The sequence below is a fragment of the Microbacterium sp. TPD7012 genome (assembly GCF_003075395.1).
In the GTDB taxonomy this organism is placed as follows: Bacteria; Actinomycetota; Actinomycetes; order Actinomycetales; family Microbacteriaceae; genus Microbacterium.
The window spans coordinates 1-57,671 of the sequence record NZ_QDFV01000007.1 but is presented as its reverse complement, the minus strand read 5'-3'; the positions used below and the strand labels follow the sequence as shown (position 1 = coordinate 57,671).

Below are 57,671 nucleotides of genomic sequence, written 5' to 3'. Positions count from 1 at the left end.
AGCGCGATGAGCGCAACGCGATGCTGATGGTCGATTCCCAGCACGAGGCGACGGCCGCAGCCCTGAACGAGCTCGGCTACGACACGGGAGCGAAGGTCGTCGTGCAGGAGGCCGTGGCGGACGCCCCGGCCGACGGGCTGCTCGAGGGCGAAGACGTGATCACCGCGATCGACGGGACGCCGGTCACCTCCGCCACGCAGCTGCGCGAGGCGATCCAGAAGGCGGGCGGCGACCCGGTCGCCCTCACCGTCCTGCGCGCGGGCGAGGAGAAGACCGTCGAGGTGACTCCCGAGGAGCACACCGAGAACGACGTGACCACCTGGCTCATCGGCATCACGCTACGCACGGACTACGACTTCGAGGTCGACGTCACGCTCCAGCTCGACAACGTCGGCGGCCCCAGCGCGGGGATGATGTTCGCACTCGGCATCATCGACACGCTCACCGAGGGCGAGCTGAACGGCGGCCACAACATCGCCGGCACCGGCACGATCGATGCCGAGGGCACGGTCGGGCCGATCGGCGGCATCCGTCAGAAGCTCTACGGCGCGCGCGACGCCGGAGCGGACTACTTCCTCGCGCCGGCCTCGAACTGCGACGAGGTGGTGGGGCATGTGCCCGACGGACTGCAGGTGATCCGCACCGCGACGCTCGAGGAGTCGCTCGACGCGCTCGAGGTGATCTCGGCGGACGGCGACGTCTCCTCTCTCCCCACGTGCGAGCTCGCCGGCTCGTGAGCAGGGGAGCGGCCGTGACCTCGCCGTGACCGGGATGACAGCCGCCGCACAGTGAGGCGCGCCTAGGATGGAACGGTGACCTCGAACTCAGCCACTGCTCCGAATCCGGCCACGCCTCGAACCTCCCGACGCATCCTCGGCATCTCCCTGGTGATCATCGCCGCCCTGATCGCGGCGTTCTTCGTGTTCGCCTCGCTCTACACGGAGTACCTCTGGTTCGACCAGGTGGGCTTCACCGGCGTGCTCACCACGCAGTGGATCGCCACGGCCGTGATGTTCGTGGTCGGCTTCCTCGGCATGGCGGCGCCGCTCTTCCTCGTGATCCAGCTGGCCTACCGTCTGCGTCCCGTCTACGTGCGGCTCAGCTCGCAGCTGGACCGCTACCAGGAGGTCATCGAGCCGCTGCGTCGCCTGGCGATGTGGGGCATGCCGATCTTCTTCGGCCTCTTCGCCGGCTTCGCCGCCGCCGGACAGTGGAAGACCGTCTGGCTGTGGGCCAACGGCGTGGCGACCTCGACGGTCGACCCGCAGTTCGGCATCGACACCGGCTTCTACATGTTCGCGATGCCGTTCTACTCGATCCTGCTCGCGTTCGTCTCGGCCGTGCTGCTGCTCTCGCTCCTCGTCACCGCTCTCGTGTCGTACCTCTACGGCTCGGTGCGCGTCGGCCAGGGCGAGCTGCGCATCTCGAAGCCCGCGCGCATCCAGCTCGCGGTGATCGCCGGTCTCTACCTTCTGGTTCAGGCGGCGAGCTTCTGGCTCGACCAGTACAAGACCCTGACCGCTCCGGACGACCGCATCACCGGTGCGGCCTACACGGGTGTCAACGCGACCATCCCCGGTCTGGCGATCCTCTCGGTCGTCGCCGCCGTGGTCGCCGTGCTCTTCTTCGTCACCGCGGTCATCGGCCGCTGGCGCTTCCCGCTCGCGGCGACCGCGCTGCTGATCGTCACGTCGCTCGTCGTCGGGGTCGGATACCCGTGGATCGTCACCACCTTCCAGGTGAAGCCGAACCAGAACGCCTACCAGGCCGAGTACTACCAGCGGAACATCGACGGCACGAAGGAGGCCTACGGCATCGCCGACCTCGAGACCACGGCCTTCGAGGCCGAGACGGATGCCGCCGCGGGCCAGCTGCGTGAGGACGCCGAGACCACGGCGTCGATCCGCATCATGGACCCGAAGGTCATCCCGCCGACCGTGCGCCAGCTCGAGCAGTACCGCGGGTACTACCAGTTCCAGACGACGATGGACGTCGACCGGTACGAGATCGACGGCGTGATGCAGGACACGGTCGTCTCCGTGCGAGACCTCGACATGTCGGGTCTCGGCGACGGCGACAACTGGAACAACCGCGTCGCGGTCTACACGCACGGCTACGGCCTCGTCGCTGCCGCCGGCAACCAGCGCACCAGCGACGGCGAGCCGGTGTTCCTCGAGCGCGGCATCCCGTCGTCCGGGTTCCTCACCGACCGCGAGAACTTCGAACCGCGCGTCTACTTCGGCGAGAACTCCCCGGAGTACTCGATCGTCGGCGCCCCCGAGGGCTCGGAGCCGGCGGAGATCGACTACCCGCGCGGCAAGGACGGGTCCAGTGAGACGAAGACGACGTTCGAGGGCGAGGGCGGCCCCGCCGTCGGCAACACGTTCACGAAGCTGCTGTACGCGCTGAAGTTCCAGTCCGAGCAGATCCTGTTCTCGAACCTCGTGAACGAGGATTCCCAGATCCTCTACGACCGCGATCCGAAGACGCGCGTGCAGAAGGTCGCCCCGTACCTCGAGCTCGACAGCGACCCGTACCCGAGCGTCGTCGACGGCCGCATCGTCTGGATCGTCGACGGCTACACCACCAGCTCGACGTACCCGTACTCGACCGGCGTCAGCCTGTCGGACGCGATCGCCGACTCCAACGTCCCGTCGCCCACGCTCGCGATCGACGACATCAACTACATCCGCAACTCCGTGAAGGCCACGGTCGACGCCTACGACGGCTCGGTCACGCTCTACGCGTGGGACGAGGAGGACCCGGTGCTGGAGACCTGGCAGAAGGTCTACCCGTCGACGGTCAAGCCGATCAGCGAGATGTCCGGCGAGCTCATGAGCCACGTGCGCTACCCGACCGACCTGTTCAAGGTGCAGCGCGACGTGCTGGGGATCTACCACGTCGACACGGCCGGATCGTTCGCCCAGCAGGACAACCGCTGGCAGACGCCGAACGACCCCCGCAGCGACGCGATGCTGCAGCCGCCGTACTACCTGACGATGCAGATGCCGGGGCAGGATTCGCCGCGCTTCTCGATGTTCTCCACCTTCATCCCCGTCTCCCAGGGAGCGGGCGGCAGCCGAGACGTGCTGATGGGCTACCTCGCGGTGGACTCGGATGCCGGGTCGGAGGCCGGAGTGAAGGGCGAGGGCTACGGCCAGCTCCGGATGCTGGAGATCGACACGGACACCACTGTGCCCGGTCCCGGCCAGGTGCAGAACACCTACAACTCGGACACCGCCGTCGTGCCGCAGCTGAACCTGCTGCAACAGGGCGAGTCCGAGGTGATCTACGGCAACCTGCTCACGCTTCCGGTGGGTGGCGGTCTGCTCTACGTTCAGCCCGTGTACGTGCAGTCCTCCGAGGGCACGCAGCTCCCGAGGCTGCAGAAGGTCCTCGTCGCCTTCGGTGATCGGGTGGCCTTCGAGAACACGCTCACCGAGGCGCTCGACACGCTCTTCGGGGGCGACTCGGGTGCGACCGGCGGTGACGACACCGTCGAGCCGACGGAACCGGGTGAGGACGATCCGAGCACCGGCGAGACGCCGACCGAGCCGACCGAACCCGCAGAGCCCACGGGCGATGAGGCCGCGGCCCTCGCGGCCGCCCAGCAGGCGCTGCTCGACCGCGAGGCAGCGCTGAAGGCAGGAGACCTCGAAGCCTTCGCGGCCGCCGACAAGCGCCTGACGGCAGCGGTCCAGAAGCTCCTCGAGCTGGACGGTGCCGCGCAGTGACCTCGCGCGACTGAAGCGCATCGGGCGTCCCTTAGGGGGCGCCCGATTCGCGTATCGGCGAACCCTATGGGCTCCATCGGATTCCGGGGATGGGACGAGATCGGGCGGCGACCTACTGTTGCACCATGAACGAGCCCCAGCGCGATATTCCGGAGCCCGCCGCCGTGCAGACCGAGGTGGCAGCACCGAGGGCGACGGGGATCGAGGTCAAGTCCATCGACTGGGTGCCGCTCTCCGAGCGCACCGGCGAGCCGTCGAGCCTGTTCCCGCTGTGGTTCATGTCCAACGCCAACCTCACCACGCTCGCGACGGGCATGGTCGGGGTCGCGATGGGCGCGAACTTCCTGGTGTCGCTGCTCGCGATCATCCTCGGCGTGTGCGTCGGCACCGTGTTCACCTCGTTCCACTCCGCGCAGGGACCGCAGCTGGGTCTGCCGCAGATGATCCAGTCGCGGGCGCAGTTCGGCTACCGCGGTGTCGCCATCGTGTGCCTCGTGGTCGTCGCCAGCATCGTCGGATTCAACATCTTCAACCAGCTGCTCGCCGGGCAGGTGCTCACCGCGACGACCGGAGTCGACGCCGGCGCCGGCTGGTACGTGCTCATCACGGCGCTCGCGCTCACGCTGGCGATCGTGGGGTACCACTGGATCCACCGCGTGCAGAAGTGGCTCACCTGGCTGTTCCTCGCGACCTTCGGCGTGTTCAGCGTCGTGGCGCTCTTCGCTCTCCCGCTCCCCGCGGCGGACTTCTCGCTGGGGGCGTTCGACGGTCCGGCGTTCCTCGTGCAGTTCGCGGCCGCCGCGGCCTACGCGCTGGGCTGGGCGCCGTACGTGTCCGACTACTCGCGGTACCTGCCGCCGCAGACGAGTCCGCGCAAGGCGCTGTTCTACACCTCCTCCGGAGTGATCGTCGGCGCGGGGTGGCTCATGATCCTCGGGGCGTTCGTCGCCTCCCTGTTCGCGGATGCCGACCCTGTGCAGGCGATCACCGCGGCGGCCGACGCGATCGTGCCCGGCGCGGGTGCGGTGCTGCTCTGGTCGGCGCTGCCCGCCCTGATCACGGTCATCACGATCAACATCTACGCCGCGAGCATCGAGCTGATCACGGTGGCCGACTCCTTCCGCTCCGTGCGACCGACGCGGTTCGCCCGCATCGTCGCCTGCAGCATCATCGGACTCGGCGGTCTGCTGGGAGCGGCGTTCTCGACGGGGGAGTTCCTCGACTCGTTCGGGAGCTTCCTCGTGGTGCTGCTCTACGTGCTCGTACCGTGGACGTCGGTGAACCTCGTCGACTACTACGTCGTGCGGCGCGGGCGCTACGCGGTCGCCGAGATGTTCCGTCCGAACGGCATCTACGGCTCCTGGGGATGGCGCGGCATCACCGCCTACGTCATCGGCATCGCCGCGATGATCCCGTTCGTCGTGACGACGTGGTTCACGGGTCCGATCGCCGCGGCGATGGGCGGCATCGACATCGCGCTGTTCGTCGGGCTCGCAGCATCCGCTGTCGCTTACGTGCTTCTCGCGCGCGGACTCGATCTCGGCGCGGAACGTCGACTCGCCACGGAAGAGGCCGAGGCGATGGGAGTACGCTCGGTCAGCTTCGGTGCGGAACGCGGCTGACGGCGGTCGCCACGGCCTCCGTCAGCGGGTGAGCGAAAGGCCCCTGATCGGGATTTCTCCTGATCAGGGGCCTTTCTTGTGTCGCATTCTCGTTGCGGGGACAGGATTTGAACCTGCGACCTCCGGGTTATGAGCCCGGCGAGCTACCGAACTGCTCCACCCCGCGGCACAAGAAGTAACTTATCACGGATTCGAGAGGTCGGCGAATCGAGGCCGGGTGCGCACGGATGCGAGAGGATGAGGTCATGTCCGAGACCGTAGCCGTATCCGTCGCCGTGTGCCAGTTCGCGCCGACGGCGTCCCGTTCCGACAACCGCGAGCGGATCGCTGCGCTGACGGCGGATGCGGCGGCGCGCGGTGCGAAGCTGATCGTGTTCCCCGAGTACTCGAGCTACTTCGTCGATCCGATGGATGCGACGCTCGCCGCGAACGCCGAGGGGCTGGACGGCGAGTTCGTCGCGACCCTCACGTCTCTGGCCGCCGACTACGCGGTCGTGATCGTCGCGGGCCTCGCGGAGCGTGCTGCGGACGGCGAGCGGGTGCGGAACACGGTCCTGGCGGTGCGCGGCGACGGCATCCTCGCGGTCTACCGCAAGCAGCACCTCTATGACGCCTTCGGGCAGACGGAGTCCGATTGGGTCGAACCGGGTGACCCGGGGGAGCCGGCCACGTTCGTGCTCGGTGGCCTGCGCTTCGGGCTGATGACCTGCTACGACCTGCGCTTCCCCGAGCTGGCGCGCACCCTCGTCGATGCGGACGCCGACGTGCTGGTGGTGCCGGCCGAATGGGTGCGGGGTCCGCTCAAGGAGCACCACTGGACCACCCTGCTGGCCGCGCGGGCGATCGAGAACACGGTCTACGTGGTCGCCGCCGACCACCCCACGCCGATCGGCGTCGGGCACTCGCAGATCGTCGATCCGCAGGGCGTCGTCCTCGCCGGCGTCGGCACCGCCGAGGGCATCGCGGTCGCGGCTCTCGAGCGGTCGGCGATAGACCGCGTCCGCGCCGTCAACCCGTCCCTGCGGGTGCGGCGGTACGCGGTGGTTCCCCGCTGACGCGGAGCAGCACCGCCTCAGAGCGCCGAGGCGGCGAGGCGCGCGGCGGCCTCCTCGAGGACCTCGACGCGCTTGCAGGCGGCGAAACGCACCAGCCCGCCGTACTCGCTGCGCCGGTCCGCCGACACGAACGCCGTCAGGGGGATCGCGACGACACCGGCGCGCTCGGGCAGCGCGCGGCAGAACGCCGCGGCATCCGCTCCGCCGAGAGCGGTGGCGTCCGCGACGGTGAAGTAGCCGCCCTGCGGCGCGTGCACGGTGAACCCGGCGGCACGCAGGCCGTCGCCGAGGATCCCGTGCTTGTGCGCGAGCGTCGCGGCGGCCCGGGTGAAGGTGGCGTCGTCGAGACGCAGGCCCACGGCGATGGCCGGCTGGAACGGCGAGCCGTTGACGTACGTGAGGTACTGCTTGACCGTGAGCACAGCCGTTATCAGATCGGCCGGGCCGTGCACCCAGCCGATCTTCCACCCGGTGGCGGAGAAGGTCTTCCCCGCGGAGGAGATCGTGAGAGTGCGTTCGGCCGCGCCCGGCAGCGTGGCGATCGGCGTGTGCGGCGTGTGGAACGAGAGGTGCTCGTAGACCTCGTCCGTGATGATGATCGCGTCGTGCTGCTGGGCGAGACGGACGACCTCGGCGAGCACCTCCGCGCCGAACACGGCTCCGGTCGGGTTGTGCGGATCGTTCACGAGGATGATGCGGGTGCGATCGGTCACCGTGGCGGCCAGCAGATCGAGATCGGGCTGGAAGTCGGGGGCGCGCAGCGGCACGGTGCGCAGGCGGGCGCCGGCGAGGGCCACGGCCGCCGCGTAGGAGTCGTAGTACGGCTCGAAGACCACGACCTCGTCGTCGGGGCCGTCGATCAGCGCGAGCAGACTGGCTGTGAGGGCCTCTGTCGCACCCGCGGTGACGATGACCTCGGACGCCGGGTCGACGTCGAGGCCGTAGAAGCGATGCTGGTGCTCGCTGATCGCGGCGAGCAGGTCCGGGATGCCGCGACCGGGCGGATACTGGTTCGCGCCCGCGGAGATCGCGGCGCGCGCGGCCTCCAGCACCTCGGCGGGGCCGTCCTCATCGGGGAAGCCCTGGCCGAGATTGATCGCCCCCGTTCTGGCCGCAGCCGCTGACATCTCTGCGAAGATCGTAGGTGCGACGGTTCCGTCTGCGGCGAGCAGACCTGCACCGGCCGCCGTGCGCCGCCATGCGCCGGGAATGACACTCATGAAGAACAGGCTAAGGCCATAGCTGAAACTCATCTTCGCCATACGAAACGCACAGATACAGGCGGCAGTCTGAAGGGGCGTCGATGAAGGAGCACACCATGAACGAAGACGAGACCCAGAACCAGTCGGCACCCGCGTCGCACGACGCCGTGCCGTCCACCGAGGCAGCAGAGGCCGCCGCTCAGCCCGCGCCCGCCGCCGAGACCACGGCCGCGTCGGCCCAGGGACACGAGGTGCCGTCGACCTTCACGTCGCAGGCGCCCGCCGCGCCCGCCGTCGCCGCGCCGGCTTCCGCCCCGACGGCCCCCGCAGCGCCGCAGCCCTTCGCCGCGCCGCACACGGCGCAGCAGGCGACAGCCTCGGCTCCGGGAGCCGCCTTCGGCATCCCCACCGCGACCGCGCACACGCAGCCGACGCAGCCGCTCGACGGCACCGCGCCCCTCGGGTTCGGCGCACCGCCGGCCGACGGGGTCAAGACCAAGGAACCCAAGTCGCGGGGCGGCGCGAAGTTCGCGGCGTTCATCGTGGCCGCGGCCCTCGTCGGCGGCGTCGCCGGTTTCGGCGGCGGCGCGCTGCTGAGCGGTCTGCAGGACCAGCCGACCGGCGGCACCGCCGGCGGACCGCAGACCGTCACCGTCAACAACCCCGGATCGGTCAACGAGACCACCGCGGTCGCGACCGCCGCTCTTCCCTCGGTCGTCACGATCGAGGTCGCGGGATCCCAGGAGGCCGGCAGCGGCTCGGGCGTGATCATCAGCGAGGACGGCTACGTCCTGACGAACACGCACGTCGTGACCCTCGGCGGAGCCGTGGCCGACCCCAGCATCCGCGTGACGACGTCCGACGGCCGCATCTTCGACGCCACCGTCGTCGGCACCGACCCGATCTACGACCTCGCCGTGATCAAGCTGACGGACGCGAAGGGCCTCACGCCCATCGAGTTCGCCGACTCGTCGAAGCTCAACGTCGGTGACACCGCCGTCGCGCTCGGGGCTCCGCTCGGTCTCGCGAACTCCGTCACCACGGGTATCGTGAGCGCGCTCAACCGCAGCATCCAGATCGCGTCCTCCGCGCTGCCCGACTCGTCGTCCGAGGACGCCCCGGAGGAGCAGGCGCCGGAAGAGGGCGAAGGACAGGGTCCGTTCCAGTTCGATCTGCCGGGCAACACCGGACAGCAGCCGACCGAGTCGATCTCGATCGCCGTGATCCAGACGGATGCCGCGATCAACCACGGAAACTCCGGCGGCGCTCTCGTGAACAGCAAGGGCGAGCTGATCGGCATCAACGTGGCGATCGCGAGCTCGGGCGGATCCGAGGAGTCCGGATCGATCGGCATCGGCTTCGCGATCCCCGCGAACATCGCGCAGCGCGTCTCCGAGGAGATCATCGCCGACGGCGCCGCCACGCACGGCCTGCTCGGCGCCTCGGTCCGCGACGCGGCGAGCGTCGAGGGCGCGAACGTCGCGGGAGCGTACATCGCCGAGGTCACCGACGGTGGAGCGGCGGCCGCGGCAGGGCTCAAGGCCGAAGACGTCGTCACGGCGTTCAACGGGGTCCCGATCAGCAGCGCCAGCGATCTCACGGCGCAGGTGCGTGCGGCGGCCGCGGGCAGCGATGCCAAGGTGACCTACGTCCGCGGCGGCAAGGAGTACGAGCTCGAGGTGACACTCGGCGAGCTCGCCGGCTGATCCGGAGTTCGCCGAGAAGGACGCCACCCCGCGATAGGCTCGCGGGGTGGCGTCCTTCTCCTTCGGCACCGGCAATGCGGCCAAGCTGCTCCGGATCCCGCTCTATGCCGCAGGACGCATGGGTGCGTTCCTCGTCCCGCGCGGTCGACGCTGGGTGTTCGGCTGCGGCGCCGGGATCGGCGACGGCGCGCTGGCTCTGCAGCGGCACGCGTCGGAGGCGGGACACGACACGCTGTGGCTCACGTCATCGGATCGCGAGGATCGGGATGCCGCCGCGCTCGGCCTCCGCACCGTGCGCAAGAGCGGTCTGCGGGGCTGGTGGGCGACGGCCAGGGCCGGCGTGCTCGTCGTCACGCACGGCCTCGGCGACGTCAACCGCTACGCGAACGGCGGGGCCTTCGTCGTGCAGCTCTGGCACGGCATCCCGCTGAAGCGCATCGGCCTCGACTCGCCGGCCACGACGCAGGTCCCGAACGTGCCGGGCGCGCCGCTGCTGCGCCGGGCCGTCGGGCTGCTGTACCGCGGAGCCGCCCAGCGCATCCGAGTGCTGCCCGCCGCCTCGCATCGCTCTCGCGGTCGTCTGGAATCCGCGTTCGGACTGGGCGCCGACCGGGTCGTCGTGACGGGTGAGCCGCGCGTCGACGTGCTCTCCGCCGGATCGGTCGACGAGCGCCGGGCGGCGGCCTCCGCTCTGCTGGATCGCGCCGTCGGTCCTCTGCCGGAGGCCGCGCGCGTGATCCTCTACGCTCCGACCTGGCGCGACGGCGCGGCGGACCCCGCGGTGCCCTCCGCGGCGGAGTGGGTGCGGATCATCCGTGTGCTCGAAGACGAGGACGCGATCCTGCTCGTGCGATCGCATCCTCTCGGCGAGGGGGGCTATGCCCCGCCGCTGCCCAGCAGGAGGGTGCGGATGCTGGGCTCGTCGGTGCTCGCCGACGTCACGCCCGCGCTCGCCGCGGTCGACGTGCTGATCACCGACTACTCCTCGCTCGCGTACGACGTGGGGCTGCTCGCGACACCGGTGCTGTATCTGGCCCCGGACGCGACCGAGTACGCGCGCACACGGGGCTTCTACGGCCGATACGAGGACGTCGCGGGCGCAGACCCCGCGGCCGACTGGGACGCACTCCTCGGGCAGCTCCGGCGCCTTCTCGCCGACGACGCCGCCTACGACGAGGCGTCGGCGCGTTCCGCTACGCTCAGCGCGGAGATGCATGCATTCCGAGACGGGCGCAACACCGATCGGGTGTACCAGGCAATCCGCGCGCGGGGGATCCCCGCACCGAAGGGAGCAGCATGACAACGGCCCGGATCGATGAAGCGGCCGAAGCGCTGATCATCGCAGGGACCGGTCAGCGACCGGCGACAGCGCAGCTCTCCGGACCGCGGGCACGTGTCGATGCGCGCATCACCGGCGGGGGCAAGACCTGGAAGGCCGTGTTCCCGCTGCAGGCTTCGCGCTGGGGCGGGCCGGCTCTGCCGCTGCCGTCCGGCGAATACGAGCTGCGCATCGCCGACACGGATCTCGACGACCTGCGGATCGCGCCGACCGTGATGACCGGTGTCCGCGTCGCTGTCGACGGCGGCGCTGTTCGCATCGCCGCACCGATCGATCCCGTCTACGAGACAGTCGAGGGGCAGTCGACGCTGGAGGGACGCTACGTGGCCCAGACCGGCGGCACCGAGAACGCCGTGTTCTTCGAGAGCTTCTACGGCCGCAGCGTCGGCTGCAACCCGCAGGCGATCGATCGGGAGCTCGCGTCCCGCGTGCCGGATCTGCGGCGCTACTGGAGCGTGGTCGACCTCTCGGTCGCGGTGCCGGAGGGGGCGATCGCCGTCGTCGAAGGCAGTCCGGAGTGGTGGCATGCCCGCGGTGCCGCCCGACTGCTGGTGGTGAACGACTGGCTGCGTCGCCGGTTCGAGCGCAAGCCGGGGCAGAAGGTGCTGCAGACCTGGCACGGCACGCCGCTCAAGCGACTCGCCCTGCATCGTCCCGGGTTCGACCCTCGTCGCATGGCGGCGGTCGTGAAGGAATCGCGACGATGGGATGTGCTGCTCGCGCAGAACACCTACTCCGAGCGCATTCTCCGCAAGGCATATGCGTTCTTCGGAAGGCCGATCTGGGTCGAGGGCTACCCGCGCAACGACGCGCTCACCACCGGGGATCCGGCCGCGGTCCGTGCGGCTCTGGGGATCGGCGAGGGGGAGCGTGTGCTCCTGTACGCACCGACCTGGCGTGACGATCGCAGCGAGATGGTCGACTTCATCGACCCGGAGCTGCTCGCCCGGCAGGCCGACGCCGTGGTGCTCGTCCGCGGACACACCCGCACGCTGCAGCAGGGGCGCGATCGTTCCGGTGCCAGGGTCATCGACGTGACCGGCTATCCCGAGACGGCTCAGCTGCTCCTCGCCGCCGACGCGCTCATCACCGACTACTCCTCGGTGATGTTCGACTTCAGCGTCACCGGCAAGCCGATGTACTTCCTCGTTCCCGACATGGATCACTACCGCGGGCAGCTGCGCGGCTTCTACTTCGACCTCGCCGAGCGCGCGCCCGGCCCCCTCGTGCGCACGCAGGACGAGCTCGCCGCGGCGCTGGGCGACCCGGGCCAGGAATCCGCCTACGCGAGCAGGTACGCCGCGTGGCGCGCGCAGTTCAACAGGCGGGACGACGGGCACGCAGCCGAGCGCGTGGTGGACCGGATCCTCGACCTCGGGTTCGTCAGCCGCTGATCCGAAGGGCCGGCGTCACGGCAGCGGCGTGTTCTGCGTGCCGAGACGCGATGCGTCGACCGTGTCGCGCGCACCACGCAGCACGCCCCCGAGGAACCCGATGCCCCAGGACAGGTGCATCGTCGGCAGCACGAGCAGGGTCCACAGCTTCTGACGCAGCCCGCCTCCCCCCGGAGCCAGGGCGACGGCGAGCACGAGGAGCAGATACAGCGCGAGCGGGACGTAGGCCACGATCGCCGCGATCAGGGACGCGACGCCCGTCAGCACGCCGGTGAGCTGCAGCGCACCGACGATGACAGCGAGGGCGACCACGAGGACGAGGGCGGGCGGAGCGAAGTAGCGGATGCCGTTGCGGCGGCCGAATCGGCGCACGAGCTCGCCGCGCCAGGCGCCGGTCGCGCGGAACTGACGCGCGAGGCGGAGCCAGCTCTCCCGTGGCCAGTACGTCACGGACAGGGTCGGGTCGAACCAGACGCGGTGTCCGGCCTGGCGGATGCGGAGGTTGAGCTCCCAGTCCTCGCCACGGCGGATCGTCTCGTCGAACAGTCCCACCTCGTCGAGCACCTCGCGGCGCATGACGCCGAGGTACGCCGATTCGGCCTCGCCCTCGTGCGTGCGGCCGTGGTACGCGCCGCCGCCCAGACCGACGGGGGAGTTGTAGAGGCGCGCGACCGCCTTCTGGAAGGGCGTGCGGCCCTCGGCGTGCATGACGCCGCCGACGTTGGCCGACTGTGTGCGCTCGAGCGTCTCCAGGGCGCGGGCCGCGTAGCCGGGAGACAGCTCGGAGTGGGCATCCACGCGGACGATCGTCGCGTACCGGCTCGCGCCGATCGCGGCGTTCAACCCCACCGGGATGTGCGCGGCCGGGTTCCGGACCAGCCGGATGCGGTCGTCGGCCGCAGCCAGCCGCTCGGCCAGCTCGGTGGTCCCGTCGGTCGAGGGGCCGAGCGCGAGGACGAGCTCGGCGGGTCCGTCGACGTCCTGGGCGAGCACGGAGGCGACGGCGTGCTCGAGGTACGCCCGCTCGTTGAGCACCGGCATCACGAAGGACACCCCCGCGTCGGGCGTGACGGATTCGTTGGCTGGCACATGACGATCATGGCACGACGACATCGGGCGTTCCCTGATCCGTCCGCGGGGCGAGAGCGCGGAACGAACTATTCTGGAGGGATGGGTGCATTGTCTGACGCCAAGAAGGCGTACCGTCTCCTCACGCGCGCGCTCGCGTCTCGCAGCGCCGTGCAGCGGGTGCGGCGGCGCCTCGCCGAGCGCGAACCGCATCCGCTCGATCACTTCCAGGTCGCGGTGTACTTCGCCGACGGCGCGGTGAACATGTACCAGATGCGCCAGTGGTACCGTCCGCTCGCGGAGCTCGCGAAGCGCTGGCCGGTCGTCGTGCTCTCCCGGTCGGCGACGGGCGCCGAGAAGCTGCTCGACGAGGACGGACCGCCGGTCGCCTTCGTGCCGAAGGTCCGCGACCTCGAGCGGTTCATCGCCCATCAGGACATCCGGGTCGTGCTGTACGTCAATCAGAACACCCGCAATTTTCAGATGTTCCGCTACGGACGCCGCTGGCACGTGTTCATCAACCACGGCGAGTCCGACAAGATGTACATGACCACGAATCAGTACAAGGCCTACGACTACGCCTTCGTCGCGGGTCAGGCGGCGCGGGATCGTCTCTCGCGCACGCTGTGGGACTACGACGTCGACCGTCGAACGATGGACATCGGTCGACCGCAGGCGGATCACTATTCGGGGACGCTGCCCTACACGCCGGATGAGCGCACCGTGGTGCTGTACGCACCGACCTGGGAGGGGGACCGTCCCAGCGCTCACTACGGTTCGATCGCGACGCACGGCGAGACGCTCGTGAAACAGCTCCTGGCGACCGGCCGGCATCGGGTCATCTACCGACCGCATCCCCGCAGCGGGGTCGTGGATGAGGCGTACGGGGTCGCCCACCGCAGAATCATCGCGGCGATCAACGCGGCCAATGCCGCGGACCGCAGCGCGCAGCACGTCTACGACGACGGACCGGAACTCGGCTGGCAGCTGTCGGCCGCCGATGTCGCCGTCGTCGACATCTCGGCGATGGTCTACGACCGTCTCGCCGCTGGCAAGCCCCTCATGATCACGCGCCCCGCAGACGAGCGCGCCGCGATCGACTCCACCGGCTACCTCGCGGACTGCGAGTGGCTGACGGTCGACGACGCGTCTCGCATCGTCTCCGAGGTCGAGCGCGTCCGTGCGGAGGAGGCGGCCGTCGCCCGGCTCCGGATGTGGGTGCAGCACTATTTCGGCGACACGACTCCGGGCGTCGCCACCGAGAAGTTCCACGCAGCCGTCGAGCGGCTCATGCACGAGTGGGAGCAGTGGCACGCGAACGACATCGGCGCGATCCGCGAGGACGAGGACGACGATGACGAAGAGGCCGACGAGGAAGACGCATGAGCGGTGACCTCCCGCGCTCCCATGGTGTCGCGGCGCGCCTGGAGGTCCTCCCGCGCACGGGCTCGACGAACGCCGATCTCCGCGAGCGGGCCGACGATGTCGAGGGCTGGCCGCACCTCTCCGCCCTGATCACGAGGAACCAGACCGCGGGGCGCGGGCGTCTCGACCGCACCTGGGTGGCTCCCGACGGCGCAGCGCTCGCGATCTCCGTGCTGCTGCGCACCCTGCCGGACGACCCCGCCGCACGCGGCTGGATCCCTCTAGCCGCAGGCCTGGCGATGACAGAGGCGGTGGCCGCCCAGCTCCCGGGGCGAGACGTCGCGGTGAAGTGGCCGAACGACGTCCTGGTCGACGGGCGCAAGATCTGCGGGATCCTCGCCGAGGCGACGACGGATGCCGTCATCGTCGGCTCCGGTGTCAACACGGCCATGACTGCGGAGCAGCTCCCCGTGCCGACGGCGACCTCTTTCGCGGTGCTCGGCGTCGAGGTCGACGAGGACCGGCTGCTGGCGGACTACCTGCGGGCGCTGTCCTCCACCGTCGCCGCGCTCGCCGCGGCCGATGACGCGGTCGCGAGCGGGTTGCACGCCGCCGTCACGGCCCGATGCGCGACCCTGGGTCTCGTCGTCCGCGTCTCGCTGCCCGGCGGTGTCCTGCTCGAGGGCCGCGCCACGGCGCTCGACCCTCAGGGCCGTCTCCTGGTGTCGGCGGACGGCTCCGCGCACGCCGTCTCGGCGGGCGATGTCGTGCACGTGCGGCCCGCCTGATCTGACACGCCGCCGCGCAGTCCGCTTTGTCGCAGATCACGGGCACAATGGTGGGGTGACTCAGCCCGTGACGCTCGGAGGCCGGCCGGTGATGCCGCCGCCCGGCGTGCCGACCGAAGAGCTGCTCATCGCGCGGCTGCGGAGCCACGCCCGTCGGCTGTTCTGGTCGGCGCTGGTCCTGATCGGCGTCTTCGGGGCGACGGCCTACTTCTACGACAATCTGCCCGCGGGTCTCGAGAACTGGATGCTGCTGTCGGCGGCCGGTCTCGTCGTCCTGCTCGTCGTCGTGGTGCCGTTCATCGTCTGGTACTCGCAGAGCACGACCGTGACCACCCGGAGGGTCATCGCGCATCAGGGCATCGGGGCGCGTCGTCGGCGCGAGATGTCGCACGCGAGGGGCTACACGATCGCCGTGCGTCGCGGGCCGCTGCAGCGTCTGTGGGGAACGGGCACGATCACCCTCTCGAACGGTGTCGACGAACCGCTGCGCCTGGCCAATGTGCCCAACGTCACGCTCGTCCATGAGACGCTCGCCGACCAGATCGAGGTCGGCCAGATCCTCGCGCATCGAGACGCGCAGGGCAGCACCGACAACCTCGACGACATCTGACTCCCGCGGTGCGCGGCGCCGCCCGAGCGCCGCGGCACCCGTGTCGGACATCGTCGCCTGCGTGCGCGAGAATGGTCGAGACGAATGGAGGCGGCACATGACGCTGCGTGTGGGCGTGATCGGCGGAGGACAGCTGGCCCGGATGATGATCGCTCCGGCGGTCGAGCTCGGACTCGACCTGCGGGTGCTCGCGGAGGGCGACGGCATGTCCGCCCGCCTCGCGGCGACCGCCGTGGGCGATTACCGGGACATCGACGCCGTGCGCGCGTTCGCGGCCGACGTCGACGTGATCACCTTCGACCATGAGCATGTTCCACAGGAGGTGCTGCGGGCACTCGTCGCCGAGGGCGTCGTCGTGCACCCGGGTCCGGACGCCCTCCAGTTCGCCCAGGACAAGCTGGTGATGCGCGCGCGCCTGACCGAGCTCGGCATCCCGCAGCCGGAGTGGGCGGCCGTGCGCAGCGTGGATGAGCTCCAGGCCTTCCTCGACGGCCACGACGGCCGAGGTGTCGTGAAGACGCCGCGCGGAGGATACGACGGCAAGGGTGTGCGGGTCGTCCGCGCCGCCGATGAAGCCCAGGACTGGTTCGAGGCGGTCGCCGACGGCGATGCGCTGCTGGTCGAGGAGCTCGTGCCGTTCGTCCGAGAGCTCGCACAGCAGGTCGCGCGTCGGCCCTCCGGTCAGATCGTCGCCTACCCGGTCGTCGAGACCGTGCAGCGCGGTGGCGTCTGCGCCGAGGTCATCGCGCCCGCGCCGGCGGCGACCGAACGGCTGTCCCGGGTCGCGGAGGAGATCGGACGCACGATCGCCGAAGGTCTCGGGGTGACGGGCATGCTCGCCGTCGAGCTCTTCGAGACCGACGACGAGCGCATCCTCGTCAACGAGCTGGCGATGCGTCCGCACAACAGCGGGCACTGGGGTCAGGACGGAGCGGTGACCGGGCAGTTCGAGCAGCACCTGCGCGCCGTGGCCGATCTCCCGCTGGGGAGCACGGCGCCGCGCGCGGCGTGGTCGGTGATGGTGAACATCCTCGGCGGTCCGACCGAAGGCACTCTCGAGGCGCGATTCGACGCGGCGATGGCCGAGCACCCCACGGCGAAGATCCACACCTACGGCAAGGCTCCGCGTCCGGGTCGCAAGGTCGGGCACGTGAACGTCTCTGGTGATGATCTCGACGACGCGGTGTACGTCGCGAGGGCGGCAGCCGCGCACTTCGACTGACCGTCCCGCAAGACCGGGCAAGAGGTGTGCCGTTCAGGGCTTCTCACAGCAGCAGACCGTAGCCTGATCTGGTGACCGAGCCACTGCACTCCTCCGCCGCGCCGCTGGTCGGCGTGATCATGGGATCCGACTCCGATTGGCGTGTCATGAGCGACGCTTCGCAGGCGCTCACGGACTTCGGGATCCCGCACGAGGTCGAGGTCGTCTCGGCGCACCGCACGCCGGACAAGCTGATGTCCTACGCGCGCGAGGCACGTTCCCGCGGCATCCGCGTGATCATCGCCGGCGCCGGGGGAGCGGCCCATCTGCCGGGCATGGTCGCCTCGATGACGGCGCTCCCGGTCGTGGGCGTGCCGGTGCCGCTCGCGTATCTGGACGGCATGGACTCGCTGCTCTCGATCGTGCAGATGCCGGCCGGCATCCCCGTCGCGACCGTCTCGATCGGGGGCGCGCGCAACGCCGGGCTTCTCGCCGCACGGATCCTCGGTACCGCCGACGCCGACCTCGCCGACCGGGTGGAGGCGTACGCGCGCGACCTCGAGGCGCAGGTCGAGGAGAAGAACGAACGGCTGAAGGGCTCGCTGTGACCCTTGCGCCACCGCGCGCGACAGGGCGCCCGCTGATCGAGAACCGGCCGCTGCGGCATCCGGACTCCTCCGACCCTGGGCAGATGACGAAGCGCGGCTGGTGGCTCGTCGCGCTCAATCTCCTCGTGCCCGGTTCGGCGCAGATCCTCGCGGGCAATCGTCGGCTCGGACGCTTCGGGCTGCGCGCGACGCTGATCGCCTGGTTCCTGGTGATCGTCACGGCCGGCCTGGCGCTGTTCGCGCGCCCGGTGCTGCTCTGGCTCACCATCGGCGGCGGATTCTTCTCCGCCGCCGTGCTGACGATCGTGCAGGTGCTGATCGTCGCGTACGTCGTGCTCTGGATCGTCCTGACATTCGACGCCCTGCGTCTGGTGCGTCTCGTGAAGGTCTCGGGTCCTTCGCGGTTCGCGATCCCCATCGTCGCGCTGATCCTGCTCGGACTCGTCGGCGGCGCCGCGGGATACGCCGCGACCGTGGTGGGGTCCGCGCGCAGCACCATCTCCACGATCTTCGGGCAGAGCGGACCGAGCCTCCCGCCGAGCGACGGGTACTACAACATCCTGCTCCTGGGTGCCGACAGCGGTGACGGGCGCGACTCGATGCGGTTCGACAGCATCTCGGTCGTGTCGGTCAACGCCGACACGGGCGCCGTGACGATCACCGGCATCCCGCGTGAGCTCCCGAATGCTCCGTTCAGCGAGGGCAGCCCGATGCAGGAGCTCTATCCGAACGGCTTCGAGGGCTACAGCTCCGACGACTGCGGCTGGAACGGCTGGATGAACCACGTGCGCAACGCCGCGGAGATCTGCCGTGAGGATCAGGGAGCCTCGCTCTACCCCGACGCCGTCGCGCAGGGATCAGACCCTGGCATCGAAGCGACCAAGGATGCCGCGGAAGGCGTCCTCGGAATCGAGATCCCGTACTACGTGTTCGTCGACATGCACGGATTCGCGGAGCTCGTGGATGCGCTGGGCGGCGTCGACATCAACGTGACCGAGCGCCTGCCGATGGGCGGCCCGCCGGAGGGCTGGGAAGGCACGGATGTGAACGAGTGGGCGATCGGCTGGATCGAACCGGGCCAGCAGCTCATGAACGGCGACACCGCGCAGTGGTACGCACGCTCGCGGTACACCACCAGCGACTGGGATCGGATGAAGCGGCAGCGCGAGCTGCAGGAGGCGATCCTCGCCCAGTTCACTCCGCAGACGGTCCTCACCCGCTTCAACGAGGTGGCGGCGGCGGGGACGGCGCTCATCAGCACCGACCTGCCGCAGGACAAGCTGCCGGAGTTCTTCGATCTGATGCTCAAGGCCAAAGAGCTGCCCGTCACGTCGATCGAGCTGACCCCGGACTTCGGAGTCGACGAGTTCGAGCCGGACTACGGGTACATCCAGGAGATGATCCGGCAGACCCTGCATCCTCCGACCGAGACGCCGACGCCGGAGCCGTGACCCGAAGGTCCGCGAGCCGCTGATCCGTGAGCTGGTGGTCCGTGGACCGCCGACTTCACCGGGAGAGATGCGATCGTCCGCGATCAGCGGCGGTACGCCGTCCGCGGGCACGCCGCAGCCCACGACCGTCTCCCGGAGGAGCAGGCCGTGGGCTTCCGGTGCGGCCACCGGGATCGCCAGACGACGGTGATCGGAGGGGGAGGGATCACCGTCGTCCAGCCGACCACCGCACGAGGCGGCAGCCAGACTCAGGCGCGCTTGCGGCGAGCCGCACCGGCGGCGACCAGGGCCCCACCGGCGACGAGAGCGACGGCTCCGCCGCCGAGGATCCACGGCGATACGCTTCCGCCGGTGAGCGCGAGCTCGAATCCGTCGCCGGTGAGCGGCAGCTCCGACCCTGCGGGCGCGACAGACGGATCGTGGTCGCAGCTCACAGCGGCGTCGTGTCCGTGCGAGACCGTGATGGTCGCGGTGTACGAGCGCGAGCCGCCGAAGGCGATGGCGTAGGAGCCCTCTCCGTCGGACGGCGGGCGGAACGTCACCGTCATGCTTCCGTCAGCAGCGGCGGTGTTGCCCGAGACGGCCGCGTTCGCGGCGTTCAGACCCGACACCGACACGTTCACGTTCTCGGACGGCAGGAAGTAGCCGGGGCCGAAGACGATGGTCGAGACCTCGCAGATGTCGATGATCGGATCATCGACCTTCACGCCAGGGGTCTCCGCGTAGGAGTCGGTCGTCACAGCCGGGCCGGAAGGCGCAGCGGTTGCGACGGAGGGCGCGATGAATACCAGCGCGCCAGCGGTCAGGCTGATGGCAGCCAGTTTCTTCAGCATGATTTCTCCCCAGAATTTCACGCGGAATCGCACCCGAGCACACCCCTGCGCTCGACTGCGTGGACTCATCCTGCCCCCACGGCAGGAAGACAGAGCCCAGATATTCCCCAGTGAGTCGACAGTAGCCTATTCGGAGGCGAAAGTCACGAACCGCAGCGGAGTTCTTCGCGGGAGATCTCCGGAGCCTCGATCAGCGGGGTGACGAGCGCCTCGGTGAGGCGTTCGCCGGCACCATCGCCCTGGAATTCCACGGTGATCGTGGTCGACTCGCCCGGTGCGAGCAGCACCTCGTGCTGCACGACGGAGCGGTCTCCGAGCATCGCCGTCTGCACGCCCTCCTCGGAGCCGTCGCGGTCGATGTGCGAGGCCGTGGCTCCCTCCGGTCCGTAGACGGCGATGAGCGTCCGCACGGACCCGGCGGGGACGCCGTAGTACCCGGCGCCCGTGACATACGGCGGCAGTGACGTCGCGGCATCCGCGGGTGCCTCATTGGTCCACGTGACGCGGACCTGCGTCGTCGGCTCGCCCCGGCACGTGCCGATCGCGGTGGCGACCGACGCCCGCGTGTAGTAGTCCATCTTGGCGCCGGTGGTGTCGTTCATCAGCACGCCCACATACGTCGCATCGACGCTGTCCGTCGGGATCGTCCCGCCCAGGGCGGAAGCCGCGAGCACGGACTCCTCGTCCTCATGGGCGCTCCAGATGCGGATGCGGCCCTCGCCCGCCGACTCGGCCAGCGCGCCGATGAGGGCCTTCGTGTCGCCTCCGGAGAGCGCAGCGCCGAAGAGGCCGCTCGCGGCCTGGGCGAAGACGTCGTCCTGGGCCGCGGGGTCCGGGATGGCGGCATAGATCTCGGAGAGCAGAATGCTGATGACGGTCTCGGAGGTCGCCGTGAACGGACCGAAGCTGAGGTCTCCGGTGGCCTCCATGAGGTGCTCGGCCACGACGGCGTCGACGGCGATCACACCGTCGATCTCGCCGCCGAAGCGTCCCTGCCACCGTGTGGCGATCGTCGCCCCCGCCTCGGCGAAGTCGGGGATGCTGGTGATGTTCTGCAGGTACCGACCCGGCCGGTCCTCGAACAGCGCGACGGTCGACTCGCTGAGCGGCAGCGGGACGTCCAGCCCCGGGAAGTCCCTGGTGGACGCCTGGGTTCCCAGCGTGATCCGGCCGCCCTCCGCATGCAGCAGGGCGATCGATCCGATGATCCCGCCCGACGACCGCAGCTCGGCGTTGTTCTGCATGGCCAGCACGTAGTCGCGCGGCTCGTCGCCTCCGAGCATGGTCGGCAGGAGAACCGCGGCGCCGTGGAGCGACCCGACCACGGTCGCAGCCTCGGTGACGGACGCACGGAGCTCGCGCACGGCGTCGGCGAGCGGGGGGAGGGTCGCATCCGCGTCGATCTGCTGGGCGCGCTGCTCCGCGGAGGTGAGCGCGGCACTCGCCGTGCCGAGCGGCTTCTCGATCTCGGCGAAGGGCTCGAGGTCGATCGCGCCGTCCGCGAAGCCGAGGCTGCCCAGATCGAAGCCGGCGGCGACGTCGAGGAGCGGCGCGAGGGCATCCGCCGACACATCGTCGGCGATCTCGGCGACGTCGCTCACGGCGCGGAAGTTCGGTCCGAGCCAGGGGATGTAGCCGAAGGCCTGCCAGACCGGATCGGAGGTGAGATCGCGCGCCGATTCGGCGTTGCCCGCGATGCTCCCGGCGATGGGCTCCGCCCCCTCGAGGTCGCCCTCGGCGATCGCCGCCTTGAGCTGCGACGCCCCCTTGGCGACCAGCTGCAGGTCGCTCACCGCGCCGATGCCGCGGACGGCGACCCATCCGATCGCGAGCACGAGAAGCGTCAGGACGATGCCGACGGTCCAACCGATCCATCGGCGCCGCCGGGGAAGTCGACCGTCGCTCACGTGAGCATTCAAGCACGAACCGCTGCCGGACCGGAGGACGGATGCCTCGGGAAGCCCGATATTCGCACGGCACGGGGGTGGGATCCACGGGAGAGCGGTGCCGCGAGGATAGCCTGAGCGCATGGGTGCTCGGCTGCGTGTTGTTCTGGATCAGCTCGTGCACGTCGTCGATGCGGATCAGGCCGCGGCCGCGGTGGATCTGGCGATCGGTCTCGTGGCTACGGCCCCCACCGGGTGCACGGTCGATGCCATCGTTCCCGCCGGTGCCGAGGTCACCGTCACGGGGGTCTCCGACGTGCGCACGCTCAACCTCGCGCGGCGTGAGCTGGCCGCCGCCTGGCAGCTGGGCATCGCGCCCGGCGTCGGCGGAGGCCTGATCCATTCTCCGAGCCTCATGGCACCGCTCGTGCGCCACGACCGCGTGCACGACAACGATCAGACCACGGTGACCGTCTGGGACCTGCAGGCCTGGGATGCTCCCGAGCTTCTCTCGAAGAGCGCGGTGGCCTGGCAGCGCGCCATGCTGAAGCGCGCGGTGAAGCATGCGGACGCCGTGGTGGTGCCCTCGCACGCCGTGGCGGAGCGACTGTCCGAGGTGGCGAAGCTCCGTGGTCGCGTACGGGTGATCGCCGGCGCCGCGCCGCGGGGGTTCGTGACGCCGCGTGACGCCGAGACGCGTCGCGCCGCGCTGTCGATGCCGGGGGAGTACGTGGTGCTCACCGGCACACCGGCATCGCTCGAGGCGGGATTCCGCGGTGCCGTCGCTGCGGGGCTCGACGCGGTGGTTCTCGACGCGCCCGAGGGGGCGGAACCGCGACTCGCCGAACGGGCATCGGCCGCGGGGCTCCCCGAACGGCGCGCCCACGTGCGCGGGGTGCTGTCGCCGGAAGACCGAGCCGCCGTCCTCGCGGGCGCGGCGGCATTCGCCGCCACGAGTCCGGTCGCGGGCTGGCCGTGGCGGGCGGTGGAGGCGATGACACTCGGCATCCCCGTCGTCGCGGTCGACAGCGGCTCGCACCACGACGTGATCGCCGACGGAGGGCTGCTGGTGCCGGCGGACGGCGTCGCAGACGCACTCGCGGCGGCCTCCCGCGAGGGAGCGGCCCGCCTGCGGGTCCTCGCCGCCGACAGGTCGCGGGCGTTCTCGTGGGCCGGCTCGGCAGAGCGCGTGTGGGGGCTGCACGCCGATCTCTGACGGCGGAAGCCGGCTCGCACCAGCGAGCGACGCGCGCGATCCATACAGCGGATTCTCAGTAACAGTGGCATCATCCTGTAACTTCCGTCACACTGGTCACATGTCTCGACGTGCCCCACGCTCGCGAAACACCCTGAGGATCACCCGACTCCTCACCTGTTTCCTCGCCGCCTCCGCCCTGATCGTCGGCACGGTGGTCCCCGCCACCGCCGCCACGGCATCCGTCTCGTCGAGCGTCGCGACTGCGGCGAACCCCTCTGCCGACCCCGTCGCCGCCGGACTGGCGAAGACGACGCTCGTCGGCTTCAACGCGGGCAATCTCATCAGCGACGCCGTGTTCACGAACAAGAACTCGATGACCGAGGCGCAGATCCAGACCTTCTTCAACAGCAAGGTCTCCCGCTGCCTGGGCGGCACGGACGAGGACGGCCGACGGATCGTCTGCCTCAAGGACTTCACGATCTCGTCGGTGACGCGTCCGGCTGACGCGTACTGCAACGGATACACGGGGGCCGCGAACGAGACCGCGGCGCGCATCATCTACCGCGTGGCGCAGTCGTGCAACATCAACCCGCAGGTGCTGATCGTGATGCTCCAGAAGGAGCAGGGCCTCGTCACGCACTCGTGGCCGAGCGCGTGGCGCTACGACATCGCCCTCGGACAGGGCTGCCCCGACACCGCGCCGTGCGATCCGCAGTACGTCGGCTTCTTCCACCAGATCTACGGTGCCGCGCGGCAGATGCAGATCTACATGGAGGGCAAGTGGTTCCAGTGGTACGCGCCGTACCGGACCTGGAACATCCAGTACAACCCGAACGCCGGGTGCGGTTCCTCGCCGGTCTACATCGCGAACAAGGCCACGTCGGCGCTCTACTACTACACGCCGTACCAGCCGAACCAGAACGCGCTCAACGCCGGATACGGCGACAGCGGCGACCCGTGCTCCGCGTACGGCAACCGCAACTTCTACAACTACTTCACGGACTGGTTCGGCTCGACGCAGGTCCCGACCTCGATGACGCCGACGCTGTCCTCGATCGATCAGAGCTCGTTCGTGCTCGGAGTCGACGGCGCGGGGGACGTCTTCGGCTATCCGTACCTGAACGGCGCCTGGGGCGATCGTGTCAAGGTCGGCGGAGGGATGACCGGGGTCAAGAAGTTCTTCGGCGTCGGAGACCTCGACGGCGACGGGCGTCGCGACTTCGTCGCGATCAAGACGTCCGGCCCGGCGCAGGTCGTGCGGAGCAACGGGACGACCACGATGCCCGCGCCGACCACGCTGGCCGGTGACTGGTCCGGAGTGCTGCTGGCCACACCCGCCGGCGACTTCGACGGAGACGGCGTCCCCGATCTCTTCACGACGGACTCCGCCGGCCGTCTCATGCTCCGGGCGGGCGACAACCGCGGGGGCTTCCTCGCCCCACGCGTCGTCGGAACCGGATGGTCCGCGATGAACCTGATCAGCGGCAACGGCGATTTCGACGGCGACGGCCGGCCCGACCTCGTCGCTCGAGACGGTGGAGGGCGCCTGTACCTCTACTCCGGCAACGGCAGCGGCGGCTGGAAGGCGTCGAGGCAGATCGGGAACGGGTGGCAGGGCTTCACCGACATCTTCAACACCGGCGACTTCAACGGCGACGGCGTCTCCGACCTCCTCACGATCAACTCGTCCGGCACGCTGCGCCTCTATCGCGGCGCAGGCGGCGGAGCGATCGGTGCGGACATCGCGATCGGCCTGGGCTGGCAGACCGTCAACGCGTCGGTATCCGGCGCGGCGGTCTGGGGTCCGCGATCCCTCCCGGCCGGTGTGGGCAACGTCGACGGCGTGGCCGGTCGCGACATCGTGGCGATGACGACGGCCGGCGAGGTGCGCGTCTACGGCACGACCGGGAACGGCAACTGGGGCGGCATCGCGCGCCCGGCCAGCACCTGGGCGGCGACCGACAGGCTGACCCCGATGGGCGACTTCAACGGCGACGGATTCAGCGACCTCGGTCAGATCGACGCCGGCGGCATCTTCTATCTGCACCCCGGTCTGGCGGGCGGCGGCTTCGGCCCGCGCATCGTCATCGGCAACGGTTGGGGCTCGTTCCTCCGCATCGTCGGCGGCCTCGACTTCGACGGGAACCGGACGCCGGATGTGCTCGTCGTCGACGCGAGGGGCGACCTCCGGCTCTACCGCGGGAACGGCGCCGGGGGATGGGGTGCCGGTCTCGGCACCACGATCGGCCAGGGCTGGGCCAGCTTCACGGATCTCTTCAGCGTCGGCGACTTCGACGGCGACGGCAAGGCCGACCTGATGGGCCGCACCGCCGGGGGAGTGCTCATGCTCTACTCGACCACCGGCGACGGCAACTGGGGCAACGCGCGCTCGATCGGACAGGGCTGGGGCGGGATGGCCTCGGTGTTCAGCATGGGCGACTTCAACGGCGACGGCAACAGCGACGTGCTCGCGGTCACGACGACCGGCGACATGTACATCTACCGCGGCAACGGCCGCGCCGGCTGGACCGCCGATCCGACCCGCATCAACATGGGGTGGCAGATCATGAAGCAGATCATCTGACCGGCGTGATTCAGGACACGAGGGCACCCTTCGGGGTGTCCTCGGCCTGCTTCCAGGGGTGCCATAGGATACTGGGATGCGTCGTGGCGACCGCCACCGCAGCTGAATGAGTGGGCCAGTGACAGATACCCGAGATCTTTTCGCCGTCGTCCCGCGTTCCGAGTTCGATACCCCCGGCACCAGCCGAGGACTCATCGATGTCGTGCGCTGGCGCTATCTCCTGTACCTGCTGGTGCGAACGGGAGTCACGACCCGCTACCGCAACTCGGTGCTGGGCTGGACCTGGTCGTATGTGCGACCCGGAGCGCAGTTCCTCGTGTTCTGGGTGGTGCTCGGACTCTTCCTGAACCTCAACCGCGACATCCCGAACTACCCGGTGTACCTGTTCTCCGGCATCGTGGTGATCAACCTGTTCTCCGAGGCGTTCAAGAACGCGACCACGTCGATCGTGAACAACGCGCCGCTGGTGCGCAAGGTGTTCCTGCCGCGCCAGCTGTTCGCCGTCTCCTCGGTGGTCGTCGCCTTCATCCACTTCCTCCCGCAGCTCGCCCTGCTGCTCATCGTGTGCCTGTTCATGGGGTGGATCCCGAGCGTCTCGATCCTCGGCGTGCTCGCCGCACTGGCCGCGATGATCATCGTGTCGCTGTTCGCGCTCGGTATCGGGCTCTTCTTCGGCGCGCTCAACGTGCGGTTCCGCGACGCGGAGAACATCGTCGAGCTCCTGCTGCTCCTCGCCACCTGGGCATCGCCGGTGCTGTACGCCTGGACGATGGTGCAGGAGGCGATGGACAAGCTGGGGTGGCCGGACTGGCTGGTCGACATCTACCTGCTGAATCCGATCACGCAGGGCGTCGAGCTGTTCCACTACGCCTTCTGGCGGCCGGTCACCGACACCACGTTGGCACTCCCGCCCGACCTCGCGTGGAACACGCTCTGGACGTTCCTGATCGCGGTCGGCACTCTGTTGCTCGGTCAGCTCGTCTTCCGCCGTCTCGAGGGAAAGTTCGCCCAGGACCTATGAGCACTGCAACCGCTTCGCGCCCGAGCATCGTCGTCGACGGTGTCCGCAAGAACTTCACCCTGAACCACGCGCTCTCCTTCAAGGACACCGTCGTGGCCTGGATCCGTCGTCGGAAGACGAGCAGCACCTTCGAGGCGCTCAAGGGACTCGACCTCGTGATCAACGAGGGAGAGTCCGTCGCCATCCTCGGCCTGAACGGCTCGGGGAAGTCGACGCTCCTGAAGCTGATCTCCGGGGTCATGGAGCCCGATGCCGGCGAGGTGCTCACTCGCGGTCGGGTCGCCGGTCTCATCGAGGTCGGGGCAGGCTTCCACCCGGAGCTCTCCGGTCGTGAGAACGTCTTCCTCAATGCGGCCATCCTCGGGATGCAACGCAAGGAGGTCGAGGAGCGCTACGACGAGATCGTCGCGTTCAGCGAGATCGAGCAGTTCATCGATCAGGAGGTCAAGCACTACTCCTCGGGGATGTTCATGAGGCTCGCCTTCTCGGTGGCGATCCACGTGGAGCTCGACGTGCTGCTGGTCGACGAGATCCTCTCGGTCGGCGACGCCCCCTTCCGTGAGAAGTGCCGCCAGAAGTTCGGCGAGCTGATCGCACAGAAGAAGACGCTCGTCGTGGTCAGCCACGACATGGAGATGGTCCGAGAGCTCTGCACCAGAGGCGTGGTGATCAACAAGGGCGAGGTCGTCTACGACGGCGAGATCGAGGGCGCGATCGCGCTGGTCGACGAATGATCACCGACTGGCTGGCGCATACGGGGCTCTTCGCCCTCGCTCTGGCCGTGGTGTTCCTCCCCGGTCTGCTCCTCGGCCTGGCGCTGCGGCTGCGCGGTCTGGTCCTGTGGGCGGCCGCCCCGGGCATCTCCGTCGGCCTGCTGGCCGTGCTGGCGATCGTGTACTCGTTCCTCGGCATCCGCTGGGGTCATCTGAGCGTCGGCGTCGGCGTCGTCGTCATCGGCGCGCTGCTGTACGCGCTCTCGCTGCTCGTCGGCCGTGGACGCGGATCGACGGGAGGTCGACTGTCTCTGCCGCGACCGCGGTCGCGCGTGCCGAACCTGCTGCTGTTCGCCGGCCTCGTCGTCGGAGGTGCCCTCAACGCCGCCCGTCTGATGACGTACGTCGGCTTGCCGGGAGCGCTCTCCCAGACGAACGACGCCGTGTTCCACCTGAACGTGCTGCGGTGGATATCCGAGACGGGGACCGCGTCCTCGCTCGACGTGTCCGGTCTGATCGGCGGCACGACCTTCTACCCCGCGGCGTGGCACGCCGTCACATCGCTCGTCGCGCTCGAGGTCGCCCAGATCCCGGTCGCCGCCAACATGGTGTCGCTGGTGATCGCGGCGGTGATGTGGCCGCTCGCGATCGCGCTCTTCGCCCGGGTGGTGAGCAACGGCAACCGTGCGGTCACCGCGCTGGCTGCGGCGCTGTCGGCGGGCCTGCTCGCCTTCCCGCAGCTGATGTTCGAGTGGGGAGTCCTCTATCCCTACGCGCTCTCGCTCGCCGTGATCCCAGCCGCTGCGGCGCTCACGATCGACGTCGTGCGGATCTGGATGGGTGCGGCGCCCGGCGAGAAGGCTCGCCGCGCGATCGGCATCGCGGTCGCCGCCGTGCTCGCCGTGGCCGCGACGACCCTGTCGCAGCCGTCGTCGGTCCTCGTCTGGGGCGTGCTGGTGATGCTGTGGCTCACCGGGACCGTCCTGCGCCGCTATCGCACGGCCGACCGTGTCTTCCGTCGCCGATCGCTGGTGGTGCTCCTCGGCGGATGGGCAGCGGTCGTGGCGGTCTGGCTCGCGCTGGCTTACCTCGCCGGGCACGTGCTCTGGCGGTCGTACCGGGGGATCCCGGGAGCCCTGGTCGATGTCATCCTGAACAGCCACTCGCTGCTCCCGCCGGCATGGGGGATGAGCGCGCTGCTCATCGTCGGGCTCGTGATCGCCGTGCGCGCGCCGCGCCTGCGCTGGCTGGTCGTCGCCTGGGCCGGTATCTCGCTGCTCTACGTGATCAGCGTGGCCACGGACCTCCCGGTGGTCAAGCGCGTGCTGACGGGACCGTGGTACGGCGACTCCTTCCGTCTCGCTGCCGTCGTGCCGCTGATCGTGGTGCCGCTCGCAGCCGTCGGGCTCGCCGCGGTCATCCGCGTCGTCGCCCGCCGGTGGTCGGACGTCAGCGTGCTCGCCCGCACTCCGCTGACGGTCATCTCGATGGCCGTCATCGCCGTGGTGGGCGTCATCGGCGTGATCATCGCACCGGTCGTCCTGCTGCGCGTCGCGGCCGAGACGGACGAGCAGTCCCGCTACGCGATGGACGCGGACAGCTACCTCTCGACCGACGAGTACGCGCTCCTGCGCGAGCTCCCCGATCTGATCCCCGAGGATGCCGTGATCATCGCGAACCCCTCGACCGGCGCCGCATTCGCGTACGTGCTCGGGGACCGCGACATCATCCCGCGCACATGGTCGCCGCCGCAGTCGCAGGCATGGGACACGCTCGCGGTCGGTCTCCGCGATGCCGGGGACGACCCCGCGGTCTGCGAGGCCCTCGCCGCCTACGGCGCCCCCGAGTACGTGCTCGACTTCGGCATCGGCGGCACGGGGCCCGGCGAGTACCTGATGCCGGGGATGACCGGGTTCGAGGGGCAGCCCGGTTTCGACGAGGTCGCCCGTGAGGGAGAAGCGAGCCTCTGGCGGATCACCGCCTGCGACTAGCGGCTCTCCGGCTGCCCGGCATCCGACTCGTCGGGCTGCTCCGACGGGCTCGACGCCTGGAGCAGGGCAAGCTTGCGCGCCAGCAGCGTGAGTCGACGCTGCTGGGCGGCGTTCCGACGCGACTGCGTGTAGACGAACACCAGGAACATCAGCACAAGGGCGTAGAGCAGCAGGTCGGTGCCGCGGCCGACCCCGACGAGGTTGGCGACCCACGTCAGCCACTGCGGGAACAGGATCGACACGATCGCGACGAGCACGAACACGCCGAAGAGCAGGCGGCGGATGGCGAGATGGCTGTCGGCGCCGGTGCGACGCATGAAGACGGCGCCGATGGCGACGACGCCGACGATGAGGACGATCTGGATCCACATGGCGTTACCTCACGATCAGGTCGACGAGGATGTTGACGGAGTTGAGCACCGACTGACCCTTCGACTTCGAGTAGTCGGTGTACAGGAGCTCGACCGGATGCTCGATCCACGGGAGTCCGGTGTGTCCGAGCTGCAGCACGATCTCGGTGGCATGAGCCATCCGGTCCTGCTTCAGCGAGATCCGGCTCGCGGCGTCGGCGCGGATGACCCGCAGACCGTTGTGCGCGTCGGTGAGCTTGACGCTGGTGGTGAGGTTCGTCACCCAGACCGCGGTCTTGAGGATGACGCGCTTCATCCAGCCGGGGTTCGTGCGGTCGTCGAGGAACCGGGAGCCGAAGACGATCGCCGCACCGGTCTCGCGAGCCGCGGCGACCATGGCGATCGCATCGTCGACGCGGTGCTGGCCGTCGGCGTCGAAGGTCACGATGTACTCGCATCCGGGCTGCGAGAGCGAGTAGTCGATGCCCGTCTGCAGTGCGGCGCCCTGACCGAGGTTGATCGGGTGCTCCACGATGTGGGCACCGGCCGCGCGCGCCTCCTCGAGGGAGCCGTCGGTGGAGCCGTCGTCGATGCACACGACGTTCGGGAAATGGGGGAGAAGCGTCGCGATCACCCCCGAGATGACGGTCGCCTCGTTGAACAGCGGGACGACGACCCAGGTATGCGGATCGGGGCTGACTGGGTTGATCACCCTCCTATCCTCTCAGGAAACGACTGGGTGAACAGATAGGATGACCGAGTCCCCTTCAACACGTACGAGGAGAACCCGTATGCCCTCACCGACCGATGTCCGGATCGTCGATTCGGCCGATGTGTCCCCTGAGGCGAAGATCGGTGCAGGAAGCTCCATCTGGCATCTGGCACAGGTGCGCGAGGACGCGCAGCTCGGAGAGAACTGCATCGTCGGTCGCGGGGCCTACATCGGCACCGGCGTGATCATGGGCGACAACTGCAAGGTGCAGAACTACGCCCTCGTCTACGAGCCGGCGAAGCTCGGCGACGGCGTCTTCATCGGACCGGCCGTCGTGCTGACCAATGACACGTACCCGCGGGCGATCAACGCCGACGGCACGATCAAGAGCGCGCACGACTGGGAGCCGGTCGGCGTGACGATCGAGCGCGGCGCGGCCATCGGCGCCCGTGCGATCTGCGTCGCCCCCGTGACCATCGGCGCCTGGGCCACCGTCGCCGCCGGCGCCGTGGTCGTCAAGGACGTGCCGGCCTACGCCCTCGTCGCGGGCGTCCCCGCCCGCCGCATCGGCTGGGTGGGAGAGTCCGGCGTCCCCCTCGTCGCCGGCGAGGACGAGAAGACCTGGGTGTGCCCCTCCACGGGTGCGCACTACATCGAGACTGACGGAACACTGATCAAGGAGACCGTGTGAGCGAGTTCATTCCCCCCGCAAAGCCGATCATCGGAGATGAAGAGCGCGCTGCTGTCGATCGCGTGATGCGCAGCGGCATGATCGCTCAGGGGCCCGAGGTCGCGGCGTTCGAGAGCGAGTTCTCGGCGCACTTCGTGCCGGGGCGCCCCTCCGTCGCGGTGAACTCCGGCACGGCGGGTCTCCACCTCGGTCTGCTCGCCGCCGGCGTCGGCGCGGGCGACGAGGTCATCGTGCCCTCCTTCACCTTCGCCGCGACGGGCAACTCCGTCGCGCTCACCGGGGGGACCCCGGTCTTCGTCGACATCGAGCCCGACACGTTCACGCTCGACCCCGAGGCCGTCGCCGCGGCGATCACCCCGAAGACCAAGGGCATCCTGCCCGTGCACCTGTACGGCCACCCCGCACGCATGCGCGAGCTCGAGAAGCTCGCCGCCGAGCGCGGCATCGCCCTCTACGAGGACGCGGCCCAGGCGCACGGCGCATCGCTCGACGGCCGCCCGGTCGGCTCGTTCGGCGAGTTCGCGATGTTCAGCCTCTACCCGACGAAGAACATGACCAGCGGCGAAGGCGGCATGGTCACGACGGCGACCGACGAGATCGCCCGCCAGGTCAAGCTGCTGCGCAACCAGGGCATGGAGCGACAGTACGAGAACGAGGTCATCGGCTTCAACGCCCGCATGACCGACATCCACGCGGCGATCGGTCGCGTGCAGCTCACGAAGGTCGACGCCTGGACGAAGACCCGTCAGGCGAACGCGGCGTTCCTCGACGCGAACCTCCAGGGCGTCATCGTGCCGCCCGTCGCCGACGGCGCCGTGCACGTGTACCACCAGTACACGATCCGCGTCCCCGAGGACCGCGACGGCTTCGTCGCCGCGCTCAAGAGCGAGCACAACGTGGGCGCCGGTGTCTACTACCCGATCCCGAACCACCGTCTGCCCTCGTTGACGCACTTCGCTCCGGGCCTCGACCTGCCGGAGACCGAGCGCGCGGCCCGCGAGGTCGCGTCGCTGCCCGTGCACCCGTCGCTGAGCCAGGACGACCTCGAGCGCATCGTCGCCGCCGTCAACACCGTCGCAGGAGCGGGCGCCTGATGGCCGATCTGCGTGCCGGCCTTCTCGGCGTCGGGATGATGGGTCGCCACCACGCCCGCGTGCTGCGCGACGTCGACGGCGTCGACCTCGTCGCCATCGCCGATCCCGGGGGAGACCCCCACGGTGTCGCCGGCGGACTCGAGGTCCTCCCCGACATCGACGCGCTCATCGCGGCCGGAATCGACATCGCCGTGGTCGCCGTGCCGACCCGCTTCCACGAGGACGCGGCGCTCAAGCTGGCCGAGGCCGGCGTGCACACGCTCGTCGAGAAGCCGATCGCCCACAACGTCGAGGCGGGGCGTCGGATGACCGATGCCTTCGCATCACGGGGCCTCATCGGCGCCGTCGGTCACGTCGAGCGCTTCAACCCCGCTCTGCAGGAGATGCGCCGCCGCCTGGAGGCGGGTGAGCTCGGAGACGTGTTCCAGATCGCCACTCGTCGTCAGAGCACGTTCCCCGCGCGCATCGCCGATGTCGGCGTCGCCAAGGACTTGGCCTCCCACGACATCGACCTGACCAGCTGGGTCGCCCAGAGCGAGTACCGGACCGTGTTCGCGCAGACGGCGCACCGCAGCGGCCGCGAGTTCGAGGACATGATCACCGTCACCGGTCGCCTGGCGAACGGTGTGATCGTGAACCACCTCGTCAACTGGCTCTCGCCGATGAAGGAGCGCGTCACCGTCGTCACCGGCGAACGCGGCACGTTCATCGCGGACACCGCGACCGGCGACCTCACCTTCTACGCCAACGGCACGATCCCGCTCGAGTGGGACTCGATCTCGTCGTTCCGCGGCGTCTCGGAGGGGGACATCACCCGTTACTCCTACGCGAAGCGCGAGCCGCTCAAGGTGGAGCACGAGGCGTTCCGCGATGCCGTCCTGGGCAAGCCGAGCGACCTCGTGACGATGGAGCAGGGTCTGCACACCCTCGCCGTCGTCGAGGGTGCGGTCACCTCGGCCGCCACCGGCGTGTCGACCACTTTCTGAGCAGCGGAGCGTATGAAGAGAATCTGGCCGGTCCTGAAGGACCTCCTTCCGCTGCTGCCCGAAGGCGCACGGCGTTACTTCGCCGGCTACATGGTCGCGACGACCGTGATCACCGCACTCGACGTCATCGCGATGTCGCTGCTGGCGCTCATCATCGGTCCCGCTCTCTCGGGCGGAACCCTGTCGCTGCCCATCATCGGCGAGGTGTCGGCCGAGATGATGCCGCTGCTCGCTCTCGCGGCCTGCGTCCTGATCATCCTCAAGTCCGTGCTCTCTGTCACGCTGCACTGGTTCGCCACGCGCCGTTTCGCCCAGTACGAGCTGGAGATCGGCGATCGGATGTTCAACGCGTACATCAACTCGAGCTGGGAGGAGCGCTCGAAGCGCTCCGTCGCCGAGATCACCCGCATCGCGGATGCCGGCATCGCCAACACGATGGCGGGGTTCCTGCTGCCGCTGATGCGCGTTCCGAGCATGATCTTCACGTTCGTGCTGATCATCGCAGTGCTTCTCGTGGCCGACCCCTGGACGGCCATCATCGCCTTCGGCTACCTGGGGCTCGTGGCGCTCATCGTGCACCAGGTCGTCACCAAGCGGTCGCTCGAGGCCGCGCAGGTCAACCTCACGTACAGCTACCGGGTCGCCATCCTGATGACGGAGATGATCGAGGCGCTCAAGGAGCTGAGCCTCCGCAACCGTCTTTCCGAGGTCTCCGACCTCGTCACGGCGAACCGCAGCCGGTCTGTGCGTGCGCGGGCCAACGGCTCGTTCCTCGGCATCATCCCCGGCTTCGCGTTCGAGGCCGCGCTGATCGGCGGTGTCATCCTCATCGGCGGGTTCTCGTTCTGGCAGGGCGGCCTCACGGCCGCGCTGTCGTCCGTCGCGCTGTTCGCCGCCACCGGATTCCGGCTGATCCCGGCGATCACGGGCATCCAGGGCGGCATCGTGCAGGCGGTGGCGAGCACGCCCTCGGCTCTCGATGTCATCGGCGACCTCATGTCGGCCGAGAAGGACATGGAGACCTCCACGACCCCGGCGGACACCGCGATCCTCTCGGAGAACCCGCGGGAGCTCCGTCTCGACGATGTGCGATTCCGCTACCCGGGCGCCACCGAGGACGTCATCCGCGGAATGTCCCTCGACATCCCGCTCGGCAGCTCGCTCGGAATCGTCGGGCCGTCTGGAGCCGGCAAGTCCACGCTGATCGACCTGCTGCTCGGCCTGAGCCAGGCCTCCCGAGGAGAGATCTCGATCGACGGCGCGCCGCTCAGATCGGTGCTCAAGCAGTGGCGCGGCCGCGTCGGCTACGTCCCGCAGCGCGTCGCGCTGTTCGACGGCAGCATCGCGCAGAACGTCGCTCTCACCTGGACCGAGGAAGTCGACGAGGAAAGGGTTCTCAACGCGCTGGAGCGCGCACAGCTCGGACCGCTGATCCGCTCTCGGCCCGGCGGCATGCACGAGCGCATCGGGGAGCGCGGCGTATCGCTGTCCGGCGGTCAGCAGCAGCGCCTCGGCATCGCACGCGCGCTCTACACCGATCCTCTCGTGCTCGTGCTCGACGAGGCGACCAGCTCGCTCGACACCAAGACCGAGGACGAGGTCACGAAGTCGATCCGCGCGCTGCAGGGTGAGGTCACGCTGATCTCGGTGGCGCACCGCCTCTCGACGATCAAGGACTACGACCGGATCTGCTACGTCGACGAGGGCGTGATCGCCGCCTCCGGCACGTTCCTGGAGGTGGCCTCGATGCTTCCGGACTTCGCCGAGCAGGTCGTGCTCGCCGGGCTCGCCCGAGACCTCGACTGAGTCGAATCGGGTCGGGGACTGCGGTCAGGCTGCGCTCATCGAGCGCAGCCCCGCGAACAGGGTGCGGAACGGCGCCTGCCCGTGCAGCGCGAGGAACGGATTCCTGGGCGTGAGCGCGCCGATCGTGCGATAGTTCCACCGCGCGTCGAGGAGGTGGAGGATCCGCGCCTTCTCCGGCTCGTTCACCTGGAGCTCGTCGATCACCTGGCGGTCGACCCTCGCGAGGAGACGCAGCACTCCGGGTGCCATCCGCTCCAGGCGCTCGATCACGGCGATCAGGTCGAGCCGGTGCGCGCCGAGTCCTTCCGGCGCGTTCGCGCGCGCGAGGATCGCATCGAACAGGTGCACCCGCAGGATCTTGATCGCGAGTGCCCGGCGCTCGGCGCGACGGAGGCGGGGATACCAGGGGGCGGTCTCGATGGCGTCGAGGAACGCGAAGTCCGCGGCGACGTCTCTGCTCGAGAAGGTGACCCGGTCGTCGGCGTCATCGTGCACGAGGTAGGCGGGCCCCGTCATGTCATAGGCGATGTGCTGACCGGTGAACCAGAGCGTGGCGGTGTAGGCGAGGTCCTCGCCGGACGGCAGTCCTTCGGTGAAGCGGAGGTCGGCGAACCGCTGCCGGTCGACAACGCCGAGCGGCGCGGAGCGGTAGGTCAGCCGATCCTTCCTGGCGTCGAGTTCCCGCTGACGCCGACCGTTGCGCACCGGAGGATACGGATCGCTTCCGCGCCCGACGATGCGGATGCGCGCGAGAACCGTCGTCGCACCGGTCTCCGCCTGCAGGCGCAGCCACGAGTCGATGGCCCCAGGAGCGAGTTCGTCGTCCGATCCCATCACGGAGAGGAAGGGGGCGGTCGCCTGATCGATGCCGTGGTTCATGGGCCCCGCAGGGGAGCGGATGCCGTCCTCGAACGGGAGCAGGCGCACGCGGGCGTCCGACAGCAGCGTGCCCAGGTTCGACGCGATCACGGCCGGGTCGATGTTGTGCGCCACGACGTTGACGCGCACGTCCGCGCTCGTCCCGTCGAGGACGGACCGCACCGCGCGATCCACGGGACGGGTGGCGGAGTGCACGGGAATGACGACGTCGATCTGCGGGGTGCTCATCACTGGAATTCTACGGGGCGGCGGGGTCCGGGCGAGGCGCCGGGTATCCTGGACTATCGACCGCCCCCGATACCGGAACCGAGACGAGATGTCGCTGCCCTCCCGAAACGTCCTCGCCGAGCCGACGCAGCGACTCGACGCATTGACCGGGCTCCGGTGGTGGGCGGCTTTCCTGGTGTTCTTCTATCACATGCTCGTCTTCGCACCGGTCCCGGGGCTGCTGGCGCAGGTGTTCTCCTACGGCTACTTCGGAGTCACGTTCTTCTTCGTGCTATCCGGCTTCGTGCTCACGTGGTCGGCGCGCCCCGCGGTGTCGAACTCGACCTTCTACTGGCGGCGCTTCGCCCGGATCTGGCCCTCGCACATGGTGGCTCTGATCCTCGCGATCCCGGTGTTCTACACCTTCGCCGCCATCCCGGAGGGCAGCTTCCTCAAGCCGTTTGATCTCGGCATCCTCGCGCTCTCGGTCGTGCTGCTGCAGGCCTGGTGGTCGAATCCGATGATCCTCTTCTCCGGGAACCCGGCGGCATGGACTCTGACCTGCGAGGCGTTCTTCTACGCCCTGCACCCGTGGATCTCGCGCGTGCTCGTCCCGATGGCGAAGCGGGGAGCGCTCCTGCTGGCGGCGGGTGTCGTGCTCTACGCGTTCGTGTACCGCGCCGGCGTCGCCCTGGCCCCCGACTCCTGGCTGCCGCTGGTGCCGCTGCCGGTCCAGAGGCTTCCCGAGTTCGTGCTGGGCATGGCGCTCGCGTGGGCCATGCGCAACGGCTGGCGTCCGCGCATCCACCCGTTCGTCGGCGTCGGCGCGATGGCGGTGGCGATCCTGGCGATCCTCCTCAGCAGCCGCCTGAACGGAGTCGTCCCGCTGATCGGGTACGTCGGCACCTTCGCCAACGAGCTGTTCACCGTCGGCTGCGCGATCGCGATCGTCGCCCTCGCGTCCGCGTCCCTGAACGGCCGCCGCGTCTTCTTCGACACCCGTCTCCAGGTGAAGCTGGGTGAGTGGTCGTTCGCGTTCTACCTGATCCACGCGACGGTGATCTACACGGCCCTGCGGATCTTCGGCCTCCAGCCGCCGTCGTGGACGAACCTGATCTGGTACGTCGTGCTGCTCGCGGTGTGCATCGTGGCCGCGTGGGCGCTGCACGCGTTCGTGGAACGCCCCGTCGAGCGTCGGATGCGTCGCTGGAAGGACAGGCGCGACGCGACGCGCTCAGTCCCCGTCGGGGCGGCCTGAGCGGTCGATCCATCCGTCCAGGAGGACGGCGGCGCTGCGTGCGCCCGAGTGCACCGCCTGCACGTAGCCCGGTCCGCTCTCGGCGATCGCGCGCGCGCGATCGGGGTCCGCGAGCAGCCCGCTGACCACGTCGCGGAGCGTGTCGGGGGTGGCCTCGACGATCGGCAGCTCCAGGCCGGTGTCCGCGTGGATGAGCTCGCGCACCTCCGGCAGGACGTGCCCGACGACGATCCGACCGGCCGCCATGGCCTCGCAGGCCGCGACGCCGTACGACCCGATCCGGAACTGGTCGAGCACGATGTCGGCGCCGCCGATGATCGCCGGCATCTCCGCGGAGCTCACGCCGGTCACGAGGTCGTAGCTGATCGCCCGATCGTCGACGAGAGGCTGGAGGGCCGGCGCGATGTGATGGCTGCCCTTCTGGACGGCGGAGCTCGAGATGTGGATCACGCGCGGCGTCTGCCCGAGGAGCACGGAGCGGTCCTGGGCGAAGCGCTCGGCGTCCACGACGACCGGACACCATCGCGCCCAGGGGACGTCGAGGAGCAGATCGGGTGTCGAGACGAACGTGGGGCGCCGGAGCGTGTCGAGGAGCGCGATGTTCTCATCGGCGTCGGCCTGGAGCGTCTCGGTACGGGGGTCCTCCGGGTAGGGCGACCAGGGCGTCAGCGCGGCGTGCGCCCGAGGGCTGCGGATGTCGGTGCCGTGGCTGAGGAAGGCGACGGACAGCCCGGCCTTCTCGAGCGCCTCGACCTCGGCGAGCACCCGGCGGCCGAAGAGCCCGCCGAAGATCGGCCGCTCCGCCTCGATCAGCACATGCGTGAAGGCCTGCACCGCCTCCCACTCGGCGCGCTGCCACTCGGCGGAGGCGCTGTTGACGGCGATGGGCACGGTCGTGTCAGCTGGGAAGGCGAATCCGCCGGGGATGTCCACGGCCATGTTGCGCGCGCCGACGTCGCTCTGCGCCCGCTCGAGCGCCCGCGCCCAGAGGAAGCCCTGACCGGAGTAGTTGGTCGGGGCGATGTAGACGCGGACGGCCGTGTCCGGCGCCGAGGTGTTCGCAGCGCCGCCGCCGCCGAGGATCCGATAGGCGAGTCGACCGATCAGGCCGTCCGGGTTGCGCGCGGGCGCATCGATGATGCGCGTCGCCCAGGCGGGCAGGGACGAGCGGCGGCGGACCAACCAGCCGGCGATGTCGTGCAGACCGGCCATCTCAGCGCTCCTCGGAGCGGACGGCCGCGGACTCGATGTTGTCGACGACGCGCCGCGCGACGGCCGTGAGGGAGTGCTCTTCGGCTGTCCAGCGTCCGAGGTCCTCGCGCTCCTGCGCGGAGAGCGGTGTGATCGCGAGCTGCTCCATCGCGATCGCGATCTGGGCCACGTCGTACTCGCAGGCGATCCCGGCCCGCACGTGGCGGTTCGCCTCCCGCAGGAACGGCGCGGTGGGGCCGGGGCCGGCGAACAGCACAGGGCATCCCGCCGCGAGCGAGGAATACGCCTTCGTGGTGAAGGCGTAGTCGTAGCCGGTGCCGGGGCGCAGGGTCGCCATGCTCGCGACGGCCTCGTTCAGGTGCGGGAGGAGCTCCTCCGCCGGCATCGCGGCGAGGAACTCGACCGCGTCGGCGACGCCGACCTGTCTCGCGCGCTCCTCGATCAGCTCGCGTTCGCTGCCGTTGCCGATGAACCGCAGCGTGTAGCCGGGATGCTCACGGGAGAAGATCCCGAAGGCGTCGATCAGCGCCTCCGCGCCGTGCCAGGGCGAATAGCTCCCCGCATAGACGAAGAGCTTCCGGACGGGGACGTCGGAGTCCGGGGCGAACGCCCCCGTGTCCGCACCGAAGCCCGTGACGGCGATCCTGCGGGAGACGCCCAGCGCGCGAGCGCGCGTGACGACGCCCTGCGAGATGGTGACGAGGCGCTCGGCGCCGCGCATCCCGAATCCCTCCATGGCGCGGAGCACCCGGATCACGAGCGAGGAGTTCGTCGCCTGGTCGGCGGCATCCGACCAGATGTCCGCCGCGTCGTAGACGTAGGGGATCCGCCGCAGGGCGCAGATGACGCGCACGACGACCCCGGTGGTGGGCGGCGGCTCCATGAAGACGACGTCGGGGCGCCGCAGGAAGAGCAGGCGGAAGGCGAGGGGGATGTCGAAGCTCAGGTAGGGGATGTACCCGCGCACGTAACCCTGGCGGTCGCGGACCACCGGGAAGGTGCGGACGGTCTCCACATGACGCGGAGTCCTCGTGCTCTTCGGCGGCCGGGCGGTGAGCACGACCACCCGATTCCCGCGGCCGGTCAGCTCGTCGGCGACGGCGCCGAGGAAGAGCGAGGCGGCAGACGGCTCCGGTCGGTAGATGCGGGAGACGATGGCGACGCGCATGGATTCAGACCGCCAGGAAGTGCTTCACGAGCACCTCGCGGGAGAAGGCGCCGTCGTGGAGGCGACGCACGAACGCCGGTCCGGACGCGGCGATCGCACGGTAGTGCTCGCGACGCGCGACGATGTCGCGCAGCACCGCCTCGATGTCGTCCGGTGTGGCCTCCACGACGGGGAGCGGCATCGAGGCGTGGCGCTCGACCTCCTGGCGCACCTGATCGGTCACGTGCGCCAGCACGAGGCGGCCGGCTGCCATGGTCTCGCAGGCCGCGACGCCGTAGTCTCCGACGCGGAACTGGTCCAGCACGACGTCGGCGGATGCGAGCACGGCGGGCATCTCCTCGTTCGGCGTGCGCTCGAGCTGCACGAACTCGATGAGACCCTCGTCGTGGAGCCGCTGCGCCGCGGGAACGATGAGGGGCGTGCCCTTGACGTGGGGGTTCGTCGGAGCATGGACGACCTTCAGCCGGTCGCGCTGCAGGACGGGCTCGTCGTTCACCCACCTGTCCGGGTCGATGACGACGCCCAGGAAGTGCGCGTCGGGGATGTCGATGAGCAGCCCGGCGGTCGAGACGAATGTCGGCAGTCCGAGCTCGCGGATGACCCGCAGGTTCTCGGCGACCACGGTCTCGACCTTCTCCGCAGCGACCCACTCGTCGCTGTCCACGAAGTGGGACCAGGGCGTCGACTGCACGTGCGTCGAGGGGAGCCGCACGTCCGTGCCGTGTCCGATGATCCCCACGCGGGCGCCGCCGCGCTGCATGAGCGCCACCTGCCGCCGCAGATCACCGGAGAACATGCCGCCAAGAACCGGAACGCAGGCCTCGACGAGAACGTGCGTGTACTCCTGGGCGATCGTCTCGACCATCGCGCGCTGCCACGCGCGGGAGTGCTCCGAGGTGCGCCACGGCACGACGTAGTCCGCGGGGTACTGCAGGACGTTGTTCTCGGCATGGACGAAGTTCTTCGCCGAGACGTCCCCGGACTCCTCCATCGCCCGCGACCACCGGTAGCCCTGGCCGGCGTAGTTCACCGGGCCGATGAGCACGCGGTGCGGCCGGGTCAGGTCGGGGTGGGGCGGGGGCGGGGGCACGACGCCGTTCGCCCTGTCGACACCGGCGGCGATGGAATCCTGCACCGGCTTCGGCACCAGCTTCCAGATCCGCTCAATCGCGGGATGCATGCGCGCCACCTTCCTGGTCTGTGCTCGTGCGTGGACGGATCCACTCGTCTGTCAGGACCGCAGCGGCCATGCGTCCGTCGTGGACGTGCCGCACGAAGTCGATGCCTGCTCGGATGATCGCGGAGCGATCCGGAAGCGCGGCGAGTCGACGCAGTGTCTCCTCGATGCTCGGCGGGTCGCTCTCCACGACGGGGAGCGCGAGTCCGGTGCGCCGCTCGACCTCGCCGCGGACGCGGTCGGCGACGTGTCCGACCACGATGCACCCCGCGGCCATGGCCTCGCAGGCTGCGACGCCGTAGGAGCCGATGCGCACCTGATCGATCACCACGTCGGCGGTGGCGAACACGGCCGGCATCTCGGCGCTCGGAACGCCCTGCACGAGTCGGAGGTCGATGACCCCTTCCTCGGCGAGCTTCTCGAGCGCGGGGAGGATGAGCTGGGTGCCCTTCACCGCCGACACCGACGGGACGTGCGTGACGCGCAGCGGGCCGTCGGAACCGCTCCGAGGCGCGGCGGCCCAGCGCGAGGGGTCGACGACGACCGGGCACCATCCGGCGGAGGGCAGATCCTCCAGCAGGTCCGGAGTCGAGACGAAGAGAGGACGGCCGCTCTCGGTCAGCAGTCGGATGTTCCTCGCGGCGAGGACCTCCGCCCTGGGCGCGTAGATGTCCGGGTCTCCGTAGTGCGACCACGGGTTGTCCGTCATATGGCGGGAGGGGAGCCGGACGTCGGTCCCGTGCGCGAGGAACGCGACATCGACGCCTCTGTCCAGCAGGGCCTCGGCCTGAGCGGCGACCGACCGCGACAGCATCCGCCCGAACGGGGGCTCCTCGGCCTCGATCAGCACATGCGTGGCGCGGCTCGCAGCCTCGAACTCGCGCTGCTGCCACTCGGCGCCGTTGTGGTACGTGCCGACGGGGACCACGAGGTCCGCGTCGAACGAGAAGCCCCCGGGAACGTCGACGGCGGTGTTGCGGGCCGAGATCGAGGGGTCCGCTGCCTCGAGCGCGCGCGCCCAGGCCCGGCCCTGGCCGGAGTAGTTCATCGGGGTGATGAGGACCCTGATCGGCTTGTCGTCGAACTCCGTGGCGGGAACGGCTCCGGCCGGAGCCGGGGCACCCATCCGGCGGGCCGCGATCCGGCCGATCGGACTCATCGGAGCATCCGCGATCCGATCGATGAGCGAGTTGATCCAGCCAGGCAGACGGTAGCGGTTCACGAGCGCGGAGCGATCGTGGAACGGACAGCGGTCATCCGCCCAGTCTACCGAGGCGGACATGTGTCCTCCGGGGAACCGCGCTGAGGCCTCCTAGACTGGAGCGCATGAGTGTCCGGATCGCATACGAGGACGTCCGCCCTTCCCCCTCCGGGACCGTGACGACGTGGTGACCTCGTCTGCGCGGCCGCGGGTCCTCATCCTCTCGTACGACGCGATCGACATCGATCCCCGCGTGATCAAGCAGGTGCGCCGGCTCGCCGACGAGTACGAGGTCACGACCTGTTCGCCCGGTGCCTCGCCGGATTCTCGGGTCGAGCACATCGCCCTCGACCCCGATGACGTCCGGCCCCGCGGACGCTGGGGAGACCTCGTCGACGACATCGCCCGCGAGCGGGAGTGGTTCCGCTGGGGGTACGACCACGTGCCCCTGGTGCAGCAGACCCGTCGTCTCCTGCGCGGACGCCGGTTCGACGCGGTCATCGCGAACGACGCGGAGACCCTCGGAGCCGCCATCTCGGTGGCGGGAGCGGAGCGGGTCCACGCCGACCTCCATGAGTTCTTCCCCGGCCTGCCCGTCGACGATACGAAACTCGGACTCCGGCAGCGGCGGTACTGGACCTGGCTCATCACACGGTTCGCGTCCCGCGTCCGGTCCTCCACGACCGTCGGTACCGCGATCGCCCAGCGCTACCGCGAGTACGGCCTCGAGCCCGGCGTGGTGACGAACGCGACCCCGTTCCGGGACTTCGCGCCGACGCCGACGGGGCGTCCGATCCGGCTCGTGCACAGCGGCAATCCGTTCCGCGAGCGAGGTCTCGCCGAGATCATGCGGGCAGTCGCCGCCTCCTCGGCCGACGTCAGCCTCGACCTCTACCTGACGTACAACCCGCCCACCGATCGTGAGCAGCTCGTCGCTCTCTCCGACGAGCTCGGATCTCGGATCACGGTGCATGAGCCGGTCGCGCAGGCCGAGCTGATCGATGTGCTGCACGGCTACGACGTGGGGATCCACGTGCTGCCGCCGACGAGCGAGAACAACGCGCTCGCGCTGCCGAACAAGTTCTTCGACTTCGTGCAGGCCCGACTCGGCATCATCGTCGGTCCGTCCATCGAGATGGCCGGCATCGTGGAGGAGCGGGGCCTCGGCATCGTCACGGCGGACTTCACGGAGTCGAGCATCCTCGCGGCCGTCGACGGACTCACTCCCGAGCGGGTCGACGGGTTCAAGGCCGCTGTGCAGGAGCACGCCGCGGCGCTCTCCGCCGAGGCGCAGGTGGAGAACTGGGCGACGGCGGTCAGCGCGATCGTGCGCTCCCGCTGACCGCGACTCTCAGCCCTGCCAGTCGCTCTCCAGGAGTGCGGCCCACTCGTCGAACTCCGGTGCGCCGGTGATCCGTCCCAGAGCGTGGAGCTGCTGGATGTGGATCGGGTGGTACGTGGCGTTCTGCCATTCGACACGGCGGCAGTAGTCGCGCTGCGTGCAGTAGTACGACACCGCACCCTCGCCGCCGCGGATCAGCGGCATCGCGGCCAGGATGGCCGTCGCGCCGCCGTCGATGTAGGTCGCGACCCGCTGGTCCCCGCTGAGCAGCCAGTACTCGTAGAGCCCGAAGATCGCGAAGACGTGCCCGTTCATGACCAGGAGCGGCGGCTGGTCGCCCGCGTATTCCTCGAACCACAGGTACCCGTTGTCGACGACGGTCGACCACGGTGCGGTGTTGCCCTCGCCGCGCTGGAAGAACGACTCGACCGTGCGGTCGGCGGCCTCTCGCCACTGCGGATTCTCGGGCTGGATGGTGGCGAGGCGGGAGAACACCGTCAACGCTTCGCCCTGCGCCATCCCCGACCACCAGGGTGCGGTGAGCGTGCGATCCAGGTAGGTCCAGTCCCAGTCGTATTGGAACCACCACGCGCCGTCTCGCTCCACGTGCGTGTCGACGAGCTCCTGCGCGTTGCGGATGGCTCGCGTCAGCCAGATGTCGTCGCCGGTCTCCTCCCACCGCAGCAGGGCCGCCATCGCATACTGCGCGTTGACGATCGGATGCGGCAGCACCTTTCCGGTGGCCTGCTCCCGGTACAGCGCGAGACCCGAGTCGTCGATCTCGGTGATGTCGACGTCGACCTGGATCCGGTCGTAGAAGGGGTTGAGGACGTCGGTGCGCAGAGTCCATCCGGATGTCGCGAAGCCCTCGGTGTTGAGGCTCGTCTCCGGCGCGGGGGACACCGTCGGGATCGGGGAGGGGGATGCCGAGGGGGCGGGGGAGGTGCACCCGGCGAGCAGGAGGCCCGCGAGGAGGATCGAACCGATCCGCGTGAGGAGCGTCTGACGCCGCGATGTCATCGCGCAGGCTCTGTCGCCGAGGCCAGTGCCAGCGCCAGCGCTCGTGCGCTCGCGCTCGCCGAGGCGTTGGCCATCGCCCACGCGTGTCCGCGTGCGGCCTGCGCGGCCATCTCCTCGGGGTGCGCGAGCACCGTCAGCAGTGCGTCGTGGAGCGTGTGCACGTCGGCGATCACCCAGGCCTCGTCGGCATCCTCGCCCAGATCGGGCTCGTCGGACGCGCGGGCGCTGGTGACCAGCACGCAGCGGCGCGCCATGGCCTCGACGCCGAACACACCGGGCACCGAGGCGTAGAACTCGTTGAGGGCGACGTGCGCATCGTCCAGAGCCGCCAGCACCTGCTCGTGCGGGACGCCGATCAGCTCGCGGTACTCGACGTGCGGATGGGACTGCGTGATCCGAGCCATGACCTCGCGCACGGCATCCGTGCCCTTCAGCAGAGGGTTCGAGGGGGCATGCACGACGACGATGCGCTCCGGCGCATCGAACTTGACGGTGCTGTCGACGAACTGCTCATCCGGGTAGAAGTACAGGAACGGGTGCGTGTGCCCCTCGAGGTAGGAGAGCTGGTCGTTGCGGGCGTTGAAGATCGCCTCCGCATGGCGCTCGGCCACCTGCGCGCGTGTCCGCCGGGCCAGGTCGTACTCGGGTGCGGCGAAGATCGGGTCGATCGTGGCGAGTATCGATCCGATGTTGGGACGTCCCGTCTCCTCCGCGCGCTGCTGCGACAATCGGGGCGAGCGGATGTCGTTGCCGGTGAAGTAGCAGACCAGACGTCGCCCGTGCCGCCGGATGAACGCGAACTCGAACTCCCGCTCGTCGTGGTGCCCCTCGAGGAAGGCCCCTCCGCCGACGTAGATGAATCCGCGCGCACGGTTGACGAGCCAGGCCAGCAGGATCGGTCCGCCGTACAGGCGGCGCCAGGTCGCGAGGCGGCCGCCGAGGGCGGTGGACGTCGTCTGGATCACGGCGTCGTACTCCACGGAGTAGAACGGATTCCTCGCGTGGATCGCGGTGTAGCTGTTCGGTAGCGCCTCCGCGATGTGGGTGGCCATGAGCGCGATGTCTTCGGGGCCGACGACCCAGTCGATCCGCCTCGTGAACAACGCGAACGGCTTGAACACCCAGAAGAGGGTGCGCAGCAGCGCCTGCTGGCGACGGAACACCACCGAGGTCGACGCGGCCATCATCGCTTCTTGCGCGGGATGCAGAACTTCACGTAGAAGCTCTTGGGAACGCGATCGAGCTTCCACATGAGCCAGAAGAACGGGCGGAGCAGTTCGAAACGCCGCTTGTACGTCGAGTAGTCCGTGTAGTCCTTCTTCGGCATCGTCATCACGTGCTCGAAGCCCGCGTCATCGAAGCCGATGCGCTTCTTCACCATCGCGATGAGCTCGGGATCGCCGTGGCGGGGCTCGATGAACTGGGCGGCGGCGAGCCTCCGGTCCATCTGGCCGGAGCGCACCAGCGCCGAGAGCTCGATCTGACGGAAGTTGATCCCGAAGCGGGTCGGCAGGAAGTACGTGTGGTAGAACGCCGTGAAGCGGTTCTCCAGGTGGTGGCCGCCGTACCACTGCCATCCGTACTCGTCGGCGAGGAAGCGCTTCGCGGCCTCCTTGTTGTAGTCGATCCAGTACAGCGGGCGGGTGCGCTGGATCCTGCTGAACGCCGACCACTTGACGAAGTTCGTGAAGTCGAGGTTCGGATAGGTCTTCATCGGCACCGTGCCGAAGCGCTTGTGGACGCCCTTGATGTAGCCGCCGTCCATGTACAGCCAGCCCATGGGGGAGATGCCCTCGGTGCGGAACGAGTGGCCCTCGACGATGTGGCGGATGCCGTGCTTCTCGGCGGCGCGATACAGCACGCCCATGAAGCCGATGTCGGTCGGAGCCTCGATGTCCTTCACTCCCGCGAGCATGAACGAGCGGTAGATGTCGTCGTACTCCGCGTTGTCCACGACGTAGGTCTCGAGGTCGACCCCGAGCTTGTCGAGCACGGCGAAGATGTTCGACGTCGCCGTGGGGGAGTTCCAGGTGTTGTCGAAGTGCACGGCGAGCGGGCGCACGCCCTTCTTCACCAGCAGGTGGGCGAGGTACGACGAATCGGTGCCGCCGCTCACCCCCATGATGCAGTCGTACTTCTTGCCACGGCCCGCGGCCTTGAGCTCGGCGACGAACTTGTCCAGCGCCTTCTCGCTCTCGAGCCCGATCGGGTACTGCTTGTCGAGCGAGTCGTGCAGGTGGCAGTAGTAGCAGACGCCGTCGGCGTCGAACGCCGCACCGGGAACGTCGGAGGTGATGATGCAGCGGCGGCACACGTCCGGCGAGCTCAGGAACTCGTCGGAGGTGGCGGCATCCAGGTCCAGCCCGAACTGCTGCGCGGCGATGGGCTCCCCGCGGCCGTCGAAGAGGTGGCCGAAGAGCGCGTCGATCTGCGGACGCGTCGGGTAGTTGATCAGCACGCTCTCGCGCCCGGACTGCATCACGAACGCGGTTCCGGCGGCGACGGCCGACGCACCGGCATGCTCGATCGGTGCGACGAGGTCGCCGCGTCCGCCCACGCCGCCGTGCGCGATCACCGGGACGGCCGCGGTCGCCGCCACCGTGCGGACGAGGTCGAGGTCGATGCCCTCTCGGGTGCCCTCGTGGTCGATGTTCGTGACGAGGATCTCGCCGACCCCGACATCGGTCGCCAGCGCGACCCACTCGTCGACCGTGAAGGCCGCGGCATCCGCTCCTCCGCCGGTATGGACGACGTAGCCGTCGTCGGTCCCGCGCACGTCGAGGCTCGCGACGATGGCCTGCGACCCGAGGGCGCGGACCATCTCGCGGACGGCGTCGGTGTGCGTGACCAGCGCGGTGTTCACGATGATCTTCTCGAAGCCCGCGGCGATGATCGCCTGCGCCTGCGCGGCGGTCTCGACGCCGCCGCCGTAGGCGAGAGGGATGAACGCCTCGGTGGCGATGCGGTTCAGCAGCTCCATCCGGGCGGGCACGCGGCTCTTCGCCGCGCCGATGTCGAGGATCACCAGTTCGTCGACCTCGAGGTCGTTGAAGATGCTGATGACGTTGACCGGGTCGCCGACGTAGCGGGGGTCCTCGAAGCCCTTGGTCTTCACGAGACGGTCGCCCTCGAGCAGCAGGACGGGGATCAGCCGGGGATAGACGTGCATCAGGCCTCCGCCACCGCGAACTCGCCGAGGAGCGTCAGTCCGAAGCGGTGGCTCTTCTCGGGGTGGAACTGGATCCCGATCACGTTGTCGCGCTCCACCGACGACGCATAGCGCTCGCCGTACTCCGTCCAGGTGAGGACGTCGGCCTCGTCATCGGGGGTGACGGCATAGGAATGGACGAAGTAGAACCGTCCGCCGCTGCCCAGCGACGGTGCGAGTCGCGACGGCTTCGCCGCGACGGCCGCGCTCCATCCCATGTGCGGGACGAGCAGGCGCGCACCGTCGAACTCGTCGGGGAAGCGGTGGGCGCGTCCGGGGATCAGGCCCAGACCCGGTCGCTCGCCTTCGTCGCTGCCGTCCATGATCAACTGCATGCCGAGGCACACACCCGCGAGCGGCGTGCCCTTGTCGCGGGCCGCCGTCACGACGGCCTCGCCGAGGCCGCTCTCGGTCAGGCGGTCGACGGCGTGGTCGAAGGAGCCGACCCCGGGGAGGATGATGCGCGCGGCATCGATCACGGTCTGCGGGTCGCTGGTGACCTCGGAGGAGCGCCCGACCTTCGCCAGCGCATTGCGCAGCGAGCCGAGGTTCCCCACGCCGTAGTCGACGATCGTGACATCAGGTCGGGTCATCGTGTCGCGCTCTCCTCGATGCTCAGTCGCAGCGCGTCGGCGATCGCATCCATGTCGTCCTCGGTCAGCTGCGGATACAGCGGGAGCGTGAGTGCCTGGTGGTGGGCGCGCGTCGTGTGGGGGAGCGCCTCGTCCGGGATGCCGAACCGCTCGCGGAAATACGGCTGCAGGTGCATCCCGTACGTCCCCAGCGTCGTCTCGATGTCGCGCGTTCGCATGCGACGGATGACCTCGTCCCGATCGATGCCGTCATCGAGGAGCACGACGTACGACTGGAAGGTGTGGGCGGTGCCTGCGGGTTCCGTCGGCACCTGCACGCCCTCGATGCCGGAGACACGGCTGGTGAGCTCGGATGCCGCGCGTCGGCGACCCGAGACGATGTCGTCGATGCGGGTCATCTGGGCGAGGCCGATCGCCGCGTGGACGTCGCTGAGCCGGTAGTTGAATCCGGCCTCGACGAACTCCATGTACAGCTCGCCGCGGACGGCGCCGTGCGCACGCAGCACGGCGATGCGCTTCGCGAGCTCGTCGTCATCGGTCGTGATCATCCCGCCCTCGGCGGTCGTGATGATCTTGCGAGGGTGGAACGAGTAGACGCCGGCGGTGCCGAGCGTGCCGGCGTGACGGCCCCCGTACGTGCCGCCGAGAGCGCACGCGGCGTCTTCCAGCACCGGCAGCTCGTGCCGCGCGGCGACGGCGTTGATGGCGTCCATGTCCGCGCAGAGGCCGAAGGCGTGCACCGGCATGATGGCGCGGGTCCGATCGGTGACGGCTGCGTCGAGGAGCGCGGGGTCGAGGTTGAACGTCGCCTCGTCGATGTCGACGAACACGGGCGTGGCGCCCTGCTGGATCACGGCGTTCGCCGTCGCCGGGAAGCTGAAGCCCGGGATCACGACCTCGTCTCCCGGCTGGACGCCGAGCGCGACGAGGGCGAGGTGCAGACCGGTCGTGGCGGAGCTGACGGCGGCGGCGTGGCGGGCGGCCGTGTATCCGCGCACCGCCTCCTCGAACGCCGCCGTCTTCGCACCCTGCGTCAGGTAGCCGGACTCGATGACCTCGCGGACCGCGTCGACCTCCGGGGCGCCGGTCAGCGGGATGTTGAGCCTCATGACAGGACCGAGGTGTACCACTCGACGGTCTGGCCGAGCGCGTCGTCGGTGAGGCGCGGCGACTGGTGACCCAGGAGCGACTCGAGCTGCGACACGTCGGCGAGGTGGCGGCGGACGTCGCCGGGGCGCTCCTCCGTGTGGATGACCGGGTGGTCGGGGCGTCCCATCAGACCGAGGATGCGCGAGACGAGCTCGTTGACCGAGGTCTCGACGCCGGTGGCGAGGTTCAGCACCTTGCCACGGCACTCGTCGGAGTCGTGGACCTGGGCGATCAGGTCGGCGCTGTCCTTGACGAAGATGAAGTCGCGGGTCTGCTCGCCGTCGCCGAAGATCTCGATCGGCTCGCCGTCGAGCACACGGCGGACGATGATCGGCACGATGCCGGCGTAGGAGCCGGGGTTCTGGCGAGGACCGATGTTGTTGAAAGGCCGGATCACGGTGGCGTCGATCCCGAACGTCTGCACGTAGGACTCGATGATGTGATCCGCGGCGGACTTGCTCGCCGCGTACGGGGTGATCGCGTCGTGCGGGTGCCCCTCGTCCATCGGGATGTAGCGGGCGGAGCCGTAGGCCTCCGAGCTGGAGACGTGGATCAGGCGCTCCACGAGTCCGCGACGGGCGATCTCGCAGAACGTCGTGGCGATGCCGACGTTCGTCTGGACCGTCCAGGCCGGGTAGGTCAGAGAGGTCGGCAGCGGGATGACGGCGAGGTCGAACACCGTGTCGATCTCGTGCGTCGTCACGACGTCCTGCATGGCGGCGAGGTCGGAGGCGTCGAGCCGGATGACGTCGATGTCCGGGCGCGCGGCCTGCGCGGCCGTGAGGTTCTCCATGCTGCCGAGGAAGAAGTTGTCGACGACGGTGATCCGTCGGGGCTCGTCACGGATGAGTCGATCGACCAGGTGGCTCCCGATGAAGCCGGCGCCGCCGGTGACAAGGATGGATTTTGAACGCACAGACATGGATTTCGAGTTCTCTCGTTATCGAGCTCCCGTGGCATCACGGAAGCGGGCAGACTGCTAAGTATCATATGGGATGGAGGTGCGCCGAACCGTGAGAGAGCCCGCTGAGTCGCCGAACCAGGAGGTGCCCGCGTGGCACGGCCTCCCCGCCAACAGATTCAATCCGCACGCGTGGATCGTCGGTGAGCCCGAGATCGGCGACGGCGTCTGGATCGGGGCGTTCACGGTCATCGACGGCAGCGGCGGCCTCGTGATCGGCGACGGCTGCGACATCTCCGCCGGTGTGCAGATCTACACGCACTCCACGGTCGAGCGCTGCGTCAGCGAACGCGCCCGAGACATCCAGCGCGCGTCGAGTCGGATCGGCGGCCACGTGCATATCGGTGCGAACGCCGTGGTCCTCATGGGCGCGGACATCGGCCACCACAGCGTCATCGCCGCCGGAGCGGTCGTCACCGAGAACACGGTCGCTCCTCCGTACAGCGTCCTCCGTGGCGTGCCGGCACGCGTGTTCCCCGACGCCGCCCGCCGGTTCGCGGACTGAGTCGGGTGCGGCGCGGCGCCGCGCTCTAGGCTGAGTGATCGTGAAGATCATCAGCGTCGTCGGCGCCCGCCCCCAGTTCGTGAAGCTCGCTCCGATCCACAAGGCTGCGCTCGCCGCCGGCGTGGAGCACGTCATCGTGCACACCGGTCAGCACTACGACCCGATGCTCTCCGACGTGTTCTTCGAGGACCTGGGCATCGCCGCTCCCGACGTGCACCTCGGTGTGGGAAGCGGATCCCACGGCGTGCAGACGGGCTCGATGCTTGCTGCGCTCGACGCCGTGTTCGACGAGCACCGCCCGGACTGGGTCCTCGTCTACGGAGACACGAACTCGACGGTCGCCGCGGCGCTGAGCGCCGTGAAGATGCACATCCCGGTCGCGCACCTCGAGGCCGGTCTGCGCAGCTTCAACCGCCGGATGCCGGAGGAGCACAACCGGGTGCTGACCGACCACGCGGCTGACCTCCTGCTGGCTCCCACCGAGGTCGCGGTCGAGCACCTCGCGAACGAGGGGCTCGCCGAGCGCACGGTGCTCGTGGGGGACGTCATGACCGACGTGCTGTTCGAGGTCCGCGACCAGGTGGCGGGGGCTCCCTCCGCCCTGATCGAGGAGCTCGGCCTGGAGGCGGGAGCGTTCTACGTCGCGACCATCCATCGCGCCGAGAACACCGACGACCCCGCGCGCCTGGCGGAGATCGCCGCCGGTCTTGCGGACCTCGACAAGCCCGTGGTCCTGCTGGCTCATCCGCGCGTCGTCGCGAAGGCCGCCGCCCACGGCATCGCGCTCACCCAGGGATCGCTCATCGCGCATGCGCCGCTGGCGTACGCCGACCTCATCGCCGCGGCCGTCTCGAGCGCCGGCGTCGTCACCGACTCGGGTGGTCTGCAGAAGGAGGCGTTCCTCCTGCGCGTGCCGTGCACGACGGTGCGCACGGAGACGGAATGGGTCGAGACCGTGCAGCTGGGCTGGAACGTGCTCGCGAACACGGCGCAGGAGATCGCCGCCGGAGTGACGCGCCCACGGCCCGCCGACACGGACCAGGCGCCCTACGGCGACGGTCACGCGGCCACCCGCGTCATCTCCGTGCTCGAGGGGCAGCGCCGCTGACCGGAGCCTCCGCACACTCCGCGCACATCCCGTGAACAGTCTGCGCGGGTACGCGGGGGAGACGGGGATGGCGAGGCCGACCTCCGTCCGCGCCATAGAATATCGCTCATGCGTATCGCCGTCGTGGCCCTCGGAAAGATCGGCCTCCCTCTCGCTCTGCAGTTCGCCGACCGTGGACATGAGGTGATCGGCGTCGATGTGAACCCGACGCTCGTCGAGGCCGTCAACAGCGGGGTCGAGCCGTTCCCCGGTGAGGCGCAGCTGCAGGAGAAGCTCACCGCGGCTCTGGCAGCCGGGCGCCTGCGCGCCACGACCGACTACGCCGAGGCGATCCCGTCGGCGGAGGCCGTCGTCGTGGTGGTCCCGCTCTTCGTCAACGAGGAGACCGCGGAGCCCGAGTTCGGCTGGATGGACCAGGCCACGAGGTCGCTCGCGCAGCATCTCCGCCCCGGCACCCTGGTCTCGTACGAGACGACGCTCCCCGTGGGCATCACCCGCGGTCGGTGGAAGCCGATGCTCGAGGAGGTCTCCGGACTGACCGAGGGCGAGGACTTCCATGTCGTCTTCTCGCCGGAGCGCGTGTACTCCGGCCGCATCTTCGCGGACCTCCGCAAGTACCCGAAGCTGGTCGGCGCGCTGTCCGACGAGGGTGCGCGTCGCGCCGTGGAGTTCTACGAGGCCGTCCTCGAGTTCGACGATCGTCCGGATCTCGCGCGGGCCAACGGCGTGTGGGACCTGGGCAGCGCGGAAGCCGCGGAGATGGCCAAGCTCGCCGAGACCACGTACCGCGATGTGAACATCGGGCTCGCGAACGAGTTCGCCCTGTTCGCGGGGGCCAACGGGATCGACGTCTACCAGGTGATCGAGGCCTGCAACTCCCAGGTCTTCAGCCACATCCACCGCCCGGGCATCGCCGTCGGCGGTCACTGCATCCCGGTGTATCCGAAGCTCTACCTCTCGACGGACCCCGGCGCCGACATCGTGCGGACCGCGCGTCGCGTGAACGAATCCATGCCGGAGCGACTGGTCGCCCAGGCCGAGGGCATCCTCGGATCGCTGTCCGGGCTGCGAGCTGTCGTCCTCGGCGCCAGCTACCGCGGCGGTGTGAAGGAGACGGCCTTCTCTGGTGTGTTCCCGACCGTGGCTGCTCTGCAGGCGCGCGGGGCAGCCGTCCAGGTGCACGATCCGCTGTACAGCGATGAGGAGCTGCGCCGACTCGGATTCGAGCCGTACACGCTGGGCGACGACATCGACATCGCGATCCTGCAGACCGACCACGCCGCCTACCGTGAGCTCGAGCCTTCGCAGCTTCCCGGCATCAAGCTGCTCGTTGACGGTCGCGCCGCGACGGATGCCGCGCGCTGGGCGGGCACTCCGCGCATCGTCGTCGGCACCGCGGTCGAGCTGATGGCCACCGCAGGGGCCACGACCTGAACCGCGCACGGCCCGCCCCTCCTCGGCGTGCCGCGTTCCGTGCGGACATCCAGGCGCTCCGCGCGATCGCCATCGCCGCGGTGGTGCTCAACCACCTCTGGCCGACCCGCCTGACCGGGGGCTACGTCGGCGTCGACGTGTTCTTCGTCATCTCCGGGTTCCTGATCACGAGTCATCTCACCCGTGAGGTGGCCGCCACGGGGCGCATCGCGCTCGCCGCGTTCTACGCACGCCGGGTGCGCCGGCTCCTTCCCGCCGCGCTCCTGGTGCTGATCGTCAGCGCGATCGGCACCCTGCTGCTCCTGCCGTACCCTCGCTGGCCGCGGGCCGGCGCCGAGATCGCGGCGAGCGCCGGCTACGTCGAGAACTGGTTCCTCAGCGCCATGTCGGTGGACTACTCGGCGCTCAACGACCAGGCGACCGTCGCGCAGCACTACTGGTCCCTGTCGGTCGAAGAGCAGTTCTATCTGCTCTGGCCGCTGCTCCTGCTGGCCGCGGCCTGGTGGGCGGCCAGGCGGTCGGCGCGCCCGCGGGTCGTCGCGGTCGTCGTGCTGGCCGTCCTCGTCGTCACCTCGCTCGCGGCGAGCGTGATCGCCACGACGCTCATCCCGAGCCAGGCCTACTTCGCGACCTACACCCGCGCCTGGGAGTTCGGCGTCGGCGGCCTGCTGGCGCTGACTGCGACACGACGTCTCCCGCGCGTGGGGGCCGATGTGCTCGCGCTCGGGGGCCTCGTCATGATCGCGCTGGCCGCCGTGTTCTTCGGCCCCGCGACGCCGTTCCCCGGATACGTGGCGCTGCTGCCCGTGCTCGGCACGGCGGCGGTGATCCTCGCCGGAACCGGACGCGAGCGCCTCTGGCACACCGCGGTGACCGGGACCAGGCCGGTGCAGTGGATCGGCGACGTCTCCTATTCGCTCTACCTCTGGCACTGGCCGCTGATCGTGCTCGTGCCGTTCCTCGTCGGAGCAGCTGCGTCGACCGTCATGAAGCTCGGCATCCTGGCGCTCTCCCTGCTGCTGGCCTGGGCGACGGCCCGTTTCGTGGAGCGCCCCGGTCAGCGCTGGAAGGTCCTCGCCGCCTCTCCGCGTCGGACCCTCCTCGCGATGCTGGGCGCCGTGGTCACCGTGGCTCTCGTCGGCGGCGGGCTCGTCCTGGCCGGCCGAGCGGCGTCCGCGGCGGACGTGCCGCCCGTGACCGTCACGATCGAGGAGTGCGTCGGACCCCAGGCGATGGATCCCGGCGCGGAGTGTCCTGACCGGTTCGGGCCGGCGGCCGACGTGGTGATGGGCCCGGGGAACGCCTATTTCGACGTGCCCGACGAGTGCGGGGCCGATCCGGCGCTGCTGCCTTTCGGCGACACGACGGCGACGGTGGTGTGCGATTTCAGCGCGGGATCCGCGGATGCGCCGACGGTGTGGCTCGTCGGCGATTCGCACGCACAGCAGTGGCAGGGCGCGGTGTTAGACCTCGCCCGCACCGAGGGGTGGATCGTGACCACGTCGTTCGGCGGAGGGTGCCCGGTGATCGACGCCCCCTTCGTGGGGTTCCGCACGCCGGCGAGTGCCGCGGAGCAGGCGCGCTGCCGGGAGTGGTCGGCCGCCGTACAGGCCGCGGTCGTGGAGGCGGCTCCCGACGTCGTCCTCACGTCGTCGGCGGGCCGGGTGCAGCTCGTGGACGACGGCACCGACCGCCCGCAGATCGACCAGTTCGCAGACGGCCTGCAGAGCACCTGGCGCGCCTGGGCGGATGCCGGTGTGACGGTGATCGCCCTCGGCGGCGTACCGTTCAACGGTGAGGTGCGCTCGCCCGACTGCCTCCTCGTCAACGCGCGCAACCCGCTCGCGTGCGCGGTGCCGATAGCCGAGGCGCAGCCGGCCGATCCCTATCTGCTCGCGGCATCCACGGCGGACGATCCATCGATCCGGTCCTTCGACGCCGGACCGTACTTCTGCGACGAGACGCGGTGCTACGCCGCGATCGGCGGCACGGCGGTCTTCTACGACGCGGACCATCTGAACCTCGACTACGTCCGCCGATTCGCTCCGATGCTGGCCGACGTCATCGGGCCGATCGTGGGCGACTGAGCTCCCAGGTACACGCCGATACGATTGCAGGTATGGATCTTCTCGTCGTCGGGTCGGGCTTCTTCGGCCTCACCATCGCGGAGCGCGCAGCAGAAGCGGGCCGCAAAGTCACCGTCATCGATCGTCGTCACCACATCGGCGGCAACGCCTACAGCGAGGCGGAGTCCGAGACCGGGATCGAGGTCCACCGCTACGGTGCGCACCTCTTCCACACGTCCAACGCGACGGTGTGGGAGTACGTGAACCGGTTCACGACCTTCACGAACTACGTGCACCGGGTGTACACGACGCACAAGGGCACGGTCTTCCCGATGCCCGTGAACCTGGGGACGATCAACCAGTTCTTCCAGTCCGCGTACACCCCCGACCAGGCGCGTGCGCTGGTCAAGGAGCAGGCGGGGGAGTTCGACGCCAAGACGGCGGCGAACTTCGAGGAGAAGGGCATCGCCCTCGTCGGCCGTCCGCTGTTCGAGGCGTTCTTCCGGGACTACACCGCGAAGCAGTGGCAGACCGATCCGCACAAGCTCTCCGGCGACATCATCAGCCGCCTCCCGGTGCGCTACACCTACGACAACCGGTACTTCAACGACACCTGGGAAGGCCTGCCGACCGACGGCTACACCGCGTGGATCGAGCGGATGGCGGATCACCCGAACATCGAGGTGAAGCTGAACGTCGACTACTTCGACGAGTCGCAGCCTCTGAGCAAGAAGGCCACGGTCGGGCAGGTGCCCGTCGTCTACACGGGCCCTGTCGACCGCTACTTCGACTACGCGGAGGGCGCGCTCAGCTGGCGCACGCTCGATTTCGAGCAGGAGGTGCTGAATGTCGGCGACTTCCAGGGGACGAGCGTGATGAACTACCCCGACATGGACGTGCCCTACACGCGCATCCACGAGTTCAAGCACTTCCACCCGGAGCGCAAGGACGTGTTCGAGCAGGACAAGACGGTCATCATGCGCGAGTTCTCGCGTTTCGCGAACCGCGAGGACGAGCCGTACTACCCGGTGAACACGCCGTCGGATCGTGAGGGGCTGCTGGCTTACCGCGACCTGGCGAAGGGCGAGAAGGACGTGCACTTCGGCGGACGCCTCGGCACGTACCAGTACCTCGACATGCACATGGCCATCGGCTCGGCGCTGTCGCTCTGGAACAACACTCTCTCCTAGACTCGACATCGTGAGTCACGCTGCTGTCGGGGCGCCCGGGACGCCCCGGCGCTATCTGCATTCGCTGTGGCTGCTGTCGGCCCGCGACCTCAAGGTCCGGTACGCGACGAGCTTCCTCGGCTACCTCTGGTCCGTCCTCGATCCGCTCGTGATGAGCGCGATCTACTGGTTCGTCTTCACGCAGGTCTTCCACCGCACCGTCGGCGAGGATCCCTACATCGTGTTCCTCATCGTGGCGCTCCTGCCGTGGGTGTGGTTCAACACCTCGGTGTCCGACTTCACGAGGGCGTTCAAGAAGGACTCGCGCCTGGTGCGGTCGACGGCCATCCCGCGATCGATCTGGGTGAACCGCATCGTGCTGAGCRCCGCGCGGATCTCGTCTGCCGTGACGACGGACTCGACGCCGGTCAGGTCGCGCGGTGAGAAGCCCTCCGCGTGCCGGCGCAGGACGGAGACCTCGGCATCGCGCTCCGGCATCCCGACGACGAGCTTCATGAGGAAGCGGTCGAGCTGCGCCTCGGGCAGCGAGTACGTCCCCTCGTGCTCGATCGGGTTCTGCGTGGCCGCGACGAGGAACGGATCGGGCAGCGGCCGGCTCACGCCGTCAGCGGAGACCTGGCGTTCCTCCATCGCCTCGAGGAGAGCTGCCTGCGTCTTCGGCGGCGTGCGGTTGATCTCGTCGGCGAGCAGGATGTTCGTGAACACCGGGCCCGCACGGAAGTCGAACTCCCCGGTGCGCGCGTCGTACACGAGGGAGCCGGTCACGTCGCCGGGCATGAGGTCGGGCGTGAACTGCACGCGCTTCGTGTCGAGCCCGAGAGCCCGCGCGAACGAGCGCACGACCAGGGTCTTCGCGACACCGGGCACGCCTTCGAGCAGCACGTGCCCTCGGGCGAGCAGCGAGACGAGCAGGCCCGTCACGGTGCCGGCCTGACCGACGACGGCCTTGTCGACCTCGGTGCGCACCCGGTGCATTGCCTGACGC

Annotated in this window: 46 protein-coding genes, 1 tRNA gene and 2 pseudogenes (1 of these 49 running past the window's edge); 30 read left to right on the top strand and 19 right to left on the bottom strand. The window is 69.4% G+C overall.

The features are described 5' to 3' along the window. The 3 genes from DC434_RS17155 to DC434_RS17145 all read left to right on the top strand — a co-directional run. Positions 1-737: the 3' portion of a PDZ domain-containing protein gene (locus DC434_RS17155; RefSeq protein ID WP_116636534.1), read on the top strand. The gene continues 355 nt to the left of window position 1, outside the view; only the last 737 of its 1,092 coding nucleotides appear in the window; the start codon falls outside the window, past its left edge; the stop codon is at positions 735-737. A 75-nt stretch (positions 738-812) separates the two neighbouring features. After that, positions 813-3,734 (top strand): UPF0182 family protein, encoded by a 2,922-nt coding sequence (locus DC434_RS17150; protein WP_243408991.1) that lies wholly within the window; start codon positions 813-815, stop codon positions 3,732-3,734. A gap of 125 nt (positions 3,735-3,859) precedes the next feature. After that, positions 3,860-5,356, top strand: coding sequence for a cytosine permease (locus DC434_RS17145; protein WP_116636533.1), 1,497 nt, complete (start codon positions 3,860-3,862; stop codon positions 5,354-5,356). A 92-nt stretch (positions 5,357-5,448) separates the two neighbouring features. On the opposite strand, the gene DC434_RS17140 is transcribed toward DC434_RS17145, so the two are convergent. Further along, positions 5,449-5,522: transfer RNA gene (locus DC434_RS17140), tRNA-Met, on the bottom strand. A gap of 79 nt (positions 5,523-5,601) precedes the next feature. Between DC434_RS17140 and DC434_RS17135 the strand changes: the two genes are divergently transcribed. Continuing rightward, positions 5,602-6,411, top strand: a complete 810-nt coding sequence (locus DC434_RS17135; RefSeq protein ID WP_116636532.1) for a carbon-nitrogen hydrolase family protein — start codon at positions 5,602-5,604, stop codon at positions 6,409-6,411. Positions 6,412-6,428: 17 nt separating this feature from the next. Here the strand turns inward: DC434_RS17135 and DC434_RS17130 are convergent, their stop codons facing one another. After that, a complete protein-coding gene (locus tag DC434_RS17130; RefSeq protein WP_116636531.1) occupies positions 6,429-7,631 on the bottom strand; it encodes an aminotransferase class I/II-fold pyridoxal phosphate-dependent enzyme in 1,203 nt (400 codons plus the stop codon). A 98-nt stretch (positions 7,632-7,729) separates the two neighbouring features. Here DC434_RS17130 and DC434_RS17125 point away from each other — a divergent pair, with 98 nt between their 5' ends. The 3 genes from DC434_RS17125 to DC434_RS17115 are packed head-to-tail and all read left to right on the top strand — an operon-like array spanning position 7,730 to position 12,052. Next, positions 7,730-9,319, top strand: a complete 1,590-nt coding sequence (locus DC434_RS17125) for a trypsin-like peptidase domain-containing protein (RefSeq protein WP_243408990.1) — start codon at positions 7,730-7,732, stop codon at positions 9,317-9,319. Positions 9,320-9,365: 46 nt separating this feature from the next. Further along, positions 9,366-10,619, top strand: coding sequence for a CDP-glycerol glycerophosphotransferase family protein (locus DC434_RS17120; protein ID WP_116636529.1), 1,254 nt, complete (start codon positions 9,366-9,368; stop codon positions 10,617-10,619). Continuing rightward, the gene (locus DC434_RS17115) at positions 10,616-12,052 is read left to right on the top strand and encodes a CDP-glycerol glycerophosphotransferase family protein (RefSeq protein ID WP_116636528.1); all 1,437 of its coding nucleotides are present in this window, start codon (positions 10,616-10,618) and stop codon (positions 12,050-12,052) included. Before DC434_RS17120 ends, DC434_RS17115 begins: the two co-directional genes overlap by 4 nt. Before the next feature lie 15 nt (positions 12,053-12,067). Here DC434_RS17115 and DC434_RS17110 read toward each other — a convergent pair whose 3' ends face one another. Next, a complete protein-coding gene (locus DC434_RS17110; protein WP_116636527.1) occupies positions 12,068-13,165 on the bottom strand; it encodes a glycosyltransferase family 2 protein in 1,098 nt (365 codons plus the stop codon). A gap of 57 nt (positions 13,166-13,222) precedes the next feature. On the opposite strand from DC434_RS17110, the gene DC434_RS17105 reads away from it, so the two are divergent. The 6 genes from DC434_RS17105 to DC434_RS17080 all read left to right on the top strand — a co-directional run bounded on the left by DC434_RS17105 (position 13,223) and on the right by DC434_RS17080 (position 19,143). Continuing rightward, entirely contained in the window at positions 13,223-14,506 is a 1,284-nt protein-coding gene (locus DC434_RS17105) for a CDP-glycerol glycerophosphotransferase family protein (RefSeq protein ID WP_116636526.1), read from the top strand. Continuing rightward, positions 14,503-15,273: a biotin--[acetyl-CoA-carboxylase] ligase gene (locus tag DC434_RS17100; protein ID WP_116636525.1), complete on the top strand. Its 771-nt coding sequence runs from the start codon at positions 14,503-14,505 to the stop codon at positions 15,271-15,273. Before DC434_RS17105 ends, DC434_RS17100 begins: the two co-directional genes overlap by 4 nt. 91 nt (positions 15,274-15,364) lie before the next feature. Continuing rightward, positions 15,365-15,883 (top strand): PH domain-containing protein, encoded by a 519-nt coding sequence (locus tag DC434_RS17095; protein ID WP_116636524.1) that lies wholly within the window; start codon positions 15,365-15,367, stop codon positions 15,881-15,883. Positions 15,884-15,980: 97 nt separating this feature from the next. Then, positions 15,981-17,105 (top strand): 5-(carboxyamino)imidazole ribonucleotide synthase, encoded by a 1,125-nt coding sequence (locus tag DC434_RS17090; RefSeq protein ID WP_116636523.1) that lies wholly within the window; start codon positions 15,981-15,983, stop codon positions 17,103-17,105. 119 nt (positions 17,106-17,224) lie between these two features. Further along, on the top strand, positions 17,225-17,692 hold the full coding sequence (gene purE, locus DC434_RS17085; protein ID WP_116636626.1) for a 5-(carboxyamino)imidazole ribonucleotide mutase: 468 nt from the start codon (positions 17,225-17,227) through the stop codon (positions 17,690-17,692). Beyond that, positions 17,689-19,143: an LCP family protein gene (locus DC434_RS17080; RefSeq protein WP_116636522.1), complete on the top strand. Its 1,455-nt coding sequence runs from the start codon at positions 17,689-17,691 to the stop codon at positions 19,141-19,143. The genes purE and DC434_RS17080 overlap by 4 nt, the downstream gene beginning before the upstream one ends. A gap of 248 nt (positions 19,144-19,391) precedes the next feature. Here DC434_RS17080 and DC434_RS17075 read toward each other — a convergent pair whose 3' ends face one another. After that, positions 19,392-19,850 carry a hypothetical protein gene (locus DC434_RS17075; RefSeq protein ID WP_243408989.1) on the bottom strand — a complete coding sequence of 153 codons (459 nt, stop codon included), beginning with the start codon at positions 19,848-19,850 and terminating at the stop codon, positions 19,392-19,394. Positions 19,851-20,119: 269 nt separating this feature from the next. Further along, a complete protein-coding gene (locus DC434_RS17070; protein ID WP_116636520.1) occupies positions 20,120-21,883 on the bottom strand; it encodes a DUF4012 domain-containing protein in 1,764 nt (587 codons plus the stop codon). A gap of 121 nt (positions 21,884-22,004) precedes the next feature. Between DC434_RS17070 and DC434_RS17065 the strand changes: the two genes are divergently transcribed. From DC434_RS17065 to DC434_RS17045, 5 genes are all read left to right on the top strand, one after another. Continuing rightward, on the top strand, positions 22,005-23,078 hold the full coding sequence (locus tag DC434_RS17065) for a glycosyltransferase (protein WP_116636519.1): 1,074 nt from the start codon (positions 22,005-22,007) through the stop codon (positions 23,076-23,078). Between the two features lie 100 nt (positions 23,079-23,178). Next, positions 23,179-25,644 (top strand): VCBS repeat-containing protein, encoded by a 2,466-nt coding sequence (locus DC434_RS17060; protein ID WP_116636518.1) that lies wholly within the window; start codon positions 23,179-23,181, stop codon positions 25,642-25,644. A 118-nt stretch (positions 25,645-25,762) separates the two neighbouring features. Then, on the top strand, positions 25,763-26,665 hold the full coding sequence (locus tag DC434_RS17055; protein ID WP_243408988.1) for an ABC transporter permease: 903 nt from the start codon (positions 25,763-25,765) through the stop codon (positions 26,663-26,665). After that, entirely contained in the window at positions 26,662-27,399 is a 738-nt protein-coding gene (locus tag DC434_RS17050) for an ABC transporter ATP-binding protein (RefSeq protein ID WP_116636516.1), read from the top strand. The genes DC434_RS17055 and DC434_RS17050 overlap by 4 nt, the downstream gene beginning before the upstream one ends. Continuing rightward, positions 27,396-29,369 carry a DUF6541 family protein gene (locus tag DC434_RS17045; RefSeq protein ID WP_116636515.1) on the top strand — a complete coding sequence of 658 codons (1,974 nt, stop codon included), beginning with the start codon at positions 27,396-27,398 and terminating at the stop codon, positions 29,367-29,369. The genes DC434_RS17050 and DC434_RS17045 overlap by 4 nt, the downstream gene beginning before the upstream one ends. On the opposite strand, the gene DC434_RS17040 is transcribed toward DC434_RS17045, so the two are convergent. Next, a complete protein-coding gene (locus DC434_RS17040) occupies positions 29,366-29,740 on the bottom strand; it encodes a DUF2304 domain-containing protein (RefSeq protein ID WP_116636514.1) in 375 nt (124 codons plus the stop codon). The genes DC434_RS17045 and DC434_RS17040 overlap by 4 nt on opposite strands. Positions 29,741-29,744: 4 nt before the next feature. After that, positions 29,745-30,431, bottom strand: coding sequence for a glycosyltransferase family 2 protein (locus DC434_RS17035; protein WP_116636513.1), 687 nt, complete (start codon positions 30,429-30,431; stop codon positions 29,745-29,747). A gap of 79 nt (positions 30,432-30,510) precedes the next feature. Here DC434_RS17035 and DC434_RS17030 point away from each other — a divergent pair, with 79 nt between their 5' ends. The 4 genes from DC434_RS17030 to DC434_RS17015 are packed head-to-tail and all read left to right on the top strand — an operon-like array spanning position 30,511 to position 35,008. Then, on the top strand, positions 30,511-31,122 hold the full coding sequence (locus DC434_RS17030) for an acyltransferase (protein ID WP_116636512.1): 612 nt from the start codon (positions 30,511-30,513) through the stop codon (positions 31,120-31,122). Next, positions 31,119-32,216: a DegT/DnrJ/EryC1/StrS family aminotransferase gene (locus tag DC434_RS17025; protein ID WP_116636511.1), complete on the top strand. Its 1,098-nt coding sequence runs from the start codon at positions 31,119-31,121 to the stop codon at positions 32,214-32,216. The genes DC434_RS17030 and DC434_RS17025 overlap by 4 nt, the downstream gene beginning before the upstream one ends. Beyond that, positions 32,216-33,202 carry a Gfo/Idh/MocA family oxidoreductase gene (locus DC434_RS17020; protein ID WP_116636510.1) on the top strand — a complete coding sequence of 329 codons (987 nt, stop codon included), beginning with the start codon at positions 32,216-32,218 and terminating at the stop codon, positions 33,200-33,202. Before DC434_RS17025 ends, DC434_RS17020 begins: the two co-directional genes overlap by 1 nt. A 12-nt stretch (positions 33,203-33,214) precedes the next feature. Next, complete coding sequence (locus DC434_RS17015) at positions 33,215-35,008, top strand: ABC transporter ATP-binding protein (protein ID WP_116636509.1); 1,794 nt, start codon at positions 33,215-33,217, stop codon at positions 35,006-35,008. Between the two features lie 24 nt (positions 35,009-35,032). On the opposite strand, the gene DC434_RS17010 is transcribed toward DC434_RS17015, so the two are convergent. Next, positions 35,033-36,115 carry a glycosyltransferase gene (locus DC434_RS17010; protein ID WP_116636508.1) on the bottom strand — a complete coding sequence of 361 codons (1,083 nt, stop codon included), beginning with the start codon at positions 36,113-36,115 and terminating at the stop codon, positions 35,033-35,035. An 88-nt stretch (positions 36,116-36,203) separates the two neighbouring features. Here DC434_RS17010 and DC434_RS17005 point away from each other — a divergent pair, with 88 nt between their 5' ends. Beyond that, complete coding sequence (locus DC434_RS17005; RefSeq protein ID WP_116636507.1) at positions 36,204-37,352, top strand: acyltransferase; 1,149 nt, start codon at positions 36,204-36,206, stop codon at positions 37,350-37,352. Here DC434_RS17005 and DC434_RS17000 read toward each other — a convergent pair. The 4 genes from DC434_RS17000 to DC434_RS16985 are packed head-to-tail and all read right to left on the bottom strand — an operon-like array spanning position 37,329 to position 42,191. After that, positions 37,329-38,564, bottom strand: coding sequence for a glycosyltransferase (locus tag DC434_RS17000; RefSeq protein WP_116636506.1), 1,236 nt, complete (start codon positions 38,562-38,564; stop codon positions 37,329-37,331). The two genes, DC434_RS17005 and DC434_RS17000, sit on opposite strands and share 24 nt — an antisense overlap. Position 38,565: 1 nt before the next feature. After that, complete coding sequence (locus DC434_RS16995; protein WP_116636505.1) at positions 38,566-39,732, bottom strand: glycosyltransferase family 4 protein; 1,167 nt, start codon at positions 39,730-39,732, stop codon at positions 38,566-38,568. Positions 39,733-39,736: 4 nt separating this feature from the next. Continuing rightward, positions 39,737-40,912, bottom strand: a complete 1,176-nt coding sequence (locus tag DC434_RS16990; protein WP_133192836.1) for a glycosyltransferase — start codon at positions 40,910-40,912, stop codon at positions 39,737-39,739. Next, on the bottom strand, positions 40,896-42,191 hold the full coding sequence (locus DC434_RS16985) for a hypothetical protein (protein WP_116636503.1): 1,296 nt from the start codon (positions 42,189-42,191) through the stop codon (positions 40,896-40,898). The genes DC434_RS16990 and DC434_RS16985 overlap by 17 nt, the downstream gene beginning before the upstream one ends. Before the next feature lie 103 nt (positions 42,192-42,294). On the opposite strand from DC434_RS16985, the gene DC434_RS16980 reads away from it, so the two are divergent. Then, positions 42,295-43,452, top strand: a complete 1,158-nt coding sequence (locus DC434_RS16980; RefSeq protein WP_116636502.1) for a glycosyltransferase family 1 protein — start codon at positions 42,295-42,297, stop codon at positions 43,450-43,452. Positions 43,453-43,461: 9 nt separating this feature from the next. Here DC434_RS16980 and DC434_RS16975 read toward each other — a convergent pair whose 3' ends face one another. From DC434_RS16975 to DC434_RS16950, 6 genes are read right to left on the bottom strand one after another with little or no spacing between them, the layout of a single operon-like run. Further along, the gene (locus DC434_RS16975; RefSeq protein WP_116636501.1) at positions 43,462-44,472 is read right to left on the bottom strand and encodes a D-glucuronyl C5-epimerase family protein; all 1,011 of its coding nucleotides are present in this window, start codon (positions 44,470-44,472) and stop codon (positions 43,462-43,464) included. After that, positions 44,469-45,656, bottom strand: a complete 1,188-nt coding sequence (locus tag DC434_RS16970; RefSeq protein WP_165808118.1) for a glycosyltransferase — start codon at positions 45,654-45,656, stop codon at positions 44,469-44,471. Before DC434_RS16970 ends, DC434_RS16975 begins: the two co-directional genes overlap by 4 nt. After that, the gene (locus DC434_RS16965) at positions 45,656-47,641 is read right to left on the bottom strand and encodes an N-acetyl sugar amidotransferase (RefSeq protein WP_116636499.1); all 1,986 of its coding nucleotides are present in this window, start codon (positions 47,639-47,641) and stop codon (positions 45,656-45,658) included. Before DC434_RS16965 ends, DC434_RS16970 begins: the two co-directional genes overlap by 1 nt. Next, on the bottom strand, positions 47,641-48,273 hold the full coding sequence (hisH, locus tag DC434_RS16960) for an imidazole glycerol phosphate synthase subunit HisH (RefSeq protein WP_116636498.1): 633 nt from the start codon (positions 48,271-48,273) through the stop codon (positions 47,641-47,643). Before hisH ends, DC434_RS16965 begins: the two co-directional genes overlap by 1 nt. Then, positions 48,270-49,382, bottom strand: coding sequence for a DegT/DnrJ/EryC1/StrS family aminotransferase (locus DC434_RS16955; RefSeq protein WP_116636497.1), 1,113 nt, complete (start codon positions 49,380-49,382; stop codon positions 48,270-48,272). Before DC434_RS16955 ends, hisH begins: the two co-directional genes overlap by 4 nt. Then, positions 49,379-50,344 carry an NAD-dependent epimerase/dehydratase family protein gene (locus DC434_RS16950; RefSeq protein ID WP_116636496.1) on the bottom strand — a complete coding sequence of 322 codons (966 nt, stop codon included), beginning with the start codon at positions 50,342-50,344 and terminating at the stop codon, positions 49,379-49,381. The genes DC434_RS16955 and DC434_RS16950 overlap by 4 nt, the downstream gene beginning before the upstream one ends. Before the next feature lie 91 nt (positions 50,345-50,435). Between DC434_RS16950 and DC434_RS16945 the strand changes: the two genes are divergently transcribed. The 6 genes and pseudogenes from DC434_RS16945 to DC434_RS16920 all read left to right on the top strand — a co-directional run. Next, on the top strand, positions 50,436-50,888 hold the full coding sequence (locus DC434_RS16945; protein WP_243408987.1) for an acyltransferase: 453 nt from the start codon (positions 50,436-50,438) through the stop codon (positions 50,886-50,888). A 40-nt stretch (positions 50,889-50,928) separates the two neighbouring features. Next, on the top strand, positions 50,929-51,996 hold the full coding sequence (gene wecB, locus DC434_RS16940) for a UDP-N-acetylglucosamine 2-epimerase (non-hydrolyzing) (RefSeq protein WP_116636625.1): 1,068 nt from the start codon (positions 50,929-50,931) through the stop codon (positions 51,994-51,996). Positions 51,997-52,104: 108 nt separating this feature from the next. Then, positions 52,105-53,430 (top strand): nucleotide sugar dehydrogenase, encoded by a 1,326-nt coding sequence (locus DC434_RS16935; protein ID WP_116636494.1) that lies wholly within the window; start codon positions 52,105-52,107, stop codon positions 53,428-53,430. Further along, positions 53,358-55,517: an acyltransferase family protein gene (locus DC434_RS20270; RefSeq protein ID WP_207769995.1), complete on the top strand. Its 2,160-nt coding sequence runs from the start codon at positions 53,358-53,360 to the stop codon at positions 55,515-55,517. The genes DC434_RS16935 and DC434_RS20270 overlap by 73 nt, the downstream gene beginning before the upstream one ends. A 32-nt stretch (positions 55,518-55,549) precedes the next feature. Next, the gene (gene glf / locus DC434_RS16925; RefSeq protein ID WP_116636492.1) at positions 55,550-56,686 is read left to right on the top strand and encodes a UDP-galactopyranose mutase; all 1,137 of its coding nucleotides are present in this window, start codon (positions 55,550-55,552) and stop codon (positions 56,684-56,686) included. Positions 56,687-56,696: 10 nt separating this feature from the next. Continuing rightward, a pseudogene (locus DC434_RS16920) lies at positions 56,697-57,050 on the top strand (ABC transporter permease); the annotation flags it as partial. Positions 57,051-57,055: 5 nt separating this feature from the next. Here the strand turns inward: DC434_RS16920 and DC434_RS16915 are convergent. Next, a pseudogene (locus DC434_RS16915) lies at positions 57,056-57,671 on the bottom strand (AAA family ATPase); the annotation flags it as partial.

What these genes read in the sequence shown, in the direction of transcription:
- DC434_RS17000 (WP_116636506.1), bottom strand. Translation starts at nt 38,564, where the DNA reads ATGGCCGGTCTGCACGACATCGCCGGCTGGTTGGTCCGCCGCCGCTCG.
- DC434_RS16975 (WP_116636501.1), bottom strand. Translation starts at nt 44,472, where the DNA reads ATGACATCGCGGCGTCAGACGCTCCTCACGCGGATCGGTTCGATCCTC.
- DC434_RS16950 (WP_116636496.1), bottom strand. Translation starts at nt 50,344, where the DNA reads ATGTCTGTGCGTTCAAAATCCATCCTTGTCACCGGCGGCGCCGGCTTC.
- DC434_RS16955 (WP_116636497.1), bottom strand. Translation starts at nt 49,382, where the DNA reads ATGAGGCTCAACATCCCGCTGACCGGCGCCCCGGAGGTCGACGCGGTC.
- DC434_RS17105 (WP_116636526.1), top strand. Translation starts at nt 13,223, where the DNA reads ATGGGTGCATTGTCTGACGCCAAGAAGGCGTACCGTCTCCTCACGCGC.
- DC434_RS17050 (WP_116636516.1), top strand. Translation starts at nt 26,662, where the DNA reads ATGAGCACTGCAACCGCTTCGCGCCCGAGCATCGTCGTCGACGGTGTC.
- DC434_RS16970 (WP_165808118.1), bottom strand. Translation starts at nt 45,656, where the DNA reads ATGGCCGCGTCGACCTCGGTGGTGTTCCGTCGCCAGCAGGCGCTGCTG.
- DC434_RS17110 (WP_116636527.1), bottom strand. Translation starts at nt 13,165, where the DNA reads ATGTCGTCGTGCCATGATCGTCATGTGCCAGCCAACGAATCCGTCACG.
- DC434_RS17130 (WP_116636531.1), bottom strand. Translation starts at nt 7,631, where the DNA reads ATGAGTGTCATTCCCGGCGCATGGCGGCGCACGGCGGCCGGTGCAGGT.
- DC434_RS17015 (WP_116636509.1), top strand. Translation starts at nt 33,215, where the DNA reads ATGAAGAGAATCTGGCCGGTCCTGAAGGACCTCCTTCCGCTGCTGCCC.
- hisH (WP_116636498.1), bottom strand. Translation starts at nt 48,273, where the DNA reads ATGACCCGACCTGATGTCACGATCGTCGACTACGGCGTGGGGAACCTC.
- DC434_RS17135 (WP_116636532.1), top strand. Translation starts at nt 5,602, where the DNA reads ATGTCCGAGACCGTAGCCGTATCCGTCGCCGTGTGCCAGTTCGCGCCG.
- DC434_RS17125 (WP_243408990.1), top strand. Translation starts at nt 7,730, where the DNA reads ATGAACGAAGACGAGACCCAGAACCAGTCGGCACCCGCGTCGCACGAC.
- DC434_RS16990 (WP_133192836.1), bottom strand. Translation starts at nt 40,912, where the DNA reads ATGCATCCCGCGATTGAGCGGATCTGGAAGCTGGTGCCGAAGCCGGTG.
- DC434_RS16985 (WP_116636503.1), bottom strand. Translation starts at nt 42,191, where the DNA reads ATGTCCGCCTCGGTAGACTGGGCGGATGACCGCTGTCCGTTCCACGAT.
- DC434_RS16995 (WP_116636505.1), bottom strand. Translation starts at nt 39,732, where the DNA reads ATGCGCGTCGCCATCGTCTCCCGCATCTACCGACCGGAGCCGTCTGCC.
- DC434_RS17060 (WP_116636518.1), top strand. Translation starts at nt 23,179, where the DNA reads ATGTCTCGACGTGCCCCACGCTCGCGAAACACCCTGAGGATCACCCGA.
- DC434_RS17020 (WP_116636510.1), top strand. Translation starts at nt 32,216, where the DNA reads ATGGCCGATCTGCGTGCCGGCCTTCTCGGCGTCGGGATGATGGGTCGC.
- DC434_RS17090 (WP_116636523.1), top strand. Translation starts at nt 15,981, where the DNA reads ATGACGCTGCGTGTGGGCGTGATCGGCGGAGGACAGCTGGCCCGGATG.
- DC434_RS17115 (WP_116636528.1), top strand. Translation starts at nt 10,616, where the DNA reads ATGACAACGGCCCGGATCGATGAAGCGGCCGAAGCGCTGATCATCGCA.
- DC434_RS17010 (WP_116636508.1), bottom strand. Translation starts at nt 36,115, where the DNA reads ATGAGCACCCCGCAGATCGACGTCGTCATTCCCGTGCACTCCGCCACC.
- DC434_RS17145 (WP_116636533.1), top strand. Translation starts at nt 3,860, where the DNA reads ATGAACGAGCCCCAGCGCGATATTCCGGAGCCCGCCGCCGTGCAGACC.
- purE (WP_116636626.1), top strand. Translation starts at nt 17,225, where the DNA reads ATGGGATCCGACTCCGATTGGCGTGTCATGAGCGACGCTTCGCAGGCG.
- glf (WP_116636492.1), top strand. Translation starts at nt 55,550, where the DNA reads ATGGATCTTCTCGTCGTCGGGTCGGGCTTCTTCGGCCTCACCATCGCG.
- DC434_RS17045 (WP_116636515.1), top strand. Translation starts at nt 27,396, where the DNA reads ATGATCACCGACTGGCTGGCGCATACGGGGCTCTTCGCCCTCGCTCTG.
- DC434_RS17100 (WP_116636525.1), top strand. Translation starts at nt 14,503, where the DNA reads ATGAGCGGTGACCTCCCGCGCTCCCATGGTGTCGCGGCGCGCCTGGAG.
- DC434_RS17040 (WP_116636514.1), bottom strand. Translation starts at nt 29,740, where the DNA reads ATGTGGATCCAGATCGTCCTCATCGTCGGCGTCGTCGCCATCGGCGCC.
- DC434_RS17095 (WP_116636524.1), top strand. Translation starts at nt 15,365, where the DNA reads ATGCCGCCGCCCGGCGTGCCGACCGAAGAGCTGCTCATCGCGCGGCTG.
- DC434_RS16935 (WP_116636494.1), top strand. Translation starts at nt 52,105, where the DNA reads ATGCGTATCGCCGTCGTGGCCCTCGGAAAGATCGGCCTCCCTCTCGCT.
- DC434_RS17005 (WP_116636507.1), top strand. Translation starts at nt 36,204, where the DNA reads ATGTCGCTGCCCTCCCGAAACGTCCTCGCCGAGCCGACGCAGCGACTC.
- DC434_RS16965 (WP_116636499.1), bottom strand. Translation starts at nt 47,641, where the DNA reads ATGCACGTCTATCCCCGGCTGATCCCCGTCCTGCTGCTCGAGGGCGAC.
- DC434_RS17030 (WP_116636512.1), top strand. Translation starts at nt 30,511, where the DNA reads ATGCCCTCACCGACCGATGTCCGGATCGTCGATTCGGCCGATGTGTCC.
- DC434_RS17065 (WP_116636519.1), top strand. Translation starts at nt 22,005, where the DNA reads ATGGGTGCTCGGCTGCGTGTTGTTCTGGATCAGCTCGTGCACGTCGTC.